Raw genomic sequence first — 57,671 nt, forward strand, 5'->3', positions numbered from 1 at the left:
CAAGCGTGCGGTCGGCATCCGCGTGGTGCAGATGGAAGGCCGGAACGCCGGGCTGCTAGCGGTCTTCATTCGCAATCTGTTTCGGCTGATCGATATGCTGCCTGTCGGCTATTTTCTGGGGATGATCGTCGTCATGAGCAGCTCCTTGGACCGCAGAATCGGGGATATGGTGGCGGGAACGATTGTCGTCGTCGAGAAAGAGAAGGAACGGCTTAAGCTGCGGAAGAAGATTAACAAGCAAATCGACCGAAGGCGCCTATCGCTGCCGCGTCAGCAACTGGACGAAGAGAGCCGCAGGGCGGTCGGGTATTCCGATTGGGTGCTGCTCGCTACTTGGGCGGAACGGCTGCCGTTTGTCTCGCAGCAGCGCCTCGCGCAACTGGCTCAGCCGATCGCCCAACACTTTGCAGGCCGACTCGGCGTCGGCCAAGACATTGCGCCGAACGATACGATCTTTCTGATCTGGTTGTACGAGCAGCTGCGCGGGGATTGGGAGATTTAGATATTCTGGAAGCAGGAGGAGTAAAGATGACTTCTCAAGATGAGGGTAATTGAACACGGAAAACAAGGTGAAGGCTTGTTGGTCTCCATGGGGACCTTGGACAATCGGATTATGCGCGTGATGCTTGATGGAGCAAGCTTTCAGGATTCGCCGGAAGAATTTTTTAAGCAGTTTTTGCAAGCCTTGGATGAAGCTCTTGCTTCAATATCGGAGCCTGCCGAACATAGAAGAGCGACGATTGAGCTGCAAAAGGGAGAAGCGGCTAGATCTGGGGTTAGATTAAATATCCGGGAATTGGACCTCTTCGGTCAAGAAGCTTCCGCTTGGACGGCTCCTGCCAATCGGATTGCGTCGGAAAAGTAAGTTGATTAATAAAGCCCATAAACCGCTACTCCCTTCATAAGTGAAGTGGACTGCGGTTTTTTGTAATACTGCGCCGCTTTTTATTTGTATAGTGAGTTCAGAAAGAGGAAAACAGTTTACCTTACTGCATGGAGCCTCTACAAGGTGGGGCCGAAGCCGCTACAGACTTTACGGGACAAAATTTCCGGGTAACAGAAACATCGAACCGCGATCGCAGTATAAACAATAAGCAATGTGTTTACAGATCGGTGATTTTGGTATCGAGGAGGCAATTCAGATGAAACGACAATCCAGCGTTCGCTTGGCGGCGATTATTCTTATGATGCTTTCATTCCTGCTCGGAGGTTGTTCCGATTTGTTCGGCAAATCGTCTCCGGAGCCTTCGGCTTCGGAAACGTCCACGGACGCTCCTTCTTCGGAGCCATCAGTCGCGCCGGATTCGTCGGGAAGCGTGATCTCTTACTTGTCAGCGTGGGAACGGCTTGATTATGCGGGGATGTATGCGCTGCTCTCGCCTTTCGTGAAAAATGATCTGACGGAAGAACAGTTCGTCAAGCGGTACCAGACGATCTACGATGCGCTTAAGGTGTCCAATCTGGTCGTAACGGCGCTACCGACCGAAGAAGACGGGGCGGTGACGGGGGCCGGAACTTCTGTTAAAGGGTTCGCTTATCGCGTCTCTATGGATACGGAGGAAGGACCTATCTCATTCGATAACCAGGGTCGGGTCAGAAAGACGGTGCAGGACGACGGTATAACGAACTGGCTAATCGATTGGAATCCTTCGTATATTTTCCCCGGTATGGAAGAGGGGGATACGGTGCGAATCGAGAAAACTCCTGCGATACGCGGGGAGATTGTCGATCGCAACGGCAATCCGCTGGCGGTCAACGTCGAGGCGGCGCAACTCGGCATTGTGCCGGGCAAGCTCGGGGATTCGGCCGATACGGTTAAAGCGTCGATGGCCAATAAATTAGGCATGACTGTACAGGAGATCGACCGCAAGCTTGGCGCGTCGTGGGTGAAGCCGAATCTGTTCGTTCCGATCGCCGTAGTGGTCGATAATGCGGCGAGGGAAGAACTCATAGCGCTTCCGGGGGTTTCCGCTCAGAAGGTTACGGTACGGCGTTATCCGCTGGGCGAAGTGGCGGCTCATCTGATCGGCTATATTGGAGAGATCAACGCCGATGAGCTGAAGACGCGCGAAGCTCAGGGCTACAAGGCCGGAGATCTGATCGGCAAGGCGGGGCTGGAGCTTATGCTTGAGACGCAATTGCGCGGTACGTCAGGCAAAGCGGTTGTTATTGCGGATAGGGCAGGCGTGCAGAAATCCGTGATCGCAGGGCAAGATGCCAGGAACGGCACGACGTACAAATTGACGATCGATGCGGCGTTGCAGCAAGCGATCTACGAGGAAGTAAAGGCCGATGAAGCTTCCGTGGCGGCGATCCAGCCCAAGACCGGAGAGGTGCTGGCGCTGCTCAGCAGCCCGTCTTACGATCCGAACGCTTTTGTTCAAGGCGTGTCCAAGGAACAATACCGACAATGGAATGAAGATCCGCGTCATCCGTTCCTGAACCGCTTCTCCCGGACATATGCGCCAGGCTCGTCCTTTAAGGTCATAACGGCAGCGATTGGGCTCGACAGCGGCGCGCTTGATCCAAACGAGGCGAAGGAAATTGCCGGATTGACCTGGAAGAAAGACAGTACCTGGGGCAAGTATTACGTGAAGCGGGTACACGAACTGAATCCGGTCGATCTGTCGAAGGCGTTGACCTACTCTGACAATATCTATTTCGCTCAGACGGCGCTGGCCATCGGCAAAATGCAATTCGTCGCAGGCGCGGCACGCTTCGGGATAGGCGAACCGCTTCCGCTGACCTATCCGTTCAGCGCTTCGCAGCTTGCCGGCGGCGGAGGCGCGCCGTCCGGCGATATTCAGCTTGCCGACTCCGGCTACGGACAAGGACAGGTAGAGATGACGACGCTGCATGTCGCCTTCGCCTTCTCCGCGCTTGTCAATGGCGGCAATATCGCCTATCCGCAGCTATCGGAGGCCGATTCCGCTTTTGCGGGAAAGCTGTGGAAGGAGCAAGCGATGTCGACGGATACGGCGGAATTAATCAAGGCCGATCTTGTGAAGGCGGTGGCGAGTCCGGAAGGGGTCGGGCATGGCGCCTATATTGCCGGCGCTTCGATCGCCGGCAAGACGGGAACCGCGGAGCTAAAAGCGAGCAAGGGCACAAAAGGGCAGGAAAACGGCTGGTTCGTCGGTTTTGACGCGGATGACCCGCAGCTGCTGATCTCTATGATGATTGAGAACGTACAGGGTCGCGGGGGCAGCCGCTATGTGGCCGCTAAAGTAAAACGGGTTTTTGAGTAAGTTAAACAGCAATAACCGGTACACGAGCGTTCTTGCACGTTCCTTATTTCTACGCTGGTCGCAGGCCCGTCCTTATATTAGCGGGAGGCAAGTTCAATGCTGTCTATGCGAGGCCGCGGCCTGTGTCGTCTCGCGAAGGAGCTTTTTTGGCCTTCGAGCCCAGGCCGAGGTCTCGTGAAGGCACTTTTTTGGCCTTCGAGCCCCGAGCGCGGCCTCGTGAAGGCACTTTTTTGGCCCTGGAGCCCAGGCCGAGGCCTCGTGAAGGCACTTTTTTGGCCTTCGAGCCCAGGCCGAGGCCTCGTGAAGGCACTTTTGGCCTTCAAGTCCCGGCCCCGGCTCCGCCAAGTCACGTTCCCGAAGAGGTTACAAAGGGGCATTTGGAATTTAAGTCTGAACGATGAACTGCGGCTCCGTACGGAGATAATAATAAGCTCTTACCTCTGCCGACCAGTTGGCAAAAACTTCTCTCCATTGAATGCTGCTGAAAAACTCCTCGACGGATTGATTGTCGGAATCCCAATCGATAAAAATGTTAAGCGGCGCAATGCCTCCCGCCCAAATGCCATTGGTGACGTCCGTACCCGTTTCTCTTAGTAATAATATCGGAAGGCCAAATTGAAAAGCCATCGCAGGTTCGATCTGCGAAAAAACGGAGCCTTCCCAGAACGGGGCGGTTGTCGGCGTCTGGCCAACATTGGTTTTAAGAATTTGAGCGAAAAATCTGCGGAAATTGATCGCCAACAAGCCATAACTGGATATTACCAAACGGCGGATATTGGTCAGGATGGTTTCGGGATATTGTTCGCTTTGAGGCAATGTGCGAGGAAACAGCAGCGCATTTTCGATTTCTAATATAAGACGATTGAGAAATTGTTCTTGAATGGGGTTTACGGAATTGGTTGTGCTTAAAAATATAGGAATGCGGAACGCGCGGTCCACGCATTCGTTAAGCACAGAGGCTACGCCATCTTCTTTATGATTAAGCTTGAGACCTGCAACAGAAGCTTTCTCATTCCCTTGAACGGTGGGGAATTTTTGTGCAACGCTTACGGGCGGGAGCTTTTTTAGCGGGATTTGATGGGTTTTCGCTCTGTCTTTATTACCACTCATTATTCGCACTCCTTAGAGGAATCGATTCGGAAGTCAACCATAGCCTATGTGCACCCGCCTATTTGTGTTCCAGAATGCGGCAAACACTGGAGAAAATAGCTACTTTAGCTCTATGTTTTGACTTATCATCGGACTGATATGATAAATTATGGGAACGACGACTTTATGATTAGAAGGCGGTCTATGTGTGGCAAAACAGAAAACAATGAAAAGAAGCGTTAAGATTCTCCTGACGGCGATAGGCGGAATTGTGCTTGTTTTAGGTGTTGTGGCAGGTTATCTTTACTTTTTCGTACTTGAAAAGCCTGTTGAGCCGGATGAATGGGCCACTGCCGAGCGCTATGCGTGGAACAAAATCAAGTTCGACCCGGATGCACAAGTCCTATCTGCCGACGGTTCGGACTACTACTTACTTGCCAATAAGGGAGCCGCTGATGAAAATAAATTGATCATTTATTTTTCCGGGGGCGGTGTGGCCTGGGATGCGGCGACTGCCTCACAGCCGATCAGTCTGGGTAATGTACTGAAGAACGGCGAGATCAAATATTACTTTCCGAACATTCCGTTCTTTAAAGTAAGTACGCTTGGCGGCCTGTTGAAAAATAATAACCCCGACAATCCGTTCAAGGGTTGGAATATTGTCTATATCCCTTACTCTACCGGCGATCTGCATATCGGGAATGCATTCAAGGATTATACGGATGCTAAGGGCAAGCCGTTTACCATGCGGTACAACGGTCAAGCCAATACGCGCGCAGCATTGGAATGGATTGCGAGCCGTTTCGCCGAGCCGGACAAGATCCTCGTTGCGGGAGAAAGCGCCGGGGGATTCGGAGCTGCTTTCTGGGCGCCCGAGATTGCGAAGCGCTACCCGAATGCCCGCATTTATCAATATTCGGACAGCTCCTACTTAAATGCCGATCGCTGGCCGGATATTATCGACACCGAATGGAAGGCCAACTTTGCAGCAACCTTCGGTTATGAAGTGCACGGGGATTTAATCTCGTCCGTATTCGCGGCGAATCGCAAGCTGCTGCCGGACAGCGCGATACTTTTGCAGTCCAATACGCTGTATGATGAGCTGCTGTTCGACTTTGAAAAGGATCTGAACGGCGACGGTTCGGACGATGACGTATATCTGCAGCGCTGGTCGGCCCGCATGCTGCGTTCTGCCGGAGAGCTAACTGAGGCATTGCCGGGCTACTATTATTACATCACAGATTACGGTCTTAACGAGAAGACGGGCAGGACGCCGCATACGCTCTCCCCCGTAAAACATTTTTACAATGCCGAACAGGACGGGGTGAAGCTGCTGAAGTGGCTGGACGATGCCGTGAATAAGGATGAATTCTACTCCGTGGGGCGGGGTTTTGTAGAGAAAGAAGAATGACGCTGTCGATTGTCCAGAGTGTTAAATAGCTTCTATTAACTTGTGATAACGTACAATTTTCACAATGGCGATCGGGCAAGATCGCGCGATTCCCCACCACATAACGGCTTCGCCAAAGTAATTGGGATGACGTGTATAGCGCCATAAGCCTGTGGTTCACGGCTGTAGTCAGGGCGATGACAACAAATCCCAGGCCCCAGCCGATTTCTACAATCGAGTTATCTTTCTTGACTTGGTTAGGGACATAGTGGTCGTTGCTCACGGATGGCAAATCAACAGGCGGCCTATCCTCAGGCAGGTATTCGCAGATATCGGCCGTATCGTTGCTCACAGAGGCGATGAAGCCCTGCAACAAATAGACGAAGCCTTTAGCGCCAGCATCCACGACATTATTCCTTCTCAGAACGTCTAACTGTTGTTTCGTATTTTCAAGCGAGATGCATGCTTCGGAGTCAAAACGATATCGGAGCTTCATTTTAGGATCAGCTTAATCTCGTTTGCATTCCGGTCGAGTCTACGAGCAGCTTTCTCGATTCCTTGAAATTCTTCAACTGCTTGCTGGATTCTTCGCTGGGTTTCGGCGGCAACCATCCGGGAGCTCTTAGTGCTTTTCTCGACATCACGGACGCGTGCCTCAATTCCTTCGACATATTCGCTTGCTTCACGGGTAGCCTGTTCGACTTGAGTAGCCAGCTTGCGAACCTCGCTTGCAACGATAGCGAAACCTCGCCCGTGCTCCTTCGCGTGGGCAGCCTCGATCGCTGCGTTGAGGGCAAGAAGGTTGGTCTGTGAGGCAACGTCTTTAATCGACCGAACGATTCCGCGGATGGAAGCGGATTGGCGCTCAAGCTGAAGCAGAACGGCCAAGTTTTCCTCCGAGCCTGTTACGACGCGACCGACGGCTTCCTCGATCTCTCTGCTTCGCGCGATGCCTTCCCGGGTGCGATCTAGCAACTGCTCGGACATCTGCAATAAATCCTCAGTTAATCGGGTAGCCAATTGTTCTCGTTCGTCGATGTTCGTTGCGATCTTTAATATACCTTTTGGTTTTCCGAGCTCATCGAGAATCGGCATATAGGTCGCCTCGAGCCAGATGAGACGACCGTCTTTTCGAACTCTTTGAATTTTGTTCTGAAATGCCTTGCCTTGACGCAAGCCTTCCCATAATTCGAGGTACTGAGGACTATTCCGAAATTCGGACGTACAGAAAGCGGTGTGGCTCACTCCTTGCATTTCCGATAAGCGGTATCCCATGGTCTGGGCGAAGTTTTCGTTGGCAAAGTGCACGTAGCCCTCCAAGTCGAATTCAATCATGGCAAAGGAGCTTTCGATAGCCGCCATCACAGCGTAGAGCTTTTTAACCCCGTGCGAATCTGTCAAAGCGGACGAATATTCATTTTTCATATGAATTACTCCTATTGTGTATAGATTTTTGATTATAATTCTACAAAAACTATACAAATTCAGCAAGGGATTTCAGGGAATAATCCTATTAATGAAGAATTTACGTCAGATTCCTCCTCAATTTGTATCGGTTATGTATAATTAAAACGAGGAGGGAAAGTAGATATGTATAGCATGAAAAAGGCATCCGAGCTGCTGGGCATCCCGGTGGTGACGATTCGTGCCTGGGAAAACCGTTATGGGGTCATTTCCCCAACTCGGAGCGTCGGAGGTCACCGCCAGTTAAGTGAAGTGGATCTGTCTAGACTTCGCTTCCTAAAAAATCAAATCCAGAATGGATTGAGAATTAGCGAAGCGGCGAAACTATTGCTGCAAAGCGGGCCCACCCCTCCTAAGCATGCTGCCGAACAAGAAACGACTGGCTGGAAACTCGATGGCTTGGTTGATAAACTATACACGGATTTAATCCGATTTAATTCCACAGAAGCAGATCATACGATAGATCTGGCATTTGCTTTGTATGATTTCGAAGATACATTTCGCCACATATTTGTTCCTGTTCTGTATCGGGTCGGAGCAGAATGGGAATCGCAAAAAGTTAGCGTTCTACAGGAGCATTTCGCCACAGAAACGATTATGAGGAGAGTATCTGCCTTGTTCAGGGTTTTTCCCATAAATCCTAATTTGCCTGTGGTGGCAGCCTTTTGTCCCGAAGGAGAACGGCATCATCTTGGCCTCATGTCGTTCAGTCTCTTCTTGCGCAAACGCGGAGTCAATGTATTGTATTTGGGACCTGATACTCCTCTCAAGGATCTGGACGCTATAATTGAAAATCAGCATGTATCTTTCCTTGCTGTTTCCGTTACGGATCGCTGTTATGTGGACAAGCTTATGGAGTGGATTAAAGCAGCCGGACGGAAACATAAGGGGTTGCGATTTTTGCTTGGAGGAGCGGCTTTTGATCGACTGGAAGGGCGCCTTGTTCAATCGAACATACGTTATCTATCAGCCGATCAATGGGAAGATTGGTACAAAGCATAAGTGGCTATCCGCGTCGCTGTGAAGAATGCGTTTAGCCTGAAGTTGTGAATAAGATAAGCCCCAGCGTAAACGAAGGCAGCCAGTTCAGGAAGAGTACGAACCGAGTAACGAATGCGGGAGGGAAAAGTGCTATTGGAAGATTTACGGTTTATTGTTTTTTGCGAGGACGTCGCTGCGACTATTTCAATATGATAAGATGAAATAACAATGACGCAGAAGAGAGAGTGAAAAGTAGTGATACAAATAGAGATTCCGACTCCCGAAGTCACGATTTACAAACAGGAGGCGCCGACATTAAGCCATATTTACGGGTTTACGGATTTCATTCTGATTCCTCGTGATAAAGCGGGGATTTTCATGTTCTACAATGATAAGGATGAACTCCTATTCGTCGGTAAGGCGCGGAAGTTAAGACCTCGTATCAAGAAGCACTTTGAGGATACGGTGTCGGACATCAAAGATCATCGGAATGAAGTGACCAAAATCGAGGTTTGTTTAGTGGAGAATGCCGTTCATAGAGAAATTTATGAAACGTTCATTATTAACGAACATAAGGCCAAGTACAATGTCGATAAGGTGCTGTATAAGTAAGGAATAGACATGAGCGATTAGGAGAACGAAAAATGCCTTTAATCCACATCAGCGGGTTAAAGGCATTTAATATGTGCAAAGCATAAATTGTAAGTTGGTTGCGGGGGCAGGATTTGAACCTGCGGCCTTCGGGTTATGAGCCCGACGAGCTACCGGGCTGCTCCACCCCGCGATAGTATTACTGAGCATGACGACCTTAATGTCGGTCAGAAGTCTTATAATACAGCAGTTTGATCCAATATGCAAGCTTTTAAGCTGAAAAACCAGATACATAACCTCGCCAATGTGAAATTTAGAGCCGGACCGATGATTTCACGATCGTTTACTCGTCTTATAGGATAGCAAGTAAATAAGGAAGTAGGTGTGATCATGAACTCAACTCCCTCCAAAGACGGTACAACCATAGCGTATGATGTCTATGGCAGCGGTCCGGCGCTCATTTACATCACGGGGGCATCCTGTTACCGCACTTTTAAGCCGATTGTGGAGGATGCCAAAATATTTGCCAGATCTTTTACGGTCTACAATTACGATCGACGCGGACGCGGAGATAGCGGGAATACGCTGCCTTATTCGCTGGAGCGTGAGATCGAGGATATTGAAGCCATGATCGATGCAGCCGGCGGCACCGCGTATGTGTACGGCCATTCTTCGGGCGCCGTGTTGGCGCTAGAGGCTGCGCTTCGGCTGGGAGGCAAAGTACGAAAGGTAGCGTTGTACGATGCGTCTTATGTGCATGACGAGAAAGAAAAGGTCGAATATCGTCAATTAAGTCAGACCGTACAAAAGCTGCTCGATGACGGTAAGAACGCGGAGGCCATGCGTACCTTTCTGAAGGGGATCGGGATGCCGTCGGCGTTCGTCTGGCTATTGCCGCTATTCCCCGGCTGGAAGAAAATGAAGGCACTTGCGCCAACCTTGGCCTACGATATCGCGCTCACGCAGGATCTACCTCCCATCGAAAGAGCTGCCGAAGTAACCGTCCCGACGTTAATCGGCGTTGGCGAGAAGAGTCCCGCAGGATTGCATGATGTCGCTCGGCAATTGGCGAAGGCAATTCCAAACGCAAAACACTCCCAGCTCACAGGCCAAAATCACATGGTTAGCGCCAAAAAACTGCTTCCGCTGCTTTCGGATTTTTTTAAATAGGGCGGGTCGGATCTTGCACGATTTAATGGCTGATCATTTGTTGGATAAAAGGAGAAGATCATGGAAAAGTAACTGTTGAAAGAGCTAAACCTTTGGCATAAAGATCGTGAATATGAAAAAATCTATAATCGGACTTTCAAACCAGAGCTGACGAGGGATTTGAGGGCAACGGCTACGATTGGGGTTCTCTGGCTGCTGTTTTTCTTAAGGAAAGGATGCCTCAGTTGACCGGTAGCGTACGCTTTGACCCGGAAGGCAGTATGTTCTGCGCTTATTCCGATAATAGAGAGGCTATACAAAAATTTGCGATAGGGTTTAAAGAGGCATGCGAGGATGACGCTGCTATCAGGAATTTATTCTCTCGTGCACAATTGAATTGATTTTCCAAGGGGACTATCAAGAAAATGACCAAAATTCTTATCGCGGACGACGACGCTCATATTCGCAAGCTCATCGCCTTGTATTTGCGGAATGAGGGGTTCGATACGGTCGAGGCGGAAGACGGGATCGAGGCACTCTCCATCATGGAGAATTCGACCGTCGATATTGTTATTCTCGATATTATGATGCCGCATATGGACGGTTGGGAGCTGTGCAGGGAGATCCGCCGCCTATATCCGGAAATTCCGCTGCTTATGGTCACGGCCAAAGGAGAGTCCGGGCAAAAGGTGAAAGGCTTTCAGTTGGGCACGGACGATTATGTGACCAAGCCTTTCGATCCTTTGGAGCTTGTGATGCGGGTAAAAGCATTGCTAAAGCGTTATCGAATCGTTAGCTCCCAGATCGTTCAATTAGGCGGAATCGTGTTGGACCGGCGGGCATTCAAGGTGATCCGAGACGGCGAAGAGCTCATTTTGCCGTTAAAAGAGTTTGAGCTGCTGTTCAAACTGGCCAGTCACCCTGGACAAATCTTAACTAGAGAGCAGCTCATTTTGCAAATCTGGGGGATGGATTACGAAGGCGACGACCGAACCGTCGATGTCCATATTAAGAGAATTAGGGAGCGTTTCGCCGAGGATGCCGAGCATTTCCGCATCGAGACGGTCCGCAGTCTCGGTTACCGGCTAGAGGTGCAGAAATGACAAGGTCTTTGTACGTCCGCGTCGTGTTAACGTTTGTGGCTGCCATGGGAATAGGTCTGCTTATCTCCGTTCTGGCCGGACTTGCGCTATTCGAGAAGAAAATAGACCGAATCGGGCAGAACGATCTGGTAGCCGCAGGCGAGGAGATCATTCGCGTCTACGAACAGACGGAGCCGGCAAATTTGGATCGATTCATGGAAAGCATGGTGAAGCTGACCTCCTACTCCGTTCAACTATACGCCGGCTCGGGAGCCATGAAATCCTTCAAGATCAGCTCCGATATGGACGATCTTGCGATTTCGCAGGATGCTATTCGGAAAGTAAGGGAAGGCGAGATCTACCGATCTTCCTCCAAGGATAAGATGACATTCATCGGGCTGCCGTTTCCAATCGGCGGTGAGCGTCATGCTTTATTTTTGCTGCCCTCATCCAAAAACGAATCGACCCTCACGCACTTGATGTTAACCATTCTTCTATTTGTTCTGGTTGCGGGAAGCATCTTTATTCTTATAGCCGCTATCTACGTTGTAAAACCGATCAAGACGCTTACTGCCGCGACTAAACGACTTGCGAAAGGCGATTTCGACGTGGAATTGGGACTAAAGCGCAAGGACGAGCTAGGAAATTTGGCGCGGAGCTTTAACGGGATGGCGTTTGATCTTAAACAATTGGAGCGGATGCGACAGGACTTTGTCTCGAATGTGTCGCACGAGATTCAGTCTCCGTTAACGTCTATATCCGGTTTTGCGAAAGCGCTGAAGGACATGAATTCCATCGCCGAGGACGAACGCATTCAGTATCTGGATATCATCCTGGCGGAAAGCGGCCGATTATCCCGGCTCAGCGATAATTTACTCAACCTCGCGTCCCTCGATTCCAGTCACCATCCTTTGGAGTACGCCACCTATCATCTTGACGAACAAATCAGGCAGGTCGTCGTGAACTGCGAACCTCTATGGTCGGAGAAACACATGGATATTGATCTGGATCTGCCCCAGGGCGCTAAAATAACGGCCGATCAGGATCAACTCAATCAAATATGGACGAACCTGCTTGGCAACAGCATCAAGTTTACGCCGGAAGGCGGACTCATCCATATTCAGATACGGGCTGGCAAGGACGGATACACCGTGACTTTGTCCGACACCGGAGTCGGTATTGCGCCTGAACAACTGAGCCGCGTTTTCGAGCGTTTCTATAAGACGGACCGATCCCGGAATCGCAGCAGCGGCGGCAACGGTCTTGGACTCGCTATCGTCCAAAAAATTGTCGCTCTCCACCAGGGCGATATTCATATGGAAAGCAAGGTCGGGCAAGGTACGAAAGTCGTCGTTCATCTGCCCGCCGCCCCGCCCGACAGAGCGTAAACCGGTTCACGCTCCGTTCATATTTCTCCCATAATCTTCGCAATGTATCGCAATGACGGTACTAAGAGGAAGTGAATGGAGGAGACGGATAATGAGCGTTATCGGAACGATCGATTCGGTGAAATGGTTGACGGTCTACGAGTGGGCGATGTGCATCGTCAGTCTATTCGTATTGACGGTTTACGCGGTACCTATCAAGAAGCATTACAGATGGTTTGATTTTTTACCCAGTGCGGGTGTGCTCGTAGCTATTGCAAGCGTCCTGTCCGGAGATACGACCCTTCTGGCTCTGGTCATCGGGTCGCTGACGCTGCTCGTGTTCATATGCACAATTGGGAGGCTGCTAAAGCCTAAGGCTTGGGCGGCTCCGAAGAAGAAAGCATTCAGGGTCGTGAGGAGCATCATCTGTGTATGCGGAGCTGCTCTCATTGTGTTTGCAGTAGCAAATGCGGGTGTAATGCGGTATAACCCTGCTAGCGATTTTAGCGGCATGAGCTACTCCAAGGCGTTCGTCGCCATGAATGAAAGATTGTCGCGGGAATATCCGTTCGGGGAATGGAAGAAGATCGACTGGAACGAGCTCCGAAGCAAGTACGAGCCCATATTCAAACAAGCCGAGAAAACCCAAAACTTCGACTTGTACTATAAAACGTTAAGAGAATACCTGTTTTCTCTGCGGGACGGACATATCAAAATCGTTAACGATAATGTGTACGACGGGAACACGGTATTTAAACGGGAAGTTGGCGGCGGCTTCGGATTGAGCACCGTTCAATTGGACAATGGTAGAGTTCTTGTAAGTCTGGTTTTGGAGAACAGCCCGGCGGCAAAGAGCGGAATAAAGCTAGGGGCGGAAATCGTCGCGTGGGACGGGAAAACGGGGAAGGAATCGTTCAACCGGACGACTTGGAGCGAGAGCAGCATGGCTACGGATGAGGTGAAGAGACTCAATCAGGGACGATTTATGGCGCGTGCGCCCATCGGCAAGGAAATACAGGTCGAATTTCGTAATTGGGGGGAGTCGGATACTACCCGTACGAAGCTGACGGCATACGACGATCAATACGAGACGTTGAAGAAGACGAAAATTAGATTCACACAAGCCGATCTGGATGCTTCCCCCATTGAAGGCGAAATTCTTGAAAACGGCTATGGATATGTGAAAATCAAGCATTTTCTTCCCGACTCAAGCGTCGCATCGCCGGAGAAGAGCCTAGCAGACCTATTGAAAATGTTCCAGGACAGACACGCAAAAGGCTTGGTCATCGATCTGCGGAACAATCCGGGCGGGGAAGACCAGCTTGCCGCCGATCTGGCCGGTTTCTTCGTCAAGGAGATAAAGCACTACGAATATGTCAGTTATTACAACAGATATACGGGTAAATTTGAATTGAATCGGAATGAAGTCGTCAAGGCCAAACCTGCCAAGCCTTATTTCGACGGGCCCGTGGCCATCTTGATTAACAGCAGAACCGGGAGCTCGGGAGAAGGGATGCCCCTTGTTCTAAAAGGCGAGCCGAATGTCAAAATCGTAGGGTTTACCTCAACGGCCGGTTCGTTCGGAATTATGAGCAGTCCTATCGAAATCAAGATGCCGGGAGATTACGTCGTCCAATTCCCGGATGGAAGGTCGCTCAATTCGAACAAAAAGGTTCAGGGAGATGCCGACTCATTCGGAGTCGGAGGCGCGGTTCCCGACATCAAAATCCCCTTAAATGAAGATACGTTCAAAGCAAGCGTGATGAACGGGGAAGACGTTGAACTGAAGTATGCGATCGACGCGATGCTGTATTCACACAAGCAGAACACCCGCCCCTGACGTACAATGAACCATAACCAGGTGAGCGAGGTGAACTTTCATGGCACAATCCAAAGAGGTATTCGCTAGGGCTAAACGGCTGAAGGGCCGGCCGGTATGCATTACCCTACACAGCGGAAAGACATACGTCGGTTACATCACCGACATCCACAGCACCGGCTTGACGCTGGCTAACGCTGGAGTGCTCCCGCCGCGCACATCGCCCGGGAAGCGGGGTCCTCGGCCTAAGCGGCACAGAGGCGGCTCCCATGGCTCGGGCAGTCGCTCCGGCAGCCGTCGAAAAGATTGGCATAAGCCGTTCAGCCGTTCCCGCTTGCGCAAGCCGGATGTCCGAATATCTGCCTTTCTACCGAATATGGGCTCATTGTTCGGGGCGTTAGGCGGCGGGCTTGGCGGTGGACTCGGTGGTGGACTCGGAGGCGGTCTCGGCGGTATAGGAGGGTTGTTCGGCATGATCCAGCGGTTTATCCCGGTCGTGAAGTTAGGATACGGCATGGTCAAGTCGATACGCCCGTTTCTTGGCTCCGTTCAAGAATTGATGAAGTCGCCAGTAGCTGCGGAGACAGCAAGTGAATCACCGTAACTGAAGGAAATCGATGAACAAGGTAAAGGTGTATATACCTCCTTCCGATGCGAGATACCCCACAGGGCGAATTGGGGCAGTCTTCAGGAGGTATATACACCTTCTTCAATATCGATCATTGTGCAACTGAATTTTAAGGGATGGTATTTTTTGAACGGGCAATCGCCTTCGGATCAAGTTCTAGGACAAGGTTGAAGGCTTATTCCTGTTTGCCTAGTTGTTCTTCATCTTCTTCTTGATTCTTCTTTCCTTTTTCATCAGCCCCTCTAAACAGTATCATATTTTGACATCATTTATGGTTATTATAAACTCATCAAGTAAAAAACAAATCGCTTGATCAAAAACCCAATGCAACCGTTGAGATGGGGAAGAATGTCGGCTTCGTATATGGGGAAATGCGAATTCCGGTTGTAAAGAAGTAAAAGAGCACAGGAGGAATGAGGATGTCTACTATCGTCGATTTTAAGAATGTGTCTACGGCTGGTCTGGAATCTTCGCCAGTAGCAGAGGCGCTTGCCGGTCTGCGTGCGAATGAAGCCCGTTACTTCATGAACAAATACAAGCACGAATTTACGGTCGAACCCGCCAGCGAAAGCCAGGAGACGCTCAATTATGTGAACCGGGTTTTGAAAGAAGAACGCGGGATTGAGTTTGCGGCCCAGCCTCTTGAAACATCGCGCTTCCAAGTAGAAAATATCGATTGGGCGTTCGTCTTTTACGAGGATGGTCTAGCGATCAACGTCTTGTATACGATCGATGATCCTAAGAAGCGGGCCGTTGGATTTAAGCTGTCGGAAGGGATGGAAGTCCCCAAGGAGCTGGAAGAGAAGAAGTTCAAGTTTGCCCGACAGAAGTCCAAGCTGGCTGGCACAATTCGAGGTTCGTTCTTCGTCATTAAAGGAGAATATTGAAGTAATCAGGGGCTGTCCCATAAGCAAAAGAGTCGTACAAAAAGACGATCGATAGAGAATCGTCTTGCACGACCTTACTTATGGGACAGCCTTATTTCTACATAAAAATTCCAAACAGAGGGGAGTCTAATACGAAAAATCTGGAGGAAGCGATTTTATGACGGATCATCGGAAAGACGTACATCGCGAAACATTGACAACACGACAGGGCCATCCCGTAACGGATAATCAGAATATCAGAACCGTTGGCAATCGGGGGCCGGGTACGCTGGAGAATTACCATTTCATCGAAAAAATTTCTCATTTCGACCGGGAAGAAGTGCCGGAACGGGTGGTCCATGCTCGGGGAGCGGGGGCATTTGGATATTTTGAAACGTATGGGAAGGTTGGAGACGAGCCCGTAGAGAAATACACGCGGGCGAAAGTGTTTTCCGGGGCCGGCAAACGAACGCCGTTAATGGTCAGGTTTTCTACCGTAGCAGGAGCGAAGGATTCGCCGGAGACTGCAAGAGACCCGCGCGGTTTTGCTGTAAAAATGTATACGGAGGACGGGAATTGGGATCTGGTGGGGAACAATTTGAAAATTTTCTTCATACGCGATGCGATGAAATTCCCCGATATGATCCATGCCTTTAAGGCGGATCCGGCCTCGAACGTACCTAACCCGCAGCGGATGTTCGACTTCGTTTCCCGTACGCCCGAGGCTACCCATATGATTACCTTCTTGTTCTCCCCCTGGGGGATTCCCGCAACCTACCGCCATATACAGGGGTCTGGCGTCAACACCTATAAGTGGGTGAATGACAGAGGCGATGCGGTGTTGGTGAAGTATCACTGGGAACCGAAGCAAGGGATCCGCAATTTAATCCAAGAAGAGGCAGATGCGATACAGGCGAAAAATGTGAGTCATGCGACGCAAGATTTATATGAGGCCATTGCGCGAGGGGATTTTCCGGAATGGGAGCTTTATGTGCAAATCATGGAGGACGATTACCATCCGGAGCTTGATTTTGATCCGCTTGACGATACGAAGCTTTGGCCGGAAGATCAGTTTCCTTGGTTGTCGGTGGGACGAATGGTTCTGGATCGCAATCCGGTTGATTTCCATGCGGAAATTGAACAGGCCGCTTTCGGTACGGGAGTTCTTGTCGACGGAATGGACTTCTCCGACGATAAAATGCTGCAGGGCCGCACCTTCTCATACTCCGACACGCAGCGCTATCGCGTTGGGGCCAACTATCTGCAACTGCCCGTGAATGCGCCGAAAGCGCAGGTTCATTCGAACCAGCATAGGGGCCAAATGGATTTCCGCAATCCGAAGGAGTCCGGAGAAAGTCCGCATATTAACTACGAACCGTCCATGATCGGCGGCTTTCAGGAAGCAAGTAAGGAAGAGCGTCCTCCGCACCGACCTGCCTATAACGCGGCGGTAATGAGTGAGCCTATCGATCGCCCGAATAACTATGGACAAGCGGGGGAGACGTACCGCAAATTTGCAGATTGGGAACGCGAGGAGTTGATCAAAAATCTGTCCGAAGCGCTTGCGGTATGCGATAAACGCATTCAAGAGACCATGATCGGGCACTTCACGCAAGCAGATGAGAACTACGGTCGCCGCGTGAGGGAAGGCATTGAAAAGAAAATGAAAGACATCGCTCAGACGGAAACGGAATACAAAGCTCCTGGCCGCGATGCGGGTATCTCCAAATATGGCCAAGGTTCGTTGGATGCTAATCAAGCGGTCAAAGAAGCGGTGAAAGAGAGCCGCGAGGCGGATCCTTATTAAGACGAATTCAAAGCTTGCTAATAAATCTAGAGACTGCGCCCCCTGAAGGGGGCGTTTTTGTTAGGGCATTAGTCGATAGGCTTGTCAATGTGGTCCCGATAGTAGTCAAAATATAACTGATTCTGTGTACCTCTCACGGCATAGAACACGTCGGATACGGACTTGCTCCGCTGCCGCAGCACCTGCTCCAGCCATTGGACGGTCAGCCCGTTGTGAGAGAGATTGTCTTCGATGATTTTACCGTCCATAATCAGCTCGACAGGGAACGACTGGATGGCTGCGACGTGCAGCTTCAGATCTTTGCGCGTTACCCACTCATGCTCGCTTTTTTCTTAACCGACAGCTTTCCGTGATCCTCCAAGCAAGCATACTCGACCTCTTCCATATTAAAAATCCCCTTCTCACGCAAAGATTGGACCAAGGAGTCCAACGTGTAGCGGATTTTTCGCATGTTGTTCTCGAGAATTTCGCCGTTCTCGATGACGACAGTCGGAGTACCGGATACCCACCGGTTCCATGCCCGGCTTTTGAGCGCTATCTTGGATACAAGAAAAGAAATTCCAAAGAACATCAGCAGGGACACGACGATGGGCCAATGGTTGAGCTTATCTTTAAACGCCAAATTGGCTGCAATAGCGCCCAGTGTGATGCCGCTCACGAAGTCATGAAAGGTCATATTGGATATCGTCTGCTTGCCGAGAATTCTCGACGTGATCATGAGGAGGACAAAAGCGGCGATCGTTCGAATAATAACTTCAACGTATGCTTGCAATGGGCGGGCTCCTTATTCCAATTTGTGGGGCCGTCAGACGACTCGGTAGTAACACTATTGACGATTGGAGCGGTTGTTATAACTCGGGCGTCTGAAGGAGATTCTAGTGCTGGAAACAAGGCATTTGCCGTTACTAGGTCAGGTATCCCTACATAAATATAAGCTGATGAGCAAGGCTTATGTCAGGAACAGGGACGGTGCAAACGGGATGGCGCAAAACCGGAAAAAGACAGGTACGCAACTAACCGGAAGGATCGTATTTCCGGATAATCCGTCATACAATGCGGCCAGAATGGAGTTCAACAGACGTTTTTCCAAGTTTCCAAGAGTCATTGTTTTTTGCCGGCGAACCCAGGATGTGATCAACGCAGTCAAATGGGCCCGCGAGCGGGGCGTACGGCTGCGAGCGCGCAGCGGGCGGCACAGCTATGAAGGCTTCTCGACTGTCAATGGCGGTATTATTATCGATGTGAGCGAGATGAACAAAGTTAAGGTCGATCGCAAAAATAGGGTAGCCATTGTACAGACGGGAAATCCGCTTGCCCGTGTATACAGGAAGCTGTGGAATAAGCGCGTGACGCTTCCAGCTGGAACTGCGCCCGACGTAGGCGTAGCCGGGCTTACCCTGGGAGGCGGCATTGGACTTCTGTCCCGCAAATATGGTCTTACGTGCGATAACCTGAAACAAGTGAAGATGGTCGTAGCTTCGGGGCGGTATGGGGCAAAGGCGATTGTGGCAAACAGCAGGAAGCATTCCGATCTGTTATGGGCATCGCGAGGCGGCGGGGGAGGGAACTTTGGCGTTGCTACTGCCTATACTTTTCGGGTTAGACCCATTTCATCGGTTTCTATCTACAGTATTACGTGGAAATGGGCCGATCTTGAGAAGGTGCTGCCGGCCTGGCAGTGCTGGGCCCCGTCTGTCACAAACCGCTTAACCTCAACCATTGAGGTGTCTGCCAAGCAGGTGGGAACGATTGTCTCTACCGGACAATTGCTTGGCGGCGCAGAGGAGCTGCGTCGATTGATTAGGCCGCTCTTGCGAACAGGCACTCCGATCAAGGTGATGGTCAAGACAGTACCTTTTATTGAAGCGACCCGATTTTTCGCCGAATCGGACCTGAATTTGGAACCGAAGTTCAAAATAACCGGGGCATATGGGTTTCAACCTTTGCCCCGTGAAGGAGTACGAATTATACGCGACTTTCTGTCCAAAGCGCCGAACAGGCACTCTACCGTATGGAGTCAAAGCTTGGGCGGTGCAGGAAGCGCGGTGAGCCGGGTAGCGGCTACGGCAACGGCCTATCCCCATCGAAAGGCTGAGATCATCTACGAACTGTCGGCCCGCTGGAGGAACAACAAGGAGCAGCAGCGGAATATTCGGTGGGTGGAAAGGTTCCGCAGAGCGCTACGCCCTTTTGTTAAAGGGGATTATGTGAACTTTCCAGATTTGCAGATTAAGAATTGGCCCAAGGCGTATTACGGGGGCAATTTCCGTAGATTGAAGCGGGTGAAACGAAAGTACGATCCTCATAATGTGTTTCGTTTTGCTCAGAGTATTCCTGTGGGTAGAAAGGCGAAAGGATGATACTGCTCAAACCAGATCTATATAGAAGCAAAGGAGCTGCCGGCGGCAGCTCCTTTTGTATTTTCGTCGATAGCTTCGTTAGCTAGAATGCACCCAACTACAGGCAGGACAATGCAACTTTCTTTGTTGACAGTACCTACATCAGATAGTAGAATCTTACCAATTTAACCTATTATGCGGGAGGTACAGATGTCTAACATTCAGGCAATTGTATTGGACTTGGACGGGACCTTGCTCGACAGTGATAAATCGATATCTTGTAGGAATTATCAGGCTGTTAAAAGATGTTTTGATTCGGGAATTCATATTATTATTGCCACAGCGCGGCCGCCTAGAGCGGCTAATCGATTTTTGGAGAAGTTTCCTTTTGTAGACTACATGATTTATTACAACGGCGCCTTAGTTGTATGCAAATCTAAGCAAAATGAACGGCACATTAGTATCCCTATGGAGATTAGTCAGCAGATAAATCAATTCATCGAGTTACGAGTACCACAATCGATCGTCTCATACGAGGTTAATGATTTATGGTATACATGTAGGCCCGTCCCCGACTCCCAAGTCGCTCAATTAGGGATTCGCTCGAATGATCCGAGGCCTCAGGTGATCGATAAAGATGATATGAGTTTACTTTCCCCGATTAAAATATTGGTTTTAGGCTGCAACTCATGGAGGGATCTATGCGATCAATTCGGTGACCATGTGAACGTAATCGCAACAGATGATGGAGTATTGGTCCAAATCATGCATAAATCAGCCTCAAAGGAAAAAGCTGTACAAGGGGTGTTAAGCGATATCGGGGTGAAATCGGAAAATGTCATGGTCTTCGGGGATGATTATAACGATTTAGGTCTATTCCATATGTCCGGATTCCCGGTCGCAATGAAAAATGCGATAATTGAACTAAAGAATTGTGCGGCCCACGTAACCGATTCGAATGATAACGATGGCGTTGCTGTTGCAATTGAGAGATTTATATTGTAGGCGCCTGCAATAGACAGGAGGAGAAAGGTATGAATCGCCAAGCTCCGTTTCAACAAGTAGATGTATTTACAGATGTTCGATTTAAGGGCAACCCCGTTGCCGTAGTTCTCGATGGGGATGAACTGTCAACGGTGGAGATGCAAGCTATTGCTAATTGGACCAACCTATCTGAAACCACCTTTGTATGCACGCCAACGGACCCTCGAGCCGACTATAGATTGCGTATTTTTACCCCTAACAGCGAGCTTCCATTTGCAGGACATCCTACTATAGGATCGGCTTTTGCTGTACTCAAACATGGTCTTAGACAGAAGAAAGAGGGATTATTGATACAGGAGTGCGGAAGCGGGTTAGTCTCTATTTTTGTGGATGAAGATAAACTATTCCTTAGCTTGCCTGAGCCTAATGTGCAAAGTATACAACCCGCTGATTTAATTGAACTCGCCAGTGCTTTGGGAGTATCTTCGCATAGTGTAAGTGCAGGTGCAACGATTGATGTTGGAGCAGTATGGATTACGCTGCAGCTATCTGATGCGCACGAGGTTCGAGATCTGCGTCCAGACATGGCGAAGCTTTCTACATGGATTCCGACAGGAGTAACGGGTGTTACTGTATTTGGTCTAGATTCTGAAAATACAGAGTCTGATCTTGAGGTCCGGTCTTTTGCTCCTAACGAGGGAATAGATGAAGACCCTGTGTGCGGCAGCGGCAATGGATGTGTGGCTGCTCTCGTTAGAAAGCTCGAGCTGATAAAAAAACCGAACTATGTTGCCAGTCAGGGATATTGTGTAGGGCGAAATGGCAGGGTCGAAGTTCGATTTCGGGATAACGGAGAAATTCTAGTCGGCGGTCGTGCGGTTACTTGTATCGAAGGCACGATTTCTTATGAATAAAAGAAGGTGTGCACGACAATAACCGGAGGTGGATGGATTGAAACATAGCGGAGCGTATAAACAGAAGTTTTTCATAACGCCGGAGGAGCTTGAAGGCGTATTGAAGGGCTTTGAGCAAAAACAAGCAAAATTTCATCTTACCAATAGTGCCCGCACAGAACATAATTTAGATGAAGTATGCGAGGCATATAGAAGGTTTTATCAATATTTTATGGTTCAAAACCGAAATGAGTGCTTGACTTGTGAGGTTGGCTGGAGCACGCCAGAAAGGGATGCTCTGTTTTGTATGATTTTTCGCACACGGAACGGTCTTTTTCAGACGATGACAGGTACTTTATATGAAATGTCGTACAAATTTCCGCTTTTTTAGATATCTTTGCACGATTTTGTGTGGTTTTTCATACAACAGGCTTTGACGAACAGTTTTGGGGGCAACTTGTGTGAAAAAACATATAGGTCAAGCACTGGTATTGAGATTGAGCCTATTTTATCATGCAAAATAAGCCCGAGTACTATCCCTTCTTCGTATATTCTATTTCTCTTAATACTGGAAACGAAAGCTCCGGTTTTTTTGTAAGGAATGAAGGCGTTCGTTTTCCCTTCATTCAGCAATGGGCAGAGGACGAGTTACCCTATATAATGCTTTCCTTTCCCAGAGGCTTTCAAATTGATTTGGAGGATGAAAAAGGGAAATATTATATTTACGAGGATATTCGGGAACATCGGCCGTTAACTTATGCGTTTTTTGACGAAGTAGCGAGCAATATCAAGAAAATGACAAAGCCGCTTCGTTTTTCAGTACCCTTAGCAGATACTTGGCAAGAGCAGAAACCACCTGTTCGAATAAGCAAAAGTGCGATGAATGCTATGATTAACTCTTGGATTTTTAACAAGTATAGACTTGTTATGAATAGCAATTAGGATGGTTCGCTTATAACCGATTGTAGTCTTGGATGATATCATCTATCGCCTGTTTGCCCCAGACCGAGGCTTCCGAGTCCTTGTCATTCCAAGCGTAGGTGATGAGCGCTTTCCATAGGGCCCAGCCGCGTGCACGATTAACGGTATCCGCATCAAAATTCATCCGTTTCAAGAAGATCTCCCGGCTGGCGTCGTCAAAAAAGTTCCAGGCCATCACAAGATCGCTCGAAGGATCGCCCACGCCCATAGTTCCGAAATCAATAACGCCGCATAGCCGTCCATCCCTCACGAGCAGATTGCCTACTGCAACGTCTCCATGCAGCCATAAGGGTGCCAAGGAGTATCTTGTCGCAAGAGAGAGCTCCCATATTTCCGTTAGCAGCCTTTGATCGTATTGACCCGACAGGGTTTCGATAATAGACCTTGTATCGTCATCGTAAACCGCAAGGTCTCCCCCTCGATGAAAGTTCTGGACGCCTGCCGGGATGCCCTTGCTTGAGTCTATGGCCTCCAATTCTTTCAAAAACCTCGCAAGGTCCTCGGCAAATTCGCCTAAATCGAGAACGTTGTCATGCGTGACGGTGTCGCCCTCAATCCATCGGTTAATAGACCATGGAAGAGGATATTCGTTCGAGGGCTTGCCATGTGCAACGGGAACCGGAATGGGCAAAGACAGATGAGGCTTGAAAATGGGAAGCCACGTTAGCTCCTTCTGAATAGCCGAGGCGTAACTTTCATGACTCGGTAGTCGAACGGTCAACTCACGGCCCAGTCGATAGGTGCGATTATCATGGCCGCTTTTGGCTACGAGCTCTATATCTAGACTCATCCATTCCGGAAATTGGCTATTGATTAATCGCCGTACCAGTTCGCCGGTAATCTCAATCATGTCTCCACTTCTTTCTGACAACGTTAGGTTCAAGAATATAATATAATTGGGGTATAAATCGGATTGGAAGGTGAAATATATGAATAAAACAGTTGCCGAATTTATGAGTTGGGCTGATGAAAACGGTTGGGATCTCACCCGAAAGTCTGAGCCTCAATTACATTTACATAGTAACATCACATCTAGATATAAAGAAATCCCAAATGAATATTTGGAATTTTTAAGCATGGTTGAGAAATGTGTTACACCAAACGAGACGACTTGGTTTATTTGCGAGGACGAATTCAATAATAGCTCGGATAATGAATTTAAGTGGAACGAGTTTGAATTGCTCAGTATAGAGGCTGCAATGGACGACGATCGTTGGAAATCGGAAATAACCGCATGGTGGGATAATCATCTGCCGATAGTTATGTCGGTTGAAGGTGGATATTTCTTCTATGCGATTGATCTAACAAATGGTGCTATTGTACGCGGATACGAGCCCGAATTCGAAGAAGTTGAAAAAGCAGCCGATACTTTCACAGAATTTCTTGAGTTAATGATGTCGAATTCCATAGAGTTACAGTAAAATATCCATTCTCTCCCGCAAGCTTTCCACAACTTCTTTCGGCACTTCCTGTTTGCAAGGCAGAAGTCGAAGCTGGCCGGGACGATCCGAGGCTCGTTCTTCGTGATCAAAGGAGAATATTAAGCTTCAAACATGGAGCGGCCTAATCGGCCCCTCCTTTTTTCTTTTACCCCCCATTTATTAACTATCTAATCGGATCAAAACCGAAATGAGTGCTTGACGAAATGAATTGAGGATAGAAATGGAAAAACATCTGCTACTCCTGTATTGTTGTAAGTCCTACCCAACAACAAAAAGGAATAGACAGATGCAAACTCAGTATATCAATGAATGGCTCGACATACCAGAGCTAAAGATTCATCAACTGTTATCCATTCATGACGATGAAGTTCACATAGAAGCCTTGCCGCTAGACGACAAGCAAATCTGCCCATGCTGCGATTCAGATCAAGCAGTGATTCGGAAGGGAAGCAATGGGATGCGAACCGTCCGACATCTATCCGTTTTTGAGAAGAAAACCTATCTGCACGTGCCGACCATTCGTATGTTTTGCAGTAACTGTGAAGCCGGATTTGTATGGGCATACGATTTCGTCGGTCCCAAACAGCGCTACAGCAGGCTTTTCCGCTCCCATACGGTCGAACAGGCGCTTGGGTCCACGGCCGCGCATGGCGCTCGGATACAGCAAGCGCCGGCGAGTACCGTACAACGTATGCATAACGAGGCGGTCCCTGCTCTTTGCGATGCGCTTTACAAACAAGTGTGGGAAGAAGCAAAAGAAACAGCTGAACTGGTTCTGGGTGTCGATGACTTCGCGATCAAGAAGGGTCATACGTATAACACCGGCATTCACAACCTCAAAGGCGAGACGATGCTGGACCTGTTGCCGGGCCGAAAGCTGGAAGCGCTGCGTGCGTACGCTCAGGCGCACCCTGAGTTCCTTCGGCTTGATCCGAAGGCAGTGGTCATGGATTTGGCTCAGGCGTATCACACCTGGATCAGCGAGTGTTTCCCGAAAGCGATTCGCATCGCAGACCGTTTCCATGTTCACGGTTATGTGATTGAAAGCGTACAGGAAGTTCGTAAAACTGTTCAGCCAACGTTATCTCCGCGAGCCAAAACTTATCTAAAAGCAAACCACCGTCTGCTAAATCCGCCTGCCGAATCACTGAGTGAAGAAAGTGCAAAGAAGTTGGACACGATGCTGAATTACTCCCCGCTGCTACGCAGCATGTGGGAATGGAAAGAAGCGTTCACGACTTGGTATGACTGCTCGCCAAACTATACTGTTGCCAAGCTGGGATTTGAGCGTTGGTGTACGCAAGGCGATCAGATCGACCACGCTGCCGTCCAAAGTGCGCTAAAGACCATGCGCAATTGGCAGGAAGAAATCGTGAATTACCATCAATGCCGATGGACAAACGCAACCGTAGAAGGCCGCCATAATCGTATTAAAGCCTTTCAACGCCGCCATTATTTCACAAGGAATCGCAGTCGCTATAAAGCGGGCATTCTGATCGAATGTAACCGCCATCGGATGTTAAGCTATTAATCAAGCACTGATTTTGAGGTTGAGCCGAAATTAGGGTTGTCTTTATATTCCGGCCATGCAGCTCTATAATATGGCAGTAACTTCTCATGAGGGATAATGCCCCAATATAGAATAGAGTTTTTCACAACCTCCTTGTCGCCGCCCATTAACATCTGTTCAATGATCTCCCAATCTTTCGATTTGTCATCGCAGCTGCGTGTGGCATAGATGGCGGCGTTTCGTATATTCGAGTCGGCGTGGCGCAAAAAGGGCGCAAAGTTTTGAAGTGTAATCGCGCCGGAAGATTCCAAAACATACCCCACATGGCGTAACGTTTCCGGGTCTTGTACCCTGTGGAGATTTTCCAATATCGCTTCTATAAATTCCGCTAAATCAACAGCTTTACCGTACCCGTTCAGGATCTGTAAGGCTTGCAATAAATCCTCTTCGCTATCCGAATGCAACATCTCCAGAAGATAGTCTCTCCCCGCGTCAACAGAGGTTTTGCAGATCAGCTGAATGGCTGTCGTGCGATCTTTTTGTCCACGATCAGCCACGTTTTTCAAAAAATCAATGGTTGGCTGTGAGATTTTCTTGATCTTGAACATTCCATCAAGCGCTTTTGATTTGATTTCTTCGTCAGGGGCGTTTTGATAAACCTGAATCAACGCATTTTCATCGCCCGGCATTCTGCTGCCAAACCATGCGATGTCGTAATCCAGTATAATTTCATCCAGCCAGCGCTCGTACCAGTCCAGGAAGTTGTCTTCATAGACAAAGAAAAAGGGATGGTCTGGATAAAAATCTGAAGTGTAGACGACTTTTCCCCTATGCTCCCCTTCAAGTACGAGATACATATCGTATTCGCAGCCTTGTGTGCCAATGCACATCATGCCGCCCAGCACCCTATTGCGGACCGCGTCGTATTCCGGGTCGGAGATATCCTCATCATTAATCAGGGGCTCGATCAGAACGTTCCAATCCTCTTTTGTCATTCCGGGGTGTAGAACGCATTTTGCCGCAAGTGCATTTTTATCGGTATAGGAAGCGGCCTTTTCAATCGAATACATCCCGTAATACGGCCCGGCACCTCCATTTCCGACTTTCGTTAAAAACTGCGTATACGGCTTCGGGAGCGTGACCCGGTTCTTTGCTTGCCAGTCCGCAAGCTCTTTTTCTGTAAGCTTTTCATTAACCTTATATTTGTGCGAGGATGCTCCAAACACCTTCAAAGACGTATCTTTGCGCATGGCCTGTTCGAGCTTCTTTTTTATTCGATCAAGTTGCGTTTCTTTCTTCCAAAACAACATATTGAATCCCCCTGATGGTTATAGCCAGGCTTCCTTCGTTTGCTTGTCCAGCAATTTCAGCAGATGCGGAAATCGGTATTCTCCGTACATGCTCTGTATGTGCTCGGCAGCGATTTCTAACTCCATGCCGACAGCGGTTATATACAAAGGCTTCGAGCTGCTGCCTCGGTAAATCTTTCTGACAAGTGCTTCGTTGTTGTGAAAAGCATTTTTGGCGACGCCGATCACTGGAATTTCCCCTAAATAATTTGTGTAAACATAATGTCCGAGCCCGGGCTTTTTCTCATTGTCTAAATAGACATAGCCATCCACAACAAGGGTATGTATTTGGTTTATATCTGTAAGCTTCAACAGCTCCTGTATGCAAGGGAGCTCTCGTTTATAGAAAAAGCCCGTTTCGTATTCGTGAGGGGTTTCCGTATAGGACGTGATGACTTCAAGCGGTTTAGAATCTTCCCAGCGTTGAAAAATTACCCCCACCGATTTCGCTCTATTTTCCTCATAATATACATCAACAGCGATGATCATGGATAGCGCTTCCTTCCTTGGAGCTTACGAAAAAGAGACCCCTTAGAAGTAATCTTGGTGGTCTCCCTGCTCTCGTATTCCATTTTACCGCTATTTCCTTCCGGCTCCTAGCGGCTTATTAGCCATTCAGCTATCTATGACTTTACAGTTGACAAGACCGAACGGATTTTCGAGCGTTATTGAAGCCGTGTAACCAACAACTGATTCATTAAAAACCAAGTCTGTAACGGCAAGTACTGAAGAGAGGCCTTTCGATGGATGGCCTTTCCCTTTACAAGCTGCCGCCGTTATTTTTTAAGGGGAAGCCTCACCGTAAACGTGGTTCTCCCTTGGACGCTCGTTGCGGAAATCGCTCCATTATGCAGCTCAACGATGTTCTTGGCAATTGCGAGGCCGAGCCCCGAGCCGCCCGTATTCCGCGAACGGGATTGCTCGCCGCGATAAAACCGTTCGAATAACAACGGAATCACGGATGCCGGCAAAGGTTCGCCGTAATTCGTAATCTCCACGACGGCTTGCCCAGAGTCGCTGTTCGATAATGCGATATCGACCTGCCTTCCATCCTTTCCATATTGGATCGCGTTGACGATCAAGTTCTCGAAGACACGGACAAGCTTATCCCCGTCTGCTTCTACGATGTTCGGATGATCGGGGAGAGTTAAGAGGCACTCCATCTCCGCCTGTTCAAATTGCAAACGGAATTGCGCTGCCAATTGCGCGAGCATCTGGGCGAGATTGATCGGGGCCAGTCGAAGCCCCATTCCGCCGCTCGTCCTCGTGAATTCGAACAAATCGTCAATCATCGTTTGTCGTGAGTCCCAAGATTTTATCGATATCCTCGGTTTTGGCGCTCAGCATCAGGATCGGAATACCGTGCTCCGCGCGCACCGCCCGCACGACCTCCAAGCCGTCCATCTCCGGCATCATGACGTCAAGGATAATCAATTGGATGGATTCTTTGGCGATCAAATTCATGGCTTCGCGGCCGTTGCTTGCCGTGAGCACCTGATATCCTTCGTTATTCAAATAAATTTTGATCAGTTGGGCGATTTCAAAATCGTCGTCAGCGATCAGTATTTTAATGGGATTCATGGGATCTCTCCGGTTTTTATTTTAATTTGGCTATAGTTTATCAGAAATAGTCTTCGCAACCGACCGCCCGTATTCACAAATAAGGAATTCTTAAGATTTCCTTTATGATCTTTTACGAACTCTCTTGGCCATCCGCGGTATCTTGAAGGTAGAGCAACGGACAAGAGTTCCGCCTGGAGGGTTATCGATATGAAAACAAAGCTATACGTTCTGTACGGAGGCAAATCCGTCGAACACGAAGTGTCGTTAAAAACAGCGGTTACGGTCCTTCATTCCATTGACGAAAGCCGCTTCGATGCTTATCCCGTTTACATTACTCGTGACGGCTTGTGGTGCACGCCCGGCCAACTTTCCAAGGTGGGATTGACGGTCGAACGGTTAATTGCGCAGCCCGAGCTTCGCGACCCGGCTCGGTCCATCGGCGAAATCCTGTCGGGCATGATGGCTTTGCCCGGTCCCAAAGTCGTTCTGCCGCTATTGCACGGCTCTAACGGGGAAGACGGCACGGTGCAAGGCCTGCTGGAACTGTTGAACGTTCCGTACGTCGGGAACGGCGTGCTGTCGTCCGCGCTTACCTTGGACAAGGCGATGTCGAAGCAGGTCTTGGCCCAAGCGGGCATTCGACAGACGGAATTTATGGCTTGCCGATTCGAAGAATGGAGATCGGATAAGACAGCGATTCTGAGTGAAGTGGAGAATCGTATTGGATATCCCTGCTACGTGAAGCCGGCTTCCCTAGGCTCCAGCATCGGCATCAGCAGGTGTACAAACCAAGTGGAGCTCCTAACCGGTATCGGCGAGGCGTTCTCCTACGATAAGAAGCTCGTAATCGAGCGCGAAGTGGACGGCAGGGAAATTCAAGTAGCCGTCCTCGGCAATGAAAGGCCCCTGGCATCGTTGCCCGGCGAGTTCATCCATGATCACGTTTTCTTCGATTACGAAACCAAGTACATGGACAAGCGGCTGGCGATGTCGATTCCCGCCAAGCTGGCGGACGGCTTGACCTCGCGAGTTCGTGAACTGGCCATCTTGGCCTACCAAGCCCATGGCTGTGAGGGCCTCGCCCGCGTCGACTTCTTCCTTGACGGAGATGGCGAATGGTTCCTCAACGAAATTAACGCTTTACCCGGATTTACGAATTTCAGCATGTATCCGGTCATGTGGGAACGTACCGACGGAACTTCCTATTCCGAGCTGATCGAGAAGCTGATCGGTCATGCCGTTGCCCGTCATGAAACCAAACAAACGATTCGCTATGCGAGGTGAACAAGTTGAGCCAGATGAGCGAGGTGGTCGGAATGCTAAGTGACACGTGGGCCGATATCAGTCCGAGCCGCATTCGCGAGAATATGCGGAAAATCCGCAAGTCGCTGCCGGATTCGGTCAAGCTGATGGCCGTCGTGAAGGCGAACGGGTATGGGCACGGCGACCTCGAGTCGGCTGCGGCGGCCGAACAGGCGGGGGCGGATTATTTGGCGGTCGCTTATCTGGAAGAGGCGGTTCGGCTTCGCGATGCCGGCATGAAGCTGCCGATTCTCGTATTGACCCCCATTCGACCGGAACGGACGCCACTGGCGCTGAAGCTCGACTTGATACTGACCGTCACAAGTGCCCATTGGTTTGCCGAGGCCCGTGTCTTTAAGCCTTACTCTTCGGCGGGGAAGCTTCGGGTTCATGTGAAGCTGGATACGGGACTCGGGCGGATCGGCATTCGGTCGAGGAAGGAATGGGAAGAGCTCGTTCCGTGGCTGAGCGCGGAGGACGTCGAAGTGGACGGCTTCTACACCCATTTCGCGACAGCAGGTCAGGCAGACACCGCTTTCCTGGAAAGGCAGACCGCTCATTTCGTCGAGATGAAGGAATGGGCAGTTTCGTCCGGCTTGAAGATCCGGCATTACCATTGCGCGGGCAGCGCCGCGGCGCTAAGGTTCCCCCATCTGGCGATGGATATGGTTCGGATCGGAGCGGCGATGTATGGCTTTTATCCAGAGCAGCTCGTTCGATCCGTCAAGCTGGAGCCGGCTTTAAGCCTGCATAGCCGTCTGGTCCACGTGAAGAAGCTGGCCAAAGGCGAATATCTCGGGTACGACAATTCGTACCATGCCGAAGAGGACGAATGGATCGGAACGGTGCCGATCGGCTATGCCGACGGTTGGACGCAGCGGATGCAAGGCACAGAGGTGCTGATTGAAGGTCGGCGCGCCCCGATTGTCGGCAAAATCTGCATGGACCAGCTGATGGTCAAGCTTCCGGGACCGTGCTCAGAGGGTACTCTTGTAACCTTGATCGGACTTCAGGGCGAGCAGCGAATTACGTTTGCGGAGCTTGCCGCCCATATCGGAATCGTGGCACAGGAAATCTCCGCTTCGCTTGGCGTCAGAGTTGCAAGAATCTATACCGATACCGAGGAGGATCACGCAAAATGGGACAACCAAATCAGATGGAGCGAAGTCGAACAGGCCGTCATTTGACGTACTCCACCGTACAAATAGCTAATTCCGAAATCCACCAAGGACATCTGGTCTTGATCAATCGCGAGCATCCCATTCGGCAGACGAGTTCTTCCGACCGTTTGTTGCCGCTTAGCACGATTCCGGCTATTCATACGCTGCACGACGGAATGCGGCTAGATAGAACCTGTTTGCGGAATTTGGCGAATCTGCTTGAGGCTTGTCAGGGAATGAACGAGATTATCGCTGTCAGCGGCTATAGAACGAAAATAGAGCAAGAGGAGATTTATGAATCTTCACTAGCTGATAATGGGGCCGAATACACCGCACGTTATGTCGCATTGCCAGATCGAAGCGAACATCAGACGGGGCTGGCTATCGACGTCGGCAAGCGGAACAAGGATGTGGATTTCATCGCCCCGTCATTCCCTGACAGCGGCGTTTATAAGCGCTTTAAGCAGCTTGCCGCCCGGTATGGGTTTGTCCAGCGTTATAAGGAAGGCAAGGAGTCCCTGACACGAATTTCTTGCGAGCCGTGGCATTTCCGTTATCTGGGCTATCCTCACTCGGAGCTTATGGAGCGGAACGATTGGTGCCTGGAAGAGTATATCGATCAGCTTGAAGCCTATCCCTACGAAAAGAACCATCTTATCTTCGAGGATGAGCGGTCATTCGCGGAGATTTATTATGTATCGGCGGAGACGGGGACTTCTACGATCATTCCCCTTGAAGAATGCGATCGGTTCCTCTTATCGGGTAATAATAGGAACGGGTTCATCGTTACCGCTTTTCTGGACAAAGGCAGCCGAGTTCATGTCTAAACTGAATGACGACGGAATCGATTGGCTCAAACTTGAGGGCAGGCATCAGAATAGTGCTTGCTCCTATAATCGTCACGCCCCAGAAGTCTTGTAAAGATGGAATTTCTTCATAATATTTTGGCGCTATACATGTGTGCCGGGATTACCAATTTCCGTCTATCGCAACTTTGCCTGCAGCGCATTTACAGCTACAGCGAGTTTGAAGCCTGTCTGAGCAGCGACACCAATTGTTCTGAATCGAACGTATCCTCTTTACGCAGCTTCAATGTTTTTCTTTCCGCAGGGCCATCGAACACGCCCTCCGGGAATGTTAACTCTGAACAATTAAAAATGGTGAAACTAACGGTTTCTTTCGCTGTCGAGATAGCTGCGGCATATTTTCCATTTTTCAAAAAGTGAGGCTTCTTATATTGAATACGCTCATGTACATTGGGAATCGCTTGGTGAACCACTTCACGCAGACAGACGGAAAATTCCTTGTGCCACGGTTCTTTTAACGCCTCGATAAAATCGGTTACTTCCTGATTCATACTTCATACGCTCCTTTAGAGTAGTAATAACTATAATCCTCTTAGTCTGGGTTATACTGCTACAAGAGCTTCAGCACGTAGTCTAGCGGCAAGAACCGAAACCCAACCGAAAGCAACAATTCCGGCGCACCCCATAATAACGCCAATCCAACTCGCGATGCTTGAGCCAATCATGATAAGCACAGGCGCAACAATACAAGAAGCAATACAATAGATACTCCAACCACGCTCGCCTTGTACAGCAAACCGACGTGCAAAAACGATGCCTGCTGCAATTAAACAAATAAAGGCTGTAAAGAACGCCACGGAATGAAGTGCTGCATGGCCGCTCATCGATGTCGGTATTTCCGCAGGGGCACCTGGGGGAAAGCTGAGGCCAGGATCTGGACGAAACAGACCTGCCATGATCATGCCAATCCCATAGATTCCAATGAGCAACGACCCTAACGTGCCTCCCATTCGCCTGCGCAGCAGACGCCACACTCCAATCGCTGCACATACAGCAAGCGATCCTGTAATGAAGAAATTAGCGCTTTGAATCCATCCCACATCCCCCAATGTAAGGGTACTGATGGCGTGCCGTCTAATATCAAATCCTACACGGGTAAACGATTGAATAATGGCTGCAAGGTAGAACAGAGGCGCTGAAACAACCCCGCACATCAGAAGCAGACGAATCCCCTTCATATGCCGCTTGTTTGTAATCATATTAACTTCTTCCCCTCTCATTCCCTCGCGGGCAGATATTTTGACCTTCTACTTAGACGACGAACCGATAACGGCAATTTCGACACACTCGCAAATTTTTTTAATTCATTTTCTCGGGCTGGTAGGTGTGAATCGTGACACCTGATTTTAGCGCTTTGGAATCCATGAGACGCATAGCAGCCTTCTCGCTTTCCCCTCTGAACAGCCGTTGTCCACGACCTAAGATTACAGGGTGGACCCAGAGTCGGTATTCGTCGATGAGATGATTGTTCATCAGCGTTTGTGCTAGATCGCCACTACCGACGACCAGCAAGTCTCCTCTAAGCTCCTGCTTGAGCTTCGCTGCTTCTTCGGTCGCGTCACCATGGAAGATGGTGGCATTCCAATCCGCTTGGCTCAAGGTTCTCGAAGCCACGAACTTCGATATGCCATTCATCCGATCGGCCAACCCTCGCATGCCTGTCGCCGAAGGCCATGCTGCGGCGAAACTCTCGTATGTTCTACGCCCCAGGAGGAGCGCTTCAACCGCGTTGGCTTGCTCGACAATTAAGGTCAGGTGCTCCTCGCCAACATATGGCAGCTGCCATCCTCCATATTCGAATTCATTGAGATCGCCAGGCGCCTGCATGACGCCATCCAACGTAATGAATTGCTGCATGATGATTTTCCCCATTTTCATACCCGTCCTTTCGGCTGTGCGGTCGATTTACCGCTATTAACACAACGAACAAATAAACCGCTAATCGACATTCTTTCTTCATTAAGTTTCTTTTAGTGCTTTCCTCTCCTTTTCTACAAGGATTGTTACATAGCCAAACGTGTTAGCCATAAAAAACAAACCCAAGTCCACATAGGGGCTTGGGTTTGCATGGATTACGTAATAGAACAGAGCGAAACAAGGCACAGCAAAAAAAGCCGTACAGGTCGCAATCGATGTCCTCATATGGTGTGCCGTTGGAAATCAGTTGAAGCAAAATGACTGGCTTCCATTCCCCCCACGACAACTCTAACAGCTCATAAGTACATCGGACAAAACATACTGTATCTGGACCTCTGAAGCTTTCGCCAGTTCCAGGGCATACTTTTTATTTTCTGAGGAAAAGTCCACCACTGTGACATCAGCTCCTAACAATGTCAGAGCCACCGCCTTGTTTCCATTTGAACCCAGGATACTGCGGAAGATTGGCGCAGACAACCTTTGTCAAAGCACTAATTCCGGCCATGCAGCCTTGCCATCCGGAATGCTACAATATGACTTTGGTCATTCGGGTTAATGACTGCTGTCACTACTCGTGGATATGTAAAAGTAAGTAATATAAGTGTATCCAACATATGAGGTGAACGAAAATGAATGGAAGCTCCATTTATGTAATGATCGCTGCAATAGCCGCTTTGGTATTGTGGAGAAGAATGCGAAGCATGTACCGTCCAATACGAGGCAGTGGAATTCGACTGTTGATTCCTCTGTTATTCACACTTCCTGGATTCACACTTCTATTTAACCTGAATGAGCCAGCTTGGGCTGTTGGGGCAGCCTTTGGACTAGGCATGGTGTTTTCGATCCCATTGATTTGGACCACCAATTACGAGGTAAGAGAAGACAACCTGATATATGCGCAGAAAAATTGGGGATTTATTGCGGCTTTCATCGGTATATTGATCATACGATTTGCTCTTCGCCAGGAGTTATCCGACATGGACCCCCAAGCTTTAATGACATTATTCATGATGGTAGCCTTTGGATACCTCATTCCATGGAGGGTCGTATCGTTTATCAAATTTCGTCGGCTGATCAGACAGTCCAACCCTGCCTTGTGTAACTAAAAGGTAAAGACGGCTCTAATTAAACTCTTCAGTGTAGGTATCCAATGTAAATTCTACTGAAGCTTAGCCGCCAGCCCCTCTGTCAGGACATTAAGTCCGAACTCGAACTCCTTCGCCCAATCGGAGTTCGTCGTGTACGAAGCCAGGCGGATTACCGTAGGGAACTCCTCTGACGGCAGTTGACTATAATATTGGTTATAACGTTCGCTTAGCTCCGCACTCGAGAGGGCACCCTGCTCGACATTTAACCGCAGCCTTACCTCTTCTCCTACAAATCCGAGCACGTAATTTTTCAAAATTGAAGCTACCCATGGCACCTGCTGGTCCGGGAAACCGATAGATGACAATAGGGCGTATAGTCTCTCTACCTGCTTAAGGCGATCATAGCCCGAGGCTATACTGGAATTGAAAAGATCCACCGTGTCCCGGTGTGAGAGAAGGACCTTACGGAAAGACTCCCCCCAGAGCCCAAGCTGCTCCCTCCAAGAAAGGGATGAATCCGGCCACTCCATAGAGCTGCTTATTCGATCGGCCAGCAGTCCCATCAGTTGGTCCTTGTCTTGGATATGATAATAAAGTGACGCGGTTTTCACCTGTAGCTTGTTCGCGATTTTGTTCATGCTTAATTCCTTGAGGCCGATCTCGTCCAGCAATTGCAACGCGGTCTGAATAATTCTTGTCTGGTCCAGCGGAGTATTGGTTGTACGAGTTTTCCTAGCCAATGGGCTCACCCTTTCACTTGACAAGTATAGCATAGAAGCATATTCTAATACCATTAGATTAATCTAATACCATTAGAATAACGGAGGGAATAAAAAATGAAGCTAAACCATCTGAACTTGTGCGTAAACAATATGTCGGAGGCAGTTACCTTTTTCGCTGATATATTCGGTTTTGAGCTTGCAGATCGGAAAGGTGACGCGATTGCAGTTATGAAGGACCAGGCGGGGTTTACGCTCGTCTTAAGCCAGTTGGTGGCCTTACGAGGCGAGAATCCGATTTATCCCGAGGGGTTCCATGTCGGGTTCTACGTGGATACGAAGGAAGATGTGGATCAATTTTTCCTTAAGCTTATGTCTGCGGGACTTGCTAGCAAGGAAAATAGTCCGAAGTCGATGCGCGGAGGTTACACGCTTTACTTCAAAGCGCTTGACGGCATTCTGTTAGAGGTTACCTCGTTCGCCGTCTAAGCCCTTTTAACGAATTCGAACTTCATTAAAGTTTCATCCTACCCGTTGAACAGGCTGCCGATTAATCCAGCAGCCTTTCATCTTTGTGATCTTCCATTTAAATAGAAATCTCGTCAGTAATCCAACCTTTAATAAAGTATTTTAAAGAGGGCGCAACACAAGAACGGCTATCATCTTCATGATTCCAAACATAGATTCTGTTCGTTTGAATCACCCCATTTAATATGGCATAGCCGAATAAGTCGCCGTTACCCGCATCAGAAAAAAACAAAAGATGATCAAAGGGCATATATCTGCCCTTATATTCTTCAGATCGATAATGCAGGTTATCCTCTACGATTCGGTTAATGGACCAAATTAATGGACACTGATATTCATCGAACACTCCATTTGATTCTTGAAATAATTGCAATAACTCCTCGGGCAACTCCACATTAAGCTTTTCTTTAATTAGTGCCAATTCCACATCGTTTGCCGGATCTCTATAAAAATACTCTTCCGAAATGGATTTGATATAGTTCTTCCACACCATTAGTTAACCCCTCTTAGAAAAATAGAATATCAATAAAAAATTCAAGATTTCGTTGAATTGTCCTTCTACTTTGCTGTCATCTTGATAATCTTTCTTCTCAGTTACTGCGGCAAATGGCCTCTGCTTCCACTGTTATTCAAACTATCATCCCTTATTAGCGTGATGGGCTACTTTAGATATCTATAGGAAGCTCTTCATTTAACGGCATGCAAGTGCGGAAAGGCCACCGAAGTATTCGGCGGCCTAATCGGTGATTCAATCGTCTTTAGTTAACTAATTTTGTATTGAAGTGTGCTTTGCAATAGAATCAATTACAATATCCCAGTCATCGTAATGAAGTTCATGCCCAGTCCCCTCTAAGGCCAGTAACACCGAACCTGGAATCTCGTTAGCAAGGTTTTTCCCATGTTCATAAGGGATAATGGGATCTTCCGTACCGTGTATAATCAGAGCGGGTACGTCGATTTCCCTTGTTCTGGCCAGATAGGACTCTCCGCCTGACAGCAAGGCGTGATTAGTCATGCTAGCCGGGTTTTTGCTCCTTGTAAATTCTTTTTTAGTCAATACACTAACTTTGTTCTCATCAAAGGGATGCTTTGAACCTACAAGGATCCTTGATCTGCCAATCGCGAACCCGACTACCGATTGTTCGTTTGTCCAATCTATTGCCCCCATATTCGAGAAAAATTCCATAACCTTCTCTTCCATCGGGGGGAGATGCGGAGCAAAATTGGACGTTGATAGGAGGGTAATCGTTAGAACTCTCTCCGGATGCCGCAGAGCAATCATTTGGGTCAGCATACCGCCCATGGACATACCTATGATATGCGCTTGCTCAACCTTATAAGCATCCAATACTCTAACGGCATCATCCGCCATATCTTCAAAAGTATAATTCGGCTGACCCGGTTCGTAAGTTGTTGAACGTCCAACATCTCGGTTATCATAACGAATGACAAAACGACCTTCATCCGCCAGGCGCTGGCAGAATTCCTCCTCCCACCATATCATTGTGGACTGGGCCCCCATAATCAGCAAAATGGCCGGATTAGCTGACTCCCCGAAACTGTCTGTACATATCTCAATTCCATCTATCTTGATTAATCGTTCGTTCATATGGAATCCTCCAATGTCTTCAGATAAAAGAAAAAAACACAGGCTATTGGCCTGTGCATCTGTAATCGAATAAGAAATTGGAAATGAACGCAACAATGTGATTCCTCTATGGATAACTCGCAGTCAAGTCACCGGATAGATCACAAATGGTTCATTACAGTTTCTTCAAATCCAGCCTATATGAAAGGAAAGCAGAGTTACCCCTGATCTCCATTACATATAACTAAATCGGGTTACCGTGAAGGCAAACCATTCTTCGATTACTATGCACACAAAATAGCCTCAAACCACTATTTCATTAATTGTGCAAAGAATATCGAAGAATTAGTTTAACACACGTAACCCCTCCGTTCGTATCAGTTAAGTGTATGCTAGCATAGGGTAAAGTTTTATGTCAACACTTGGGGATTTTTAAATTCTGTCCGTTAATTTTCCGCCGTCACTTATAGTGTCCCGCACTTCTGGTTATACCGGTGTTTAAAACATCGGCTTAATGACCATTAGTACGGTTACCGCTAGGGACAGCAGTTGGGCAGTCGTCTCCATAGGCGAAATTCTCCGCATTGCCAGCCCGACATCGGCGGATAATTCATGCCCTTGCCTTTCGGATGCGAGTTGAGCGAGCCGTTTTGTACGCGGTTCGATCAAACCGACAATGGTGACAATTAAGATAAGCGATAATAGAATAGAGAGATTTAGCCACATTTCAGTGAGCCCCATTTTGGCAATAAACATTAACCAAATACCAGTCAGCACGAGTACCGTGCCGCCAATTTTAGTAAACAAGGCAAGCTTGGACGTAATATCTAAAATAAAGCGAAGCTGGTCAGTCGTTTTGGCCGATCTGCGGATAATAGGCACCATGAAGGCTGAACCGATCACTGCTACCGCAGCGAATATATGCAACACTAGCAACCATCCGTACAAACGAATCAACTCCTTTTTAGTGAATCGGCATATCGTTCCGATAAGGAAAGCTCCCTTAACCACGACGATCTCTATTTCGTCAATATGTTCAGCAGACGATCGACTTCCTGTATCCAATCCATTCCGATTACCTTGGCGTCTTGAAGTATAAGACCGTTAATAACCGAAAAATATAGAATCAATTGCTTGTAGGCATCGCCCTCCGAGAATACTCCTTCTTGCTGCCCTCGGATAAAGATCGGGATAATCTGTTCGATGGTTTCCTGTGGGGAATACCTCTCGATGGCTTCCCTCGCCTTACTCGGAACGACTTCCAACGTTAACGCCTGTTGAACGAGCAGGAAATATAGCTTGTGGTTCTCATCCAACATTTGAAGCGTAAACGCCTTTATTTGCTCAAGAGGCGAACCGGAGAACATTGCGATATCCCGGATGGCTTTCCGGGATTCCTCGATCGCCTCTTCCACGAGAAGCGCAAAAATCTCGTCTTTGGATGCGAAGTAGCGGTACGATAAACCTTGGCTAATCCCGGCCTCCTCCGCTATCATGCTCATTTTCGTGCCGACGAGACCTTTTTCCGCAAATATCTTAAGCGCCGCCTTTTTGATCTGATCCTTGCGTTCTTGTTCAGATTGCGTTTTTTCTATTCTTGGCATAGGTTATCCTTCTTCCTTTTTCGTACGTTAGTCTCGCATTAAACCTGCGACAAAAGGATCTGCTCCTCGCTCGCTTCCCATAGCTTCTTCGCTGCTTCCACGTTTCTTGCCTGTGCTGACAGCGTCCCCACACGTTTATCAACGTAGTAACGTCCATTCTCCAAGTTCTTGTTGTCGGTATCCGCCAGCCATACCAACGTCTCTGCACCCTTCTCGGGTGTTCTGGCGAACCACATCATTACGTTCGTCGTCATCCGGGCCATCCATCCGTTGTCCCGATTGAAATTCGTGGCCACAAGTCCGGGATCGAAGCTATACGCTGCCACATTCGTGCCTTTCAACCGTTGCGTCAGTTCTGTGGTAAACAAGATGTTCGCCAGCTTCGACTCGCCGTATCGGAAGTTAGGGCCGCCCTTCAGCTTCCCAAAAAAATCAAAATAACGCTTGCCGTTCAGATCGTTGAAATCGATGCCTTGCCTAGCCATTTTATGACCGTGGGATGATGTCGTAATGATACGAGCATGTTCGCTCAGCATCAGTCTATCAAGCAAAAGCCTCGTTAACAAGAATGGCGCGATATGATTGACCGCCATGGTCATCTCAATTCCATCCTCCGTCAACTTATGATCGACAAACATCGCACCTGCATTATTGATCAGAATATCGATCTTGGGGCATTTCGCTAATATTTCGTTTGCCGCGCGGCGGATCGAACGCTGTGAGGACATGTCGGCGATGAAGACGTCCACCGTGATCCGATTACCGAAGGTCGCCCGGATCCCATCTGCAACCTCGTTAGCCTTGGTCGTATTACGCGCAACAATACCCAAGTTCGCCCCTCTCGCAGCTAGCTCTCGGGCAGCCGCCAATCCAATTCCGCTCGTCGCGCCGGTAATCACCACATATTTTCCTCTTACATTCTGATCATTTGTTTGATGAATTCTGTCCATTTAGAATTCCTCCTCGCTATAATGAATGATTGGTTCATTCATTAACGTACTCAAGTATAATGAACGATTCATTCATTTGTCAATGGGGAACAGGCACAACTTCTTTCATTACTTGCGGAGCGGTTTAATTTTCACCGTCGTGGTACGGATAAACTTGTTTGAAATTAAACATAGAAGAGGACGGAAAGTCAAAGCTCTCCGTCCAAGTTATAAAATCCCTTTATGTATCTCACCGGTACTCTTCAGGACATTCACCCACTCTAGCCGCAATAATTACAGATAGGTAATCTTGTATCCTTTCTCGGGTAACATTCATTTCCACAAGATATAAATCAGTTAACGTTTTCTTAAATCTCAGTAACCTTTCACTATCTTCAGCATCTTGTGGAACTGGTGTGTACTCCATTAGGAAAACAGTTCTTGCAATATCATATAAGGAGTCTCCATGGCATACGTTCATGAAATCTATAACCATTGTATGACCGCTTGATAATAAGATATTGCCGGGATGAAAATCACCATGACAAAGTGTATCTCCATCTTTCAATTTAGCCAGGGTTTCCAATGCTCTCTCTCGATCAATTAAATTAGCAGATGCAGCGTTTAATATATTAGATTCTAAAAACTCTTTGTAACTCGGTACGTTGTTCACGCTGTTCTGAATAATTGTCTTATGCAGCCTTGCCATATATTTGGCACATTCTTGGAGGTCGCCTGTTTTCAAAACCCAATTCAACAGGGTTTCCCCCTCCACCCTGTCGTATATAATTCCTGTCTGCTCTTCAATACAAATGATTTCGTATACCTTGGGTTTTGCAAAATTTATAACATTGATTGCTTTAGCGTTAAGAAACTCCCTTTCTATCGCACTTTTGGGATAACCCTTAACGAACAGCTTAAGCACCGTACCTTCTTCCCACTCATATACCGTAGCTGTATTGCCTTTACCGATTATTTTTCCATACTGCATCGTATGTCACCGCCTTTCAACCCTTATGTTATCTGCTTGCTACCGTCTAGGGGCTTCTCTCTTACAGGCTCTGTTCGGTCACTCCCGTTACCGGATCGAAGGTCAGCATCTTGGTCCCGATCTTATCGATAAAGAAGCGATCATGGCTTACCGTAATGACCGCGCCGGGAAAATGGATCAGAGCTTGCTCCATCACTTGTATGCTCGTGAGGTCCAGATGGTTGGTCGGCTCGTCCAAAATGATAACGGCCGCACCCGAGAGCAGACACTTAGCCAGCGCCACCCGAGCTTTCTGCCCGCCGGACAGATTACCGATCGCCTTGCTTAGATCCGCCTCCGAGAATTGCAGCATAGCCAGGAATTTGTTCACCTTTTTGCGCGGAGCATCCAGTCCCAATCCATACGTATTCACCGCGTGGCTGACGGTGTCCTTAGGATCGAGTTCCTCCCACATCCGGTTGAAATAGGCGTAGTTAACCCCCTTCTCCCAGACAACCTCCCCGGAATCCGGCTTCTCCTGCCCGGTAAGCGCCTTAATGAGCGTGGACTTCCCGCTTCCGTTCGGTCCCACGATGACCAAGCGATCTTCCTTCTGAATATCGAAGCTAACGTTCTCGAAGATCTGCCTGCCCTCGTAGGTCTGCCCGATCTCCTTCACTTCGCATAGCTTGTCGGGAAATCGCAGCCTCTCGTAGATGTCGGTAATCAGCACGTTAACGGGATGAGGCTCTATCCGCTTCTTGTTATCCGCCAGCTTCCGCGAGAGACGGTCCTTGGAACCGGATTTCCGGTTCGCGCGATCGTCGATCGCCTCGGATTCCATGAGCAGCAGCTCTTCCTCCCACTCGAACTGGCGGTCCAGCTCCTTCTTGCGCATCTTTTTCTTACGGATGTAATCCGTGTAGTTGCCTTCGTATTCCTGAAAATGATAGTTCTCGATCTCGATCGTGCGCGTGACGACCTTGTCGATAAATTGCCGGTCATGCGATACCAGAATCATGGCTCCCTTGAATCGGTACAACCACTGCTCCAGCCATGCAATCCCTTCCATATCCAAGTAGTTCGTCGGCTCGTCGAGCAGAACGACATCAGGCAGCTCGATTAGCATCTTCGCGAGCGCCGCACGGTTACGCCATCCCCCGGACAACTCATCGATTGGCTGATTGCGGGATCTGTCATTGAACCCCAACTTCGTAAGCACCGTATTAATCTCGACGGACACGTTCCAGCCATCGAGATGATCCATCTGCTCGAATAACTCCGCTTGCCTTGCTAACAGCGCATTCATCTCGCTATCGTCGGTAACCGCACCCAGTTTATCTCCGACCTCTTGCAGCTCTCGTTCAATAAGGGCAACCTGCTCGAAGCAGGCTTCCAGTTCTTGTTGAACGGACAAGCCTCCGCTGAGTTCCGAGAATTGCGAGAAATATCCGATTTGCACCTGAGGATCTATTTCTACTCTGCCGGACGTCGGCTCTTCCTTGCCCATGATGAGCTTAAATACCGTCGACTTGCCGGCGCCGTTCCGTCCGATTAGGCCAATACGTTCCCCTTGCATCACTCGAAAATAAATGTCTCGGAAGATCATGGACTCTTCATACTTCTTCGTGACGTTCTCCAACCGTATTACGCTCATGGCGATCACCCCATCTACAGCAGCTTAATCAGCTCTTCCAGCTCGTCAACCCATCCTTTTGCAAGTTCGAATTGAGTATCTTTTAAAGCCAATTCTATTTTCATTTCAACCGCTTTTTTCTTTTGTTCCGTTTCTAAATAGTCTTTATCGAAATGACTGGCATAAATCATCTGTCTAAATTTTCGCATACTCATTTTTCTGATCGTCTTATCCTCAATGATTAGAACATAATCCATACCGTTTACAACGGAATAGAAATCATGGGAAATCATGAGAATCGCGCCTTTATAGTTTTCAATGGCTTTTTCCAACGCGATTTGTGTATAGGTGTCTAAATGACTTGTCGGTTCATCAAGAAGCAATACGTTCGCTCTACTGGCAGCAACTTTAGCCAATTGAAGGATGTTTTTTTCTCCGCCGGATAAAGATTTTATCTTCTGACTCACGATTTCCCCTTCAAAGCCATAGTTTGAAAGATACGATCTAACCTCATCATAAGTGCTAAACCCAGTATCCATGAACTCTTCTAATATTGTATTGGAGTCATTGAGCATTTCGCCTTGGAGCTGAGAGAGGTAAGCCACTTTAGCGTCGGCATTTATTTCAATTGAATCATGATTATTGCTAAAGATTTCTCGTAGTAAAGTCGTTTTCCCGGTACCGTTCGGACCGATAATGGCCACTTTATCCGTCGTTTTTATCTCAAAGCTAACCTTGTCTAAAAGCAGCTCGTCAAAAGCAACGCTATAATCATGGACCTTGACAACAATGGCATCTTCCATTTCACTATCCATATCGAAACGGATATTCGGTTGCTTAATCTCAACGAAGGGCGCTTTAATTCTACGCGCTTCCAACCTCTCTTGATAACTAACTCTAGCTTTTAACGCTCTACCTCTAGAGGCATCTGCATTATAAGTTGCAATAGCCCTTAGATTATGGATGATTTTCTCGTTTCTTTCACTCTCTTCCTGTTCGGCGACTGCGAGCTCTTGCAACTCGATTTTGGTCTGAAGCAAGGAGAGGTTATACTCCATATACCGCCCATCGAACTCTTGGATCTCCCTATTTTCAAGGTGAATCATTTTGTTAAAGCAATGATTCAATAAATATCGGTTGTGCGTAACAACCAGCAGCATTCCTTTGTAGGAATTAATCAGTTTTTTAAGCGCGTTTAGGTTTTCGAAGTCTAAAAATACATCCGGTTCGTCCATAATCATGAAGTCGGGACGATTAAGCATTTCCTTCATCACTTGAATAAGCTTGAATTCCCCGCCGCTCAGGTCGGATACCTGATGATCTCTTCGCTTCATGAGGTTGGCCAGATTTAGCTGCTTATGAATGTTGCTTTCAAAATCTTCCCCGCCCATTGCGTCAAATGCGTCTAAAGCGAATTGATACTTTTCCAATAGCGGCTCTATATCCGATGAAGTTTCCATTTCCGTGCAAATCAATTGAATTTCATTTTGAATCCCTATAAATCGTTCTCCTATATATTCAAACACTGTTTTTTCTTTAGTGTTGTCTAGTTCTGAGAACTGACTTACATATCCAATTGTGCAATCGGGGTCGATTTCTAATTTGCCATCGAATAGATATCTTTCCGGGTCCATCAGGATATCAATCAATGTACTTTTCCCACTGCCGCTTGTTCCAATAAAAGCGCAATGTTGATCTTCCTCTAACGTAAATGAAATGTTGTTATAAAGTTCTTTTTGCGGAAATGAGAAGGACAAGCGTTCAACTTTTATCATCATATTATTCCCTTCTTACTTTCCAGCATTGGATCGCCGTCTACGGCGGCGGCCAGCCTCGCCGCTATGTCCGCGAGTATCGTCCTTGGATGGCGCACTGTTGACTTTGACTCGGTCCACCGTGACCGTCGCAGGTTCCGGCTTCGTAAGGGTCATCGGGTAAGGATGATCGGCAATTACCGGGATTCTCTGCTTCGTCAGCTTCTCGATTTCCTTCAGATAAGGAATCTCCTCGTTCTCGCAGAACGAAATCGCGATTCCGCTTAAGCCCGCACGCCCAGTACGGCCGATCCGATGTACGTAAGTCTCCGCTATATTTGGCAAATTAAAGTTAATAACGTGCGATAGTTCCTCAACGTCGATGCCTCGTGCCGCGATGTCTGTCGCCACCAGCAAGCGTGTCGCACCGCTTTTGAAGTTATTCAGCGCCGCTTGTCGGGCATTCTGGGACTTGTCGCCATGAATCGCTTGCGCAGTAATCTTCGCTTTCGTCAAGCCTCGAACTACCCGGTCCGCACCGTGCTTCGTACGGGTGAACACGATAGCGCTCGCGATCGACTTATCCTGCAGCAGATCGATTAACAGCGGCAGTTTATTCGGCTTGTCCACATAATAGAGGACCTGCTTAATCCGCTCCGCTGTTGAGGAAACAGGAGTAATCTCGATTTTCACCGGATTCTTCAGCAAAGTGTTAACCAACGACGTGATCTCAGACGGCATCGTCGCAGAGAAGAATAACGTCTGCCGCTTGGCCGGCAGCTTGGCAATGATTCGCTTCATATCATGAATGAAGCCCATATCAAGCATCCGATCGGCTTCGTCCAACACCAGAATCTGCACGTGACGCAGGTCAACGAACCCTTGGTTCATCAGGTCGATCAACCGTCCCGGCGTGGCAATCAGAATGTCCGTGCCTTTCTCCAACAATTGCTCCTGAGCCCTCTGCGTGACACCGCCCACGATCACGCCGCAGCGCAGATTCGTGAAACATCCGTAAGATTTGGCATTGTCGGAAATCTGAATAGCCAACTCACGCGTAGGCGTCAGGATCAGTGAGCGTATAACACGCTTGCCTTTCGGGGGACCCTGCTGTGTACTCAGCAGTTGGATGATCGGCAGCAAGAAGGCCGCTGTCTTGCCGGTCCCTGTCTGGGCGCAGCCAAACAAGTCACGGCCTGCCAGCACTGGGGGAATTGCCTGCTCTTGGATAGGCGTGGGCTGCGTATAATTTTCCTTAGCTATTGCTTTAATAATAGGGGGTATCAACTGCAATTGTTCAAATGTCATACGATCTCCTTCTTCAAGAACCCGTCTCAATACACAAGTTTCTATACTAGTATTATACCCTAGAAAAGGAGTAGAACTGCACTCCCACTGAAATAGTGAAAACGTTTGATGACCTCATCATCATTAGTGCCGATGCTGAACAGAGTGGACAAAATCAGATTTATGCTCCTTTACGACAAAACGCCCGAAGCAGAATGCTACGGGTACATGGAGTTGAATCGGGATGGCAATATGATCGCGCTCTACAATAGGTATGGCGAGGAAATAGACATGAATGGCGGACATGAATTTGTCAGGGTACGGACAATCGGCAAATTCGATGATGAAGACCGCGATCATTTTTATTCCTTGTTAGAAAGCGATGATGTAGGATAACTTGCATGACAGGCCGGCCATTCGGTTAACCGAAAAAATCAAATATCACATGAACATATTAAACTGATTCGTCTAACCCTGTTTCTTTTCCCATCTTTGATGTTATTTTTGAATGCTTTTCTCCAGGTGTAATTGTCGAAGAAACAAAAACAAGGGAAGACCCAGTGAAGGACCTACCAGTAGCGTACCTGCCATCGGCAGCCATAAATATTTCATTCTCTTTCTGGTGCCTTCTAACAGAATGAATCCCATAAGCACGATCGCGGTAACTAAAACATCCATCCATGCAAAAGCTCCGATACGCGTACTGGTTATGGCTTCAAATAGAAGAGTCAAATCGAAGCCGTTGCGCACGATCCAAGGGATAAATTGCGAATAGGGCAAGACGAGTCCCAATAAAGATAATACTCCGTAAAAGTACTTCATTTATAACCCTCCACTATTTTGTAATTCCAAAAAGCTCGCAAATGTCCGTTTGAATTTCATATTCGATCTATCCTTAGTTTGTTAATGTAATATGAAACGATTTCATTATAACATTAACCCTCTATGTGAACGAACTTGGATAAACTATCGTTACCCGTTAGGAGTTTAACGTTTGGGCCACATCTGTTGCCTAGAAACAACATTCATACCTCCATATCCAATATGACATAAGGTGACATATATGAGGTCTATAATGGGTGTTAGATTAATGAAAGGAGTAACAACTCATGAAACGTAAAATAATTTTAGATTTAGCTGTTACTTTAGATGGGTTTATTGAAGGAAAAAAGGGTGAAGTTGATTGGTGCATTATGGACTCTGAGATGGGGTTTAATCATTTCTTAAATCAAATTGATACCATATTATATGGAAGAAAAAGCTATGATTTATGGGGAAAATTTACTCCGGAAATTGAACAAACGGATTCTGAAAAAGAATTTTGGGAATTGGTTCATAGTAAAGAGAAATATGTGTTTTCCAGGACGCAAATGGGGACGGATAATAAAGCAATATTCATAAATGATCGTATTCTTGAAAAAGTAAATGAATTAAAGAATAAGCCTGGTAAAGACATCTGGCTATATGGTGGAGCAAGTCTTATCACAACTTTTATCAATTTAGGACTTGTTGATGAATTTAGATTATCTGTTCACCCTGTTGTTTTGGGAGAAGGAAAACCGCTGTTTGTGGATATAAAACAGAGGTTGAATTTAAAAATCGTTAGTGCAAGAACGTTCTCCTCAGGTGTAGTACAACTAGTTTATCATTTGGACGAGGATTAATCATTTTGCACATTCCTAGAAAATAGAACTCCGAGGTGGAGAGGCTATGAAAGTCAATGATATCGTAATTGAAGGAGCACGCGAGAATAACCTTAAAAGCGTGAATGTCCGCATCCCGAAGCACAAAATCACGATCTTTACCGGCGTCTCGGGCTCGGGCAAATCTTCCCTGGTTTTCGATACCATCAGCGCCGAAGCTCAGCGTCAGCTTAACGAGACGTTTTCCGCATTCATCCGCAATCGGCTGCCCCGGTTTAGTCGGCCGGATACCGATCGCATCGAGAATTTGTCTACGACGGTTGTGATCGATCAGAAAAAGCTCGGCGGCAACTCCCGTTCGACAGTCGGCACGATCACGGATATTTATGCGATGCTCCGGGTGCTCTTCTCTAGAATCGGTAAACCTTTTGCAGGCAATTCGCATGTTTTCTCGTTTAACGACCCGGCCGGCATGTGCCCGGAATGCTCCGGGGTCGGACAGGTGGTGCAGTTCGATGTGGACAAACTGCTTGACAGGTCCAAGTCGCTGAATGAAGGCGCAATCCTGTTCCCCGTATTTAAGGTAGGAAGCTGGTACTTGAATACGTATACCCATTCCGGCTTGTTCGACAACGACAAGCGGCTCGCCGATTTTGCACCGGCAGAATGGGATACCCTCCTCCAAGGCAAAGAAAGCAAGATCGTCTACCGAACCAAAGGCGGCGATATCGAATCGGATTATGAAGGTCTGCTTCCCAAGCTCACCCGTCTATATTTGAAGAGGGACAGCAGTGAGATGTCAGATGCCAAACGCGAAACCCTTAACCGCTTTCTAACCTATAGCGAGTGTGACCTTTGTGGGGGAAGCCGGCTTAATCAAGCGGCCTTGGGCTGCCAGATTAACGGATATAATATCGCCCAATGCGCGGCGATGGAGATTGGCGAGCTAATACGTATGATTGAAGCCATTCGGGATCCCGTTGCCGGCCCGATGATTGAAGGGATTCTGACACGGCTGAATCAGCTGGTCTCCATCGGGCTGGAGTATTTGAGTCTGGACCGGCAGACTGCAACCTTGTCGGGCGGGGAGTCGCAGCGCATCAAGATGATCCGTCATCTGGGCAGCAGTCTTACCGACATGATCTACATTTTCGACGAACCGAGTGTCGGACTGCATCCGCGGGATGTCCATCGTCTGAATAGCATGCTTTGCCAGCTCCGGGACAAAGGGAATACCGTGCTCGTCGTCGAACACGACCGCGAAGTCATGGAGATCGCCGATTACATCATCGATGTCGGACCTCATGCGGGAACCCGCGGAGGAGAAATCGTCTACGAAGGCGACTTTGCGGGCTTGCTGCGCGCGGATACCTTGACAGGACGATACTTGAAACAAAGTCTGCCCTTGAAAACTTCAACCAGGGTGCCCAAGGGTTGGATGACTGTAGCTGGCTCCAGCCTGCACAATCTAAAGGATGTGACAGTCGATATACCCGTCGGTGTGCTGACCGTGGTAACGGGGGTAGCTGGCTCAGGCAAAAGTACGTTGATTAACAGAGCATTCCTGCCGTCGCATCCGGAAGCAATTGTCATCGACCAGTCGGCCGTGGGCACATCCATCCGCTCCAATCCGGCAACTTATACGGGGATGATGGACGAGATCCGGCGGTTGTTCGCAACCGCCAACAAGGTGAGCCCATCGTTGTTCAGCTTCAACTCCAAAGGAGCATGTTCCAACTGTCAGGGTCTCGGTATGATATACACGGATTTGGCTTTTCTTGAGCCAATAAGGACGACTTGTGAAATTTGTGCGGGCAGGCGGTTCAGCGATGAAGTGCTAAAGTATAGGCTGAACGGAAAATCCATCAGCGACGTCCTCGCCATGACGGTACGGGAAGCTTCAGAGTTCTTCAGCGGGAAGGAGCTGCTCCATCAATTGCTGACGCTGAGGGATGTGGGACTCGAATACTTGACGCTGGGCCAACCTCTGAGCACCTTGTCGGGCGGAGAATGCCAACGCATCAAATTGGCCGGGGAGCTTCACAAGGATGGCAGTCTCTATGTAATGGACGAGCCGACAACTGGACTGCATATGTCTGATATCTCTCGTCTGATGGACATTATGAACCGCTTGGTCGACGGGGGCAACACGGTGGTGGTCATTGAACACAACCTGGATGTGATCAAGAGCGCAGATTGGATCATTGACATGGGCCCCGAGGGCGGTCATCGAGGTGGCCGAATTGTATTCGAAGGCACTCCTGTCCAGCTCGCCGCTACCGAGCATTCGATAACAGGAGTGTATTTACACAAGGCAGAAATCCGGCCAAGGTAAGACGGGGCACGTTGTAACGGACCCCATCGAGGATCGATTTAGCTCGGAAATATAGTAATCATAAGATTAGGAGCAGGGACCGCGACGACCTGCTCCTGATTTTTGAATTCGTGAGCGAGCGATCTTTCCCCAGTGCGGTGGTGCCTTAACACGTCATATCAACTCTATTAGTAGAAGATACTCTTTCCGTATTACCGAAAGTTGTTACAACAAACTCCGGCATCCAGGAAAACAAGCGCTGAACCTGATTGCGCGCACCGGAGATTTCGATCACATTGCCGGAACGCACGAAGACCGCCTGGTCGTCTCCACCGAATAGTAACGGCGAGACGGCACGGCGGTCTTCGTCTTGATCCTCGAGAAAGCCCAGTCTAATTCCCGTCACTTTGTTTGCGAAATTGTATGGGTGTGAGCCCGGTCGCTTTTTTGAACATGCCGTGAAATGTATTTTCGCTTTGATACCCGACAAGGCCGGCGATATAACGGACCGAATAGTCGCTCGTGAACAAGTACCGTTTAGCGACTTCCATTCTGCATTTGATCAAATACTGGATGGGACTGATACCCACCTCTTCTTTGAACAAGTGGGCGAGGTAATACTCGTTACTGTACGTTTCCCGCGACAAAATCTCCAGAGTTACCGGTTTGTCGTAATTCTCTTCAATATATTGCCTCGCTCGGAGGACAACCGCCTGAGACGATTTCTGGGAAGCGACCGGGTCGCGGTAATGGACAATCCGGGCAAGACGCGCTAATAGAATGCCCAGCAGGTGAGTGCCGAACGTGTGTGCTTCCGGCTCGTTGCGGGAAAATTCCCGGATGCAGTGTCTGAACCGGCGAGCGAAAGCGGGAGCCTGATCCTTCAGCTTGAGAATCGGAGCCCTGTCGGGCTGCAGGAAGAAATTGGTTGGAAGCCCCTTCATCTCCAGCCCGATGAAAGCGATATACATCCCTCTGAAAGGGTGGACGGTTGAATGCTCAGCATGCCAGACATCCTGTTGATAGAACAGCAGCGTCCCCGCATCGGCCTTGTACGATTTGCCATCAATGCTGAACTCTCCCTCACCGCTGTCGATATAGAACATCTCGGTGAGATGGTCGTGCCTGTGCAACTGGTACACAAACGGGGCACTTTCCTCTCGCTCGAAAACCGCGCCGCCGACCATGACGGCCGGCCGCAGAAACAACGATCTTGCATTCATTTTGCCGTTTCCCCTCCCCCGATGAATCAGTGAATCCGAATGTCGCTTTCCACCTTCCACTGATGGAGCAGCTCAAGCCACCGCTGCTCTTTCGCCGCGCTCTCCAGCCTCGATCGGATCGCGTCTCTTCCCTCTTCCAAAGAAAGACGCATCTCAGGCAGGACTTCTTCCAGCTTCAGAATATGAAAAGCATATTTCGTCTCCACGACATCGCTGATCTGTCCGGCTTGCATGTCAAAAGCCGTCTGCCCTTCCGCCACCAGATCGGAACTGAAATCCAGCAAATAGCCATTCGGATATTTGGCGTACTCGGTATCCTCGGTATAGGCTTTCATCAGCTCATAGAAGTCTTCCCCCGCTTTGATCCGGCCAAGCAGTTCTTCCATCATTGTCTTCCTGGCTTCCTTGGCCGCGAGATCGACCTCGCCGTCTTCGCCGTAAGGAACGGTCAGCATAATTTGGTTCACTCTTACCCGCCGGGGCTCCGTCATCGTCTCCTTATTGTTCTCGTAATAATCGGCGATCTCCTTGTCTGAAGCCTTCACTTCGGACAAAAGCGTGTCTCTCAGCTTGGCTGCGAGATAGTCTTCCTTCAGCACGTTTACCATTTGGCTGAACGTGCTGTCGTACCGGGATGCCAGCTCGCGCATGGACGCGATGCCGTTGTTCAGTGTAACGATTTCATCCAGTTTGGCATTCAGCCGATCATAATCGGCCTCCTCCAACCCGATCCGGTGCTGCTTTACTTTTTGCCGAAGGATGACCCTTTCCGACACTGTATCCAGCGCCTCTTTCCGTTTCAGATCCAGATCGATATTCCGGTTGTTTGCATCCGTGTAGGCGATCGTGTCCAGCGATTTGACCAACGGAATGTAGAAGAAGTTGAACTCTTCCTCACTCACTTCCTCACCGTTCACCGCTACGATCGGAAGCTCCGGTTTGTCCCCCAGCCCGATGACCTTGCCGTCCAAATCCACCGCCACACTGCGATCGAACTGTTCGGCAAAATGCGCCGCGGAAACAAACAGCCTCCCTTCGAACAGAAGGGGCTGCAGGTAGGAGCGTATGCCCGCAAAATGGATTTGCACCTCTTCCGGATCGCGCCCCTCGAGCCCCAACTTATCCGGCCAACCGGAAGCTCCCTCCGCTTCGGGAATTCCGGTGCCGCCCGGCACAAGATCAATGAAATTGCCTTCTCCCCGAATGTGGAGAGCAAAGAAGCGGCCGATCTCCGTCAGAGGGACGTAGATGTCCCCATTATACCGTACTGTTTCCATCCTGGACTCCCGATTGTCCATGCGCATAACGAACATTTCGGCAACATCCTCGTCGTTTGAAGCCCCCGCTTGTTGCGGAGCGGAGGAGGAGCACCCGGATAGCGCCAGGACAATGACCGCAATGGCGGCAAGCCGCATCGTCAAATGTCTCAATACCGATCCCTGCCTTCCGTATATCGGCTGCAACCCGCCGGGGACGCAAGACGAAGCCTGATGCCCCCGGCCGATGGCCGTTCTACCTGAAATCGCCCGTGATCGGCAAATACTGCGCACCTGTCTTGTACGTATAGCTCTTCTCGTCTCCGAAATTCCAGGCGCCGGAGGTTTGCGTATTTAAATTTTTCCGCATGTAGAAAACTCCGGTTCCCGTTGCTCTCAACCCGATATCGCCGTACGCGTCGCCGTTCGCTTCCCCGGTGAACAGCTGATAGCCGCTGCCCGATGTCCAGGAGTGTGAATAAGTCGCGGTCGGTTTCGTTTGCAGCCCGTCCGTCTTGGCCAGCGCCAAATGAACGGTTCCCGTGGCCGGATCCCGATACACGATATCGTAGCGGCCATCGCCGTTGACATCCGCCGAAGCATACTGGTAACTGTCGGACAGCGACCATGCCCAAGTGTAGGAAGTCGTGAAATTTGCATTTCCGTCGTTGTACCGGATAATGAAATTGCCGACGGTGGAATCGTAAAAACCGATGTCCGTTGTTCCGTCGCCGTTAAAATCTCCCGCGAACGACTTGTAGCGGGCTCCCGCCTGCAACGTCGCGACTTTCTCAGCAGGCATGCTGCCGCTGGATTCCACGGTGAAATACGGGGAATAACGGATTGCCACTGTTCCGTCCGCGATGTTCCTGAGCGCAAAATCGGATTTGCCGTCCCCGTTGAAATCACCGCTGAGCGCCTCGACGCCCGAGCCTCTGTCCATGGCATACTTGGTTTCGAAGCCGAAGTCGAACGCATAACCGTCGTAATCGTCGGCGCTACGATTGTTCAGGAACATATCCCGCGCCGTCGTATCGTATAGACCGATGTCCATACGCTCCCTTTTGAAGTGGGAGATGTAGTTTTCGGTCATGACCTTGTAGGTATCCGTAAAATAGTTCACGGTCGGCTCGATGGTCGCGGAGTGCTCCGCATCCCGCTCGTCTCCGCTTGTCGAGAAGCCGTTCCAACTGGAAATCATCGCGAACAGCGGATCGACATCCAATAGTCGATTCCACTGCGCCTTGTACGTGTTGCCGTTCTCCCGGCCGACCGAGCCGTCGGCATTCGGCGTCACTCGGACGCTTTCAGGCGTATCGCCCCAGCCGCTTTTGCGCGCCGCCCACGTCTGATTCGTCGCATCGCACAGGCTCCAGTGTCCGTTATACGCCTTCAACGTATCGCCCGTCGCGGGAACGAACTTCGGATTGCCGCTTCCGGCCATGAGCGCGCCGACCCAGCGGATCGTGAACAATTCCCGGATCGTCTTGCCGCCCGTATTCGGGACGACCGGATTCCACGTATCCGGCAGCTTGCCGTCAGGCGTCTGGTCGACATCGTTTTCGTCCAGAATGGTACCCGACCCCGAAACGTAAAATTGCAGCAGCGGTTTGCCTTCGTAGTTCAAATACTTGTCCGGGTATTGCGCAATGTCGTTGTAAATCCGGCTGATCTTCTGAAGGAACAGATCGCCCGAGTTGCTGGGAATCCAGGGGTAGTACATGTACGGCGTTCCCCCGCTCCCGTAATTTTTCGTAATCAGTCTTTGCGTGCCGTAGTTGTCGTCCCATGTCGTGATGGCCGCCATGAACATCCCTTTCGGCGCGTCGCTTACACTGGCGAACGTATTGAACGCAAGCAGTCCGGCTTCGTAAATAGGATCTGTCTGGAACTGGGTTTGCGGGTGGGCGGGTCCCCAGTTCATATTGTTCGTAAGGTCGCTTTCGATAAAATCGACGCCCATATCCCGCAAAGTCGCGGCATGGTTCTGCATTACGGTTACATCGTCCGAGGTGTAGAACCCTTCGACCGGTTCAACGGTATTCGTATTCACGTCGTGGACGAAGGAATCGATCGCAATCCATGCATAAGTGTTATTGTTGTCGTTATCGACGACGTCAAGATAGGCTTGCACGCCGTTGTAGGCGCTGCCGTCCCACTGCACCTGTTGAAAGGAATCGCTTAGCGGCGGATTCGCCGTGAACAGGATCGCATCGTCCGACGTTCGGCGGATATACACATGGTTTAAATTCCGGCTGCCATCAACTCCGCTCCAACCTGCGATCTTGAACGTGATCAGATTGTTACGGATGGTGAAATTGATGCTTCTCATATTGCCGATCGCGGCTTCTCCACCGTTATACGAATCTGCCCAATAGGTGCCGTCCCAGCCCGACATGGAGCCGTGAGGGACTCTCCGGGGCGATCCGAATGCCGTGTTGAAGTCGACCGGCTGGGAGGATCCCCAGGTCCCATCATCGAAATTCAATGCAAACGAACCTGAAACAAACGAATCAATCCCGATCCAGGCGTAACCGCCGTTAGCGTCGTTATCCACCACTTCGAGATAAGCCAGCGTTCCGTTATACGCGCTGCCGTCCCACTGCACTTGCGAGAAGCTGTTACTCAAAGGCGGATTGCCGGTATGCAAAATGGCGTTGTCCGACGCCCGGCGGATATACACATGATTCAGATTGCGGCTGCCGTCGGATCCGCTCCACCCGGCAATCTTGTAGCTGATCATTCCGGTACCGATTGTAAACGTATTGCTCCTTAACACGCCTGTCTCGGACTCGCCACCATTGTAGGAATCGGCCCATCCCGAGCCGTCCCAGCCCGTCATTGCACCGTGCGGATTTGTCCGTGGCGCCGCGCCGAAAGCTTGACCGCCTTTTTTGTAAAACCCTCTCCACTTGCCGCCGTTGTCGAAAGTCAGCACAAGGGAATCGGGATCCCACGCTTTGTACCAATCGTAATCCTCGTCGAACCAGGTCAAATAATTCATGCCGACCATTTTGACGCTAGCGCCAGCGGAACCCGCGAACATAAGCCCCCCCATTGCCACCAATGAAACAAACAGCACAAACTTGCTCCAACCCTTCATCATTGTCCCTCCTGAACATCAGGATCTGTGAGCAGAGCTCAAATTCACTCCGCTTTGAAGTTAACTTTTAACCGCCCCGGACAACATGCCCTGAACGTAGTATTTCATGCCGAACACCAGCAAAATAAATGTCGGGATGCTGCCTAGAATGTAAGCTCCAAAGGTCAGTCCGAGATCCTTCTGTCCGCTGCTGCTCAGGTTGACGACGGCGACCGCGAACGTGCGCTGCGTGCTCTCCAGTACAATAAGCGGCCACAGATAGTCGTTGTACACATTGAGGAACGTGACGATACCGATCGTAATCAGCACCGAGACGGACAAAGGCAGGGCGATTTTGCGGTACAGGAAAAACTCCGAGCCCCCGTCCATGCGGGCCGCTTCGAACAGCTCCTCTGGGATGCTCTCGAAGAACGAGCGGCAAACCAATATGCCGAGCAGCTGCGCTCCCGCCAGATACGGCAAAATCAATCCCCAATAACTTTGAGTCAGATTCAAGCTCGACACCAGCGAGTACAAGGGGACGACCATCAGCAAGCCGGGAATCATCAGAATAATCAGCAGCATGAAGAACAGCGTGTTCTTGAACGGAAACTGGTGACGGGCAAAGACGAAACCCGCCAACGACCCGAGAATCAGAACGCCGAGCACGGTGACGAAACAGACATAGAGCGAATTTCCGATACTGCGAATAACGGTGTCGTAAGCGTTGCTGAAATTCGCCCATTTGATTTGCTCGGGAATGGCCCAGAAGTCGATCAGGATGTCCAGATGATCCTTCGTGGAAAGGAACAACATGACGAGAAAAGGAAGCAGGGTGACGAGAAGCAGAACGGTCAGCAAGGCGAACAGGACGACACGGGACATGGGATGTTGCTTGATCATCGGCCGACCTCCTAGTAATCGGTTTTGAATATTTTCATATTGAAAAGTGTAAGAGCGATGATCAGCAGGAACAAGCAGGTACCGATCGCGGCGGCATAGCCGTATTCGGAGCTTTCGAACGCCGCCGTGTACATGGTCAGGGAAGGAATGACCGTGGACACGCCCGGTCCGCCTTTGGTAAGCACCAGCATCTTGACGAAATCCTGCAAGCTGCCGATGATCGTCAGAATCGTGATCACCTTGAATTGCGGAATCAGCAAGGGCAAATGGATCCTCGCGAACAACTTCAAGCCCTTCGCCCCGTCCATTCTGGCCGCTTCGATCATCTCGTTATTGAAGCTGCCGATCGCCGCATAGAGAATCAGAAAAAACAGACCGGAAATGAAAGGAAACCCAACCATCACTACGGCCCAAATCGCGGTCGAGGAATCGCCCAGCCAGGCGCGGCTCCAATCCTCGAGTCCCGCAAACGCCAAAAACTGATTCAACAGCCCGTAAGTGGGATCGTAGATCGACAGCCAGAGCAGGATCGCGACAATCCCCGGCACCAGCATCGGAATAATGAACCCGGTACGGAAAACGTATTTCGAGAATTTGCCTGGCAGTAAATAAATGAGCTCTGCCGCCACGAGCGGGAAAATCAGGTTCTTCAGTAAATCCGTTACCGTAAATACAACCTGGTTCCACATGCTGGTGACGGTCATTCGGTCGCTGAACAGTCGTTCAAAGTTATCCAGTCCGATCCACTTCGCGGAAGCCAGATTCCATTGCGTGAACGAATGGAACAAGGCGGAACCGACGGGATAATAGAGAAACGTAAAAACAAACAAAAAAGAAGGAGCGAGAAACAAATAGGACAGCAAATATTTTTTCCGTCTCCTTGCTCTTTGCGGTTTCGCAACCGCTTGATTTGCTGCTGGTTCCATAGGCATGCTCCATTCGTGGGCGGACGACGTTCCTCGCCGTCCGCCTGGATTGCGCCGCCGCTAAATGCGATCCGGCGTTACGGATTCGTCTTCGGATCGAGGTCGTACTGGTTGTCGGCGATCTGTTTGTCGAGATATTTGTCCACGAACGTCGCTTTCTCGGCCAGGAATTCCTTCAAGGATTTTTTGCCGTCGAAGAAATCGAAGCGGTTGGCGTTCCATGCCGGTTTCTGGTCGGCGATGGAGGCGACGGACAGATCCCGGATTGCATAGCCCAGATTGCCGGCCACCTTGAAGCCCGCAAGATAGCTGTTTACGTCATCCTGCAGCTGCACGCCGACGATTAGACTCGGCCCTTGAACGAATTCGCCGACCTCCAGCGTCCTTTCGAAGATGCGCTGGGCTACATCTTTGGAGAATAAATATTTGACGAA

55 protein-coding genes, 1 tRNA gene and 4 pseudogenes (2 of these 60 running past the window's edge) are annotated in these 57,671 nt (G+C 49.2%); 29 read left to right on the top strand and 31 right to left on the bottom strand.

Going from position 1 to position 57,671, the window contains the following annotated elements; translation table 11 throughout:
* The 3 genes from J4772_RS35920 to J4772_RS35930 form a co-directional block, all read left to right on the top strand.
* Positions 1-502, top strand: partial view of an RDD family protein gene (locus tag J4772_RS35920; RefSeq protein WP_209073562.1) — the 3' portion only. Its footprint begins 266 nt before the window's first position; 502 of the gene's 768 nt are visible here — the last part of the coding sequence; the start codon falls outside the window, past its left edge; the stop codon is at positions 500-502.
* A gap of 39 nt (positions 503-541) precedes the next feature.
* Entirely contained in the window at positions 542-865 is a 324-nt protein-coding gene (locus J4772_RS35925; protein ID WP_209073563.1) for a hypothetical protein, read from the top strand.
* Positions 866-1,142: 277 nt separating this feature from the next.
* The gene (locus J4772_RS35930) at positions 1,143-3,248 is read left to right on the top strand and encodes a penicillin-binding transpeptidase domain-containing protein (protein WP_209073564.1); all 2,106 of its coding nucleotides are present in this window, start codon (positions 1,143-1,145) and stop codon (positions 3,246-3,248) included.
* A gap of 384 nt (positions 3,249-3,632) precedes the next feature.
* On the opposite strand, the gene J4772_RS35935 is transcribed toward J4772_RS35930, so the two are convergent.
* The gene (locus J4772_RS35935; RefSeq protein WP_116060819.1) at positions 3,633-4,358 is read right to left on the bottom strand and encodes a hypothetical protein; all 726 of its coding nucleotides are present in this window, start codon (positions 4,356-4,358) and stop codon (positions 3,633-3,635) included.
* Positions 4,359-4,545: 187 nt separating this feature from the next.
* Between J4772_RS35935 and J4772_RS35940 the strand changes: the two genes are divergently transcribed.
* The gene (locus J4772_RS35940) at positions 4,546-5,748 is read left to right on the top strand and encodes a pectin acetylesterase-family hydrolase (protein ID WP_209073565.1); all 1,203 of its coding nucleotides are present in this window, start codon (positions 4,546-4,548) and stop codon (positions 5,746-5,748) included.
* Between the two features lie 21 nt (positions 5,749-5,769).
* Here the strand turns inward: J4772_RS35940 and J4772_RS37735 are convergent.
* Both J4772_RS37735 and J4772_RS35950 read right to left on the bottom strand, forming a co-directional pair.
* Positions 5,770-5,895, bottom strand: a pseudogene (locus tag J4772_RS37735) (DUF1295 domain-containing protein); the annotation flags it as partial.
* Between the two features lie 324 nt (positions 5,896-6,219).
* Positions 6,220-7,152: a methyl-accepting chemotaxis protein gene (locus J4772_RS35950; RefSeq protein ID WP_209073566.1), complete on the bottom strand. Its 933-nt coding sequence runs from the start codon at positions 7,150-7,152 to the stop codon at positions 6,220-6,222.
* Between the two features lie 165 nt (positions 7,153-7,317).
* Between J4772_RS35950 and J4772_RS35955 the strand changes: the two genes are divergently transcribed.
* Positions 7,318-8,193 (top strand): MerR family transcriptional regulator, encoded by an 876-nt coding sequence (locus J4772_RS35955; protein ID WP_209073567.1) that lies wholly within the window; start codon positions 7,318-7,320, stop codon positions 8,191-8,193.
* Positions 8,194-8,427: 234 nt separating this feature from the next.
* On the top strand, positions 8,428-8,784 hold the full coding sequence (locus tag J4772_RS35960; RefSeq protein WP_116060817.1) for a nucleotide excision repair endonuclease: 357 nt from the start codon (positions 8,428-8,430) through the stop codon (positions 8,782-8,784).
* A 95-nt stretch (positions 8,785-8,879) separates the two neighbouring features.
* Here the strand turns inward: J4772_RS35960 and J4772_RS35965 are convergent.
* Positions 8,880-8,956 (bottom strand) — tRNA-Met (locus J4772_RS35965).
* Between the two features lie 197 nt (positions 8,957-9,153).
* On the opposite strand from J4772_RS35965, the gene J4772_RS35970 reads away from it, so the two are divergent.
* The 8 genes and pseudogenes from J4772_RS35970 (at position 9,154) to J4772_RS36005 (ending at position 17,481) form a co-directional block, all read left to right on the top strand.
* Complete coding sequence (locus tag J4772_RS35970) at positions 9,154-9,933, top strand: alpha/beta fold hydrolase (protein WP_209073568.1); 780 nt, start codon at positions 9,154-9,156, stop codon at positions 9,931-9,933.
* A gap of 146 nt (positions 9,934-10,079) precedes the next feature.
* Positions 10,080-10,313: pseudogene (locus tag J4772_RS35975) on the top strand (Imm51 family immunity protein); the annotation flags it as partial.
* Between the two features lie 24 nt (positions 10,314-10,337).
* Positions 10,338-11,015 (top strand): response regulator transcription factor, encoded by a 678-nt coding sequence (locus J4772_RS35980; protein WP_209073569.1) that lies wholly within the window; start codon positions 10,338-10,340, stop codon positions 11,013-11,015.
* On the top strand, positions 11,012-12,382 hold the full coding sequence (locus J4772_RS35985; protein ID WP_209073570.1) for a HAMP domain-containing sensor histidine kinase: 1,371 nt from the start codon (positions 11,012-11,014) through the stop codon (positions 12,380-12,382). Before J4772_RS35980 ends, J4772_RS35985 begins: the two co-directional genes overlap by 4 nt.
* 91 nt (positions 12,383-12,473) lie before the next feature.
* Positions 12,474-14,201: a S41 family peptidase gene (locus tag J4772_RS35990; protein WP_209073571.1), complete on the top strand. Its 1,728-nt coding sequence runs from the start codon at positions 12,474-12,476 to the stop codon at positions 14,199-14,201.
* A 40-nt stretch (positions 14,202-14,241) separates the two neighbouring features.
* Positions 14,242-14,784, top strand: coding sequence for a hypothetical protein (locus J4772_RS35995; protein ID WP_209073572.1), 543 nt, complete (start codon positions 14,242-14,244; stop codon positions 14,782-14,784).
* 443 nt (positions 14,785-15,227) lie between these two features.
* Positions 15,228-15,695 carry a phage tail protein gene (locus J4772_RS36000; RefSeq protein ID WP_209073573.1) on the top strand — a complete coding sequence of 156 codons (468 nt, stop codon included), beginning with the start codon at positions 15,228-15,230 and terminating at the stop codon, positions 15,693-15,695.
* 157 nt (positions 15,696-15,852) lie between these two features.
* Complete coding sequence (locus J4772_RS36005; protein ID WP_209073574.1) at positions 15,853-17,481, top strand: catalase; 1,629 nt, start codon at positions 15,853-15,855, stop codon at positions 17,479-17,481.
* 68 nt (positions 17,482-17,549) lie between these two features.
* Here J4772_RS36005 and J4772_RS36010 read toward each other — a convergent pair.
* A pseudogene (locus J4772_RS36010) lies at positions 17,550-18,199 on the bottom strand (DUF421 domain-containing protein).
* 262 nt (positions 18,200-18,461) lie between these two features.
* Between J4772_RS36010 and J4772_RS36015 the strand changes: the two are divergent.
* The 5 genes from J4772_RS36015 (at position 18,462) to J4772_RS36035 (ending at position 22,639) form a co-directional block, all read left to right on the top strand.
* Positions 18,462-19,841: an FAD-binding oxidoreductase gene (locus J4772_RS36015; protein ID WP_209077649.1), complete on the top strand. Its 1,380-nt coding sequence runs from the start codon at positions 18,462-18,464 to the stop codon at positions 19,839-19,841.
* Positions 19,842-20,030: 189 nt separating this feature from the next.
* Positions 20,031-20,825, top strand: a complete 795-nt coding sequence (locus J4772_RS36020; protein ID WP_209073575.1) for a Cof-type HAD-IIB family hydrolase — start codon at positions 20,031-20,033, stop codon at positions 20,823-20,825.
* Between the two features lie 29 nt (positions 20,826-20,854).
* Positions 20,855-21,718: a PhzF family phenazine biosynthesis protein gene (locus J4772_RS36025; protein ID WP_209073576.1), complete on the top strand. Its 864-nt coding sequence runs from the start codon at positions 20,855-20,857 to the stop codon at positions 21,716-21,718.
* A 37-nt stretch (positions 21,719-21,755) separates the two neighbouring features.
* Entirely contained in the window at positions 21,756-22,088 is a 333-nt protein-coding gene (locus tag J4772_RS36030; protein WP_209073577.1) for a hypothetical protein, read from the top strand.
* A 122-nt stretch (positions 22,089-22,210) separates the two neighbouring features.
* Positions 22,211-22,639, top strand: a complete 429-nt coding sequence (locus tag J4772_RS36035) for a hypothetical protein (RefSeq protein ID WP_247740949.1) — start codon at positions 22,211-22,213, stop codon at positions 22,637-22,639.
* A gap of 10 nt (positions 22,640-22,649) precedes the next feature.
* Here the strand turns inward: J4772_RS36035 and J4772_RS36040 are convergent, their stop codons facing one another.
* Positions 22,650-23,528: an aminoglycoside phosphotransferase family protein gene (locus J4772_RS36040; RefSeq protein ID WP_209073578.1), complete on the bottom strand. Its 879-nt coding sequence runs from the start codon at positions 23,526-23,528 to the stop codon at positions 22,650-22,652.
* Positions 23,529-23,607: 79 nt separating this feature from the next.
* Between J4772_RS36040 and J4772_RS36045 the strand changes: the two genes are divergently transcribed.
* The gene (locus tag J4772_RS36045) at positions 23,608-24,099 is read left to right on the top strand and encodes an SMI1/KNR4 family protein (RefSeq protein ID WP_209073579.1); all 492 of its coding nucleotides are present in this window, start codon (positions 23,608-23,610) and stop codon (positions 24,097-24,099) included.
* Positions 24,100-24,340: 241 nt separating this feature from the next.
* A complete protein-coding gene (locus J4772_RS36050; protein WP_247740839.1) occupies positions 24,341-25,651 on the top strand; it encodes an ISL3 family transposase in 1,311 nt (436 codons plus the stop codon).
* Here the strand turns inward: J4772_RS36050 and J4772_RS36055 are convergent.
* From J4772_RS36055 to J4772_RS36070, 4 genes are all read right to left on the bottom strand, one after another.
* Entirely contained in the window at positions 25,648-26,940 is a 1,293-nt protein-coding gene (locus J4772_RS36055) for an SMI1/KNR4 family protein (protein WP_209073580.1), read from the bottom strand. The genes J4772_RS36050 and J4772_RS36055 overlap by 4 nt on opposite strands.
* An 18-nt stretch (positions 26,941-26,958) precedes the next feature.
* Positions 26,959-27,468: an endonuclease V gene (locus tag J4772_RS36060; protein ID WP_209073581.1), complete on the bottom strand. Its 510-nt coding sequence runs from the start codon at positions 27,466-27,468 to the stop codon at positions 26,959-26,961.
* Positions 27,469-27,755: 287 nt separating this feature from the next.
* Complete coding sequence (locus J4772_RS36065) at positions 27,756-28,271, bottom strand: sensor histidine kinase (protein ID WP_209073582.1); 516 nt, start codon at positions 28,269-28,271, stop codon at positions 27,756-27,758.
* The gene (locus J4772_RS36070) at positions 28,264-28,560 is read right to left on the bottom strand and encodes a response regulator (protein WP_247740950.1); all 297 of its coding nucleotides are present in this window, start codon (positions 28,558-28,560) and stop codon (positions 28,264-28,266) included. The genes J4772_RS36065 and J4772_RS36070 overlap by 8 nt, the downstream gene beginning before the upstream one ends.
* A 189-nt stretch (positions 28,561-28,749) precedes the next feature.
* Here J4772_RS36070 and J4772_RS36075 point away from each other — a divergent pair, with 189 nt between their 5' ends.
* From J4772_RS36075 to J4772_RS36085, 3 genes are read left to right on the top strand one after another with little or no spacing between them, the layout of a single operon-like run.
* Positions 28,750-29,826: a D-alanine--D-alanine ligase family protein gene (locus tag J4772_RS36075; RefSeq protein ID WP_209073583.1), complete on the top strand. Its 1,077-nt coding sequence runs from the start codon at positions 28,750-28,752 to the stop codon at positions 29,824-29,826.
* A 14-nt stretch (positions 29,827-29,840) separates the two neighbouring features.
* Positions 29,841-31,031: an alanine racemase gene (alr, locus tag J4772_RS36080; protein WP_247741261.1), complete on the top strand. Its 1,191-nt coding sequence runs from the start codon at positions 29,841-29,843 to the stop codon at positions 31,029-31,031.
* A complete protein-coding gene (locus J4772_RS36085; protein WP_247740951.1) occupies positions 30,983-31,831 on the top strand; it encodes a D-alanyl-D-alanine carboxypeptidase family protein in 849 nt (282 codons plus the stop codon). The genes alr and J4772_RS36085 overlap by 49 nt, the downstream gene beginning before the upstream one ends.
* Before the next feature lie 188 nt (positions 31,832-32,019).
* Here the strand turns inward: J4772_RS36085 and J4772_RS36090 are convergent, their stop codons facing one another.
* From J4772_RS36090 to J4772_RS36105, 4 genes and pseudogenes are all read right to left on the bottom strand, one after another.
* Positions 32,020-32,361 carry a DUF1801 domain-containing protein gene (locus tag J4772_RS36090; RefSeq protein ID WP_209073584.1) on the bottom strand — a complete coding sequence of 114 codons (342 nt, stop codon included), beginning with the start codon at positions 32,359-32,361 and terminating at the stop codon, positions 32,020-32,022.
* Positions 32,362-32,412: 51 nt separating this feature from the next.
* Complete coding sequence (locus J4772_RS36095; RefSeq protein WP_209073585.1) at positions 32,413-33,069, bottom strand: DUF998 domain-containing protein; 657 nt, start codon at positions 33,067-33,069, stop codon at positions 32,413-32,415.
* Between the two features lie 100 nt (positions 33,070-33,169).
* Complete coding sequence (locus J4772_RS36100) at positions 33,170-33,742, bottom strand: dihydrofolate reductase family protein (RefSeq protein ID WP_209073586.1); 573 nt, start codon at positions 33,740-33,742, stop codon at positions 33,170-33,172.
* A 345-nt stretch (positions 33,743-34,087) separates the two neighbouring features.
* A pseudogene (locus tag J4772_RS36105) lies at positions 34,088-34,243 on the bottom strand (SAM-dependent methyltransferase); the annotation flags it as partial.
* 197 nt (positions 34,244-34,440) lie between these two features.
* Here J4772_RS36105 and J4772_RS36110 point away from each other — a divergent pair.
* A complete protein-coding gene (locus tag J4772_RS36110) occupies positions 34,441-34,893 on the top strand; it encodes a CcdC family protein (protein WP_256442747.1) in 453 nt (150 codons plus the stop codon).
* A 53-nt stretch (positions 34,894-34,946) separates the two neighbouring features.
* Here the strand turns inward: J4772_RS36110 and J4772_RS36115 are convergent, their stop codons facing one another.
* Positions 34,947-35,615, bottom strand: coding sequence for a TetR/AcrR family transcriptional regulator C-terminal domain-containing protein (locus J4772_RS36115; protein ID WP_209073588.1), 669 nt, complete (start codon positions 35,613-35,615; stop codon positions 34,947-34,949).
* Positions 35,616-35,711: 96 nt separating this feature from the next.
* Between J4772_RS36115 and J4772_RS36120 the strand changes: the two genes are divergently transcribed.
* Positions 35,712-36,083 carry a VOC family protein gene (locus J4772_RS36120; protein ID WP_209073589.1) on the top strand — a complete coding sequence of 124 codons (372 nt, stop codon included), beginning with the start codon at positions 35,712-35,714 and terminating at the stop codon, positions 36,081-36,083.
* Between the two features lie 97 nt (positions 36,084-36,180).
* On the opposite strand, the gene J4772_RS36125 is transcribed toward J4772_RS36120, so the two are convergent.
* The 9 genes from J4772_RS36125 to J4772_RS36165 all read right to left on the bottom strand — a co-directional run bounded on the left by J4772_RS36125 (position 36,181) and on the right by J4772_RS36165 (position 45,911).
* Positions 36,181-36,615, bottom strand: a complete 435-nt coding sequence (locus tag J4772_RS36125; RefSeq protein ID WP_247740952.1) for an SMI1/KNR4 family protein — start codon at positions 36,613-36,615, stop codon at positions 36,181-36,183.
* A gap of 273 nt (positions 36,616-36,888) precedes the next feature.
* A complete protein-coding gene (locus J4772_RS36130) occupies positions 36,889-37,731 on the bottom strand; it encodes an alpha/beta fold macrolide esterase (RefSeq protein WP_209073590.1) in 843 nt (280 codons plus the stop codon).
* A gap of 477 nt (positions 37,732-38,208) precedes the next feature.
* Positions 38,209-38,658 carry a DUF2269 family protein gene (locus tag J4772_RS36135; protein WP_371822809.1) on the bottom strand — a complete coding sequence of 150 codons (450 nt, stop codon included), beginning with the start codon at positions 38,656-38,658 and terminating at the stop codon, positions 38,209-38,211.
* Positions 38,659-38,729: 71 nt separating this feature from the next.
* Positions 38,730-39,314 carry a TetR/AcrR family transcriptional regulator gene (locus J4772_RS36140; protein ID WP_209073591.1) on the bottom strand — a complete coding sequence of 195 codons (585 nt, stop codon included), beginning with the start codon at positions 39,312-39,314 and terminating at the stop codon, positions 38,730-38,732.
* 38 nt (positions 39,315-39,352) lie between these two features.
* On the bottom strand, positions 39,353-40,264 hold the full coding sequence (locus tag J4772_RS36145) for an SDR family NAD(P)-dependent oxidoreductase (protein ID WP_209073592.1): 912 nt from the start codon (positions 40,262-40,264) through the stop codon (positions 39,353-39,355).
* A gap of 229 nt (positions 40,265-40,493) precedes the next feature.
* Positions 40,494-41,234, bottom strand: coding sequence for an aminoglycoside phosphotransferase family protein (locus J4772_RS36150; protein WP_209073593.1), 741 nt, complete (start codon positions 41,232-41,234; stop codon positions 40,494-40,496).
* A gap of 61 nt (positions 41,235-41,295) precedes the next feature.
* Positions 41,296-42,870, bottom strand: coding sequence for an ABC-F family ATP-binding cassette domain-containing protein (locus J4772_RS36155; RefSeq protein ID WP_209073594.1), 1,575 nt, complete (start codon positions 42,868-42,870; stop codon positions 41,296-41,298).
* Between the two features lie 14 nt (positions 42,871-42,884).
* Positions 42,885-44,624, bottom strand: coding sequence for an ABC-F family ATP-binding cassette domain-containing protein (locus J4772_RS36160; protein WP_209077658.1), 1,740 nt, complete (start codon positions 44,622-44,624; stop codon positions 42,885-42,887).
* A gap of 15 nt (positions 44,625-44,639) precedes the next feature.
* Positions 44,640-45,911, bottom strand: a complete 1,272-nt coding sequence (locus tag J4772_RS36165) for a DEAD/DEAH box helicase (protein WP_116060857.1) — start codon at positions 45,909-45,911, stop codon at positions 44,640-44,642.
* A 135-nt stretch (positions 45,912-46,046) separates the two neighbouring features.
* On the opposite strand from J4772_RS36165, the gene J4772_RS37280 reads away from it, so the two are divergent.
* Positions 46,047-46,286, top strand: a complete 240-nt coding sequence (locus tag J4772_RS37280) for a hypothetical protein (protein ID WP_247741263.1) — start codon at positions 46,047-46,049, stop codon at positions 46,284-46,286.
* A gap of 102 nt (positions 46,287-46,388) precedes the next feature.
* On the opposite strand, the gene J4772_RS36170 is transcribed toward J4772_RS37280, so the two are convergent.
* The gene (locus J4772_RS36170; RefSeq protein WP_209073595.1) at positions 46,389-46,712 is read right to left on the bottom strand and encodes a DUF2834 domain-containing protein; all 324 of its coding nucleotides are present in this window, start codon (positions 46,710-46,712) and stop codon (positions 46,389-46,391) included.
* 287 nt (positions 46,713-46,999) lie between these two features.
* Here J4772_RS36170 and J4772_RS36175 point away from each other — a divergent pair, with 287 nt between their 5' ends.
* Complete coding sequence (locus tag J4772_RS36175) at positions 47,000-47,554, top strand: dihydrofolate reductase family protein (RefSeq protein WP_209073596.1); 555 nt, start codon at positions 47,000-47,002, stop codon at positions 47,552-47,554.
* 46 nt (positions 47,555-47,600) lie between these two features.
* Complete coding sequence (locus tag J4772_RS36180; RefSeq protein WP_209073597.1) at positions 47,601-49,868, top strand: ATP-binding cassette domain-containing protein; 2,268 nt, start codon at positions 47,601-47,603, stop codon at positions 49,866-49,868.
* Positions 49,869-50,239: 371 nt separating this feature from the next.
* Here J4772_RS36180 and J4772_RS36185 read toward each other — a convergent pair whose 3' ends face one another.
* The 6 genes from J4772_RS36185 to J4772_RS36210 form a co-directional block, all read right to left on the bottom strand.
* Positions 50,240-51,070 (bottom strand): AraC family transcriptional regulator, encoded by an 831-nt coding sequence (locus J4772_RS36185; RefSeq protein WP_209073598.1) that lies wholly within the window; start codon positions 51,068-51,070, stop codon positions 50,240-50,242.
* Between the two features lie 26 nt (positions 51,071-51,096).
* Positions 51,097-52,500 carry a peptidylprolyl isomerase gene (locus tag J4772_RS36190; protein ID WP_209073599.1) on the bottom strand — a complete coding sequence of 468 codons (1,404 nt, stop codon included), beginning with the start codon at positions 52,498-52,500 and terminating at the stop codon, positions 51,097-51,099.
* Between the two features lie 82 nt (positions 52,501-52,582).
* Entirely contained in the window at positions 52,583-55,432 is a 2,850-nt protein-coding gene (locus tag J4772_RS36195) for an FG-GAP repeat domain-containing protein (RefSeq protein WP_209073600.1), read from the bottom strand.
* A 57-nt stretch (positions 55,433-55,489) separates the two neighbouring features.
* A complete protein-coding gene (locus tag J4772_RS36200) occupies positions 55,490-56,311 on the bottom strand; it encodes a carbohydrate ABC transporter permease (RefSeq protein ID WP_209073601.1) in 822 nt (273 codons plus the stop codon).
* Between the two features lie 11 nt (positions 56,312-56,322).
* Complete coding sequence (locus J4772_RS36205; RefSeq protein WP_209073602.1) at positions 56,323-57,237, bottom strand: carbohydrate ABC transporter permease; 915 nt, start codon at positions 57,235-57,237, stop codon at positions 56,323-56,325.
* A gap of 77 nt (positions 57,238-57,314) precedes the next feature.
* A protein-coding gene (locus J4772_RS36210) for an ABC transporter substrate-binding protein (RefSeq protein ID WP_209073603.1) crosses the window boundary here: on the bottom strand, positions 57,315-57,671 show its final stretch. 1,242 nt of this gene lie beyond the right edge of the window; 357 of the gene's 1,599 nt are visible here — the last part of the coding sequence; its start codon lies beyond the right edge, outside the window; it ends in the stop codon at positions 57,315-57,317.

Source organism: Cohnella sp. LGH (assembly GCF_017671885.1).
GTDB lineage: Bacteria > Bacillota > Bacilli > Paenibacillales > Paenibacillaceae > Cohnella > Cohnella phaseoli.

Coding starts and splice junctions, on each gene's coding strand:
- J4772_RS35925 (WP_209073563.1), top strand. CDS start 542: ATGAGGGTAATTGAACACGGAAAACAAGGTGAAGGCTTGTTGGTCTCC.
- J4772_RS35930 (WP_209073564.1), top strand. CDS start 1,143: ATGAAACGACAATCCAGCGTTCGCTTGGCGGCGATTATTCTTATGATG.
- J4772_RS35935 (WP_116060819.1), bottom strand. CDS start 4,358: ATGAGTGGTAATAAAGACAGAGCGAAAACCCATCAAATCCCGCTAAAA.
- J4772_RS35950 (WP_209073566.1), bottom strand. CDS start 7,152: ATGAAAAATGAATATTCGTCCGCTTTGACAGATTCGCACGGGGTTAAA.
- J4772_RS35955 (WP_209073567.1), top strand. CDS start 7,318: ATGTATAGCATGAAAAAGGCATCCGAGCTGCTGGGCATCCCGGTGGTG.
- J4772_RS35970 (WP_209073568.1), top strand. CDS start 9,154: ATGAACTCAACTCCCTCCAAAGACGGTACAACCATAGCGTATGATGTC.
- J4772_RS35980 (WP_209073569.1), top strand. CDS start 10,338: ATGACCAAAATTCTTATCGCGGACGACGACGCTCATATTCGCAAGCTC.
- J4772_RS35985 (WP_209073570.1), top strand. CDS start 11,012: ATGACAAGGTCTTTGTACGTCCGCGTCGTGTTAACGTTTGTGGCTGCC.
- J4772_RS35990 (WP_209073571.1), top strand. CDS start 12,474: ATGAGCGTTATCGGAACGATCGATTCGGTGAAATGGTTGACGGTCTAC.
- J4772_RS35995 (WP_209073572.1), top strand. CDS start 14,242: ATGGCACAATCCAAAGAGGTATTCGCTAGGGCTAAACGGCTGAAGGGC.
- J4772_RS36000 (WP_209073573.1), top strand. CDS start 15,228: ATGTCTACTATCGTCGATTTTAAGAATGTGTCTACGGCTGGTCTGGAA.
- J4772_RS36005 (WP_209073574.1), top strand. CDS start 15,853: ATGACGGATCATCGGAAAGACGTACATCGCGAAACATTGACAACACGA.
- J4772_RS36015 (WP_209077649.1), top strand. CDS start 18,462: ATGGCGCAAAACCGGAAAAAGACAGGTACGCAACTAACCGGAAGGATC.
- J4772_RS36020 (WP_209073575.1), top strand. CDS start 20,031: ATGTCTAACATTCAGGCAATTGTATTGGACTTGGACGGGACCTTGCTC.
- J4772_RS36025 (WP_209073576.1), top strand. CDS start 20,855: ATGAATCGCCAAGCTCCGTTTCAACAAGTAGATGTATTTACAGATGTT.
- J4772_RS36035 (WP_247740949.1), top strand. CDS start 22,211: ATGCAAAATAAGCCCGAGTACTATCCCTTCTTCGTATATTCTATTTCT.
- J4772_RS36040 (WP_209073578.1), bottom strand. CDS start 23,528: ATGATTGAGATTACCGGCGAACTGGTACGGCGATTAATCAATAGCCAA.
- J4772_RS36045 (WP_209073579.1), top strand. CDS start 23,608: ATGAATAAAACAGTTGCCGAATTTATGAGTTGGGCTGATGAAAACGGT.
- J4772_RS36050 (WP_247740839.1), top strand. CDS start 24,341: ATGGAAAAACATCTGCTACTCCTGTATTGTTGTAAGTCCTACCCAACA.
- J4772_RS36055 (WP_209073580.1), bottom strand. CDS start 26,940: ATGTTGTTTTGGAAGAAAGAAACGCAACTTGATCGAATAAAAAAGAAG.
- J4772_RS36060 (WP_209073581.1), bottom strand. CDS start 27,468: ATGATCATCGCTGTTGATGTATATTATGAGGAAAATAGAGCGAAATCG.
- J4772_RS36065 (WP_209073582.1), bottom strand. CDS start 28,271: ATGATTGACGATTTGTTCGAATTCACGAGGACGAGCGGCGGAATGGGG.
- J4772_RS36070 (WP_247740950.1), bottom strand. CDS start 28,560: ATGAATCCCATTAAAATACTGATCGCTGACGACGATTTTGAAATCGCC.
- J4772_RS36075 (WP_209073583.1), top strand. CDS start 28,750: ATGAAAACAAAGCTATACGTTCTGTACGGAGGCAAATCCGTCGAACAC.
- alr (WP_247741261.1), top strand. CDS start 29,841: ATGAGCGAGGTGGTCGGAATGCTAAGTGACACGTGGGCCGATATCAGT.
- J4772_RS36085 (WP_247740951.1), top strand. CDS start 30,983: ATGGGACAACCAAATCAGATGGAGCGAAGTCGAACAGGCCGTCATTTG.
- J4772_RS36090 (WP_209073584.1), bottom strand. CDS start 32,361: ATGAATCAGGAAGTAACCGATTTTATCGAGGCGTTAAAAGAACCGTGG.
- J4772_RS36095 (WP_209073585.1), bottom strand. CDS start 33,069: ATGATTACAAACAAGCGGCATATGAAGGGGATTCGTCTGCTTCTGATG.
- J4772_RS36100 (WP_209073586.1), bottom strand. CDS start 33,742: ATGGGGAAAATCATCATGCAGCAATTCATTACGTTGGATGGCGTCATG.
- J4772_RS36110 (WP_256442747.1), top strand. CDS start 34,441: ATGATCGCTGCAATAGCCGCTTTGGTATTGTGGAGAAGAATGCGAAGC.
- J4772_RS36120 (WP_209073589.1), top strand. CDS start 35,712: ATGAAGCTAAACCATCTGAACTTGTGCGTAAACAATATGTCGGAGGCA.
- J4772_RS36125 (WP_247740952.1), bottom strand. CDS start 36,615: ATGGTGTGGAAGAACTATATCAAATCCATTTCGGAAGAGTATTTTTAT.
- J4772_RS36130 (WP_209073590.1), bottom strand. CDS start 37,731: ATGAACGAACGATTAATCAAGATAGATGGAATTGAGATATGTACAGAC.
- J4772_RS36140 (WP_209073591.1), bottom strand. CDS start 39,314: ATGCCAAGAATAGAAAAAACGCAATCTGAACAAGAACGCAAGGATCAG.
- J4772_RS36145 (WP_209073592.1), bottom strand. CDS start 40,264: ATGGACAGAATTCATCAAACAAATGATCAGAATGTAAGAGGAAAATAT.
- J4772_RS36150 (WP_209073593.1), bottom strand. CDS start 41,234: ATGCAGTATGGAAAAATAATCGGTAAAGGCAATACAGCTACGGTATAT.
- J4772_RS36155 (WP_209073594.1), bottom strand. CDS start 42,870: ATGAGCGTAATACGGTTGGAGAACGTCACGAAGAAGTATGAAGAGTCC.
- J4772_RS36160 (WP_209077658.1), bottom strand. CDS start 44,624: ATGATAAAAGTTGAACGCTTGTCCTTCTCATTTCCGCAAAAAGAACTT.
- J4772_RS36165 (WP_116060857.1), bottom strand. CDS start 45,911: ATGACATTTGAACAATTGCAGTTGATACCCCCTATTATTAAAGCAATA.
- J4772_RS36170 (WP_209073595.1), bottom strand. CDS start 46,712: ATGAAGTACTTTTACGGAGTATTATCTTTATTGGGACTCGTCTTGCCC.
- J4772_RS36175 (WP_209073596.1), top strand. CDS start 47,000: ATGAAACGTAAAATAATTTTAGATTTAGCTGTTACTTTAGATGGGTTT.
- J4772_RS36180 (WP_209073597.1), top strand. CDS start 47,601: ATGAAAGTCAATGATATCGTAATTGAAGGAGCACGCGAGAATAACCTT.
- J4772_RS36185 (WP_209073598.1), bottom strand. CDS start 51,070: ATGAATGCAAGATCGTTGTTTCTGCGGCCGGCCGTCATGGTCGGCGGC.
- J4772_RS36195 (WP_209073600.1), bottom strand. CDS start 55,432: ATGATGAAGGGTTGGAGCAAGTTTGTGCTGTTTGTTTCATTGGTGGCA.
- J4772_RS36200 (WP_209073601.1), bottom strand. CDS start 56,311: ATGATCAAGCAACATCCCATGTCCCGTGTCGTCCTGTTCGCCTTGCTG.
- J4772_RS36205 (WP_209073602.1), bottom strand. CDS start 57,237: ATGGAACCAGCAGCAAATCAAGCGGTTGCGAAACCGCAAAGAGCAAGG.